Source organism: Klebsiella sp. X1-16S-Nf21, assembly GCF_002837615.1.
Taxonomy (GTDB): Bacteria; Pseudomonadota; Gammaproteobacteria; order Enterobacterales; family Enterobacteriaceae; genus Klebsiella; species Klebsiella variicola.
Genome location: NZ_PJDK01000007.1, coordinates 1 through 57671 on the forward strand (window position 1 = coordinate 1; position 57671 = coordinate 57671).

52 protein-coding genes, 1 tRNA gene and 3 pseudogenes (1 of these 56 running past the window's edge) are annotated in these 57671 nt (G+C 53.2%); 20 read left to right on the forward strand and 36 right to left on the reverse strand.

Translation table 11 applies throughout. From position 1 onward, the window contains the following. Together CW267_RS05160 and xylA are read right to left on the reverse strand one after the other, a co-directional pair. Positions 1-244: pseudogene (locus tag CW267_RS05160) on the reverse strand (carbohydrate porin); the annotation flags it as partial. Between the two features lie 269 nt (positions 245-513). Then, the gene (gene xylA / locus CW267_RS05165; RefSeq protein WP_080930698.1) at positions 514-1833 is read right to left on the reverse strand and encodes a xylose isomerase; all 1320 of its coding nucleotides are present in this window, start codon (positions 1831-1833) and stop codon (positions 514-516) included. Between the two features lie 426 nt (positions 1834-2259). Between xylA and CW267_RS05170 the strand changes: the two genes are divergently transcribed. Further along, positions 2260-3699, forward strand: coding sequence for an MFS transporter (locus CW267_RS05170; protein WP_074193553.1), 1440 nt, complete (start codon positions 2260-2262; stop codon positions 3697-3699). A gap of 58 nt (positions 3700-3757) precedes the next feature. Next, entirely contained in the window at positions 3758-5437 is a 1680-nt protein-coding gene (locus CW267_RS05175; protein ID WP_064166215.1) for a glycoside hydrolase family 43 protein, read from the forward strand. A 134-nt stretch (positions 5438-5571) separates the two neighbouring features. Here CW267_RS05175 and CW267_RS05180 read toward each other — a convergent pair whose 3' ends face one another. The 5 genes from CW267_RS05180 to CW267_RS05200 all read right to left on the reverse strand — a co-directional run bounded on the left by CW267_RS05180 (position 5572) and on the right by CW267_RS05200 (position 8168). Further along, a complete protein-coding gene (locus tag CW267_RS05180) occupies positions 5572-6057 on the reverse strand; it encodes an Hcp family type VI secretion system effector (RefSeq protein WP_032433429.1) in 486 nt (161 codons plus the stop codon). A gap of 4 nt (positions 6058-6061) precedes the next feature. Continuing rightward, positions 6062-6577: a hypothetical protein gene (locus CW267_RS05185; RefSeq protein WP_046622671.1), complete on the reverse strand. Its 516-nt coding sequence runs from the start codon at positions 6575-6577 to the stop codon at positions 6062-6064. Beyond that, the gene (locus CW267_RS05190) at positions 6558-7073 is read right to left on the reverse strand and encodes a DUF2778 domain-containing protein (protein ID WP_032433425.1); all 516 of its coding nucleotides are present in this window, start codon (positions 7071-7073) and stop codon (positions 6558-6560) included. Before CW267_RS05190 ends, CW267_RS05185 begins: the two co-directional genes overlap by 20 nt. Before the next feature lie 476 nt (positions 7074-7549). After that, a complete protein-coding gene (locus CW267_RS31555; RefSeq protein ID WP_100781467.1) occupies positions 7550-7816 on the reverse strand; it encodes a hypothetical protein in 267 nt (88 codons plus the stop codon). After that, positions 7791-8168 carry a DUF2778 domain-containing protein gene (locus CW267_RS05200; RefSeq protein ID WP_153690885.1) on the reverse strand — a complete coding sequence of 126 codons (378 nt, stop codon included), beginning with the start codon at positions 8166-8168 and terminating at the stop codon, positions 7791-7793. The genes CW267_RS31555 and CW267_RS05200 overlap by 26 nt, the downstream gene beginning before the upstream one ends. A 451-nt stretch (positions 8169-8619) precedes the next feature. On the opposite strand from CW267_RS05200, the pseudogene CW267_RS05210 reads away from it, so the two are divergent. The 3 genes and pseudogenes from CW267_RS05210 to CW267_RS05220 all read left to right on the forward strand — a co-directional run bounded on the left by CW267_RS05210 (position 8620) and on the right by CW267_RS05220 (position 10126). Beyond that, positions 8620-9295, forward strand: a pseudogene (locus tag CW267_RS05210) (hypothetical protein). Between the two features lies 1 nt (position 9296). Continuing rightward, positions 9297-9644 (forward strand): hypothetical protein, encoded by a 348-nt coding sequence (locus CW267_RS05215; protein WP_100781464.1) that lies wholly within the window; start codon positions 9297-9299, stop codon positions 9642-9644. A 2-nt stretch (positions 9645-9646) separates the two neighbouring features. Further along, positions 9647-10126, forward strand: coding sequence for an Hcp family type VI secretion system effector (locus CW267_RS05220; RefSeq protein WP_100781463.1), 480 nt, complete (start codon positions 9647-9649; stop codon positions 10124-10126). 271 nt (positions 10127-10397) lie between these two features. On the opposite strand, the pseudogene CW267_RS05230 reads toward CW267_RS05220, so the two are convergent. The 12 genes and pseudogenes from CW267_RS05230 to CW267_RS05285 all read right to left on the reverse strand — a co-directional run. Further along, positions 10398-10918, reverse strand: a pseudogene (locus tag CW267_RS05230) (tyrosine-type recombinase/integrase); the annotation flags it as partial. A 398-nt stretch (positions 10919-11316) separates the two neighbouring features. Continuing rightward, the gene (locus tag CW267_RS05235) at positions 11317-12153 is read right to left on the reverse strand and encodes a DUF4942 domain-containing protein (RefSeq protein WP_100781462.1); all 837 of its coding nucleotides are present in this window, start codon (positions 12151-12153) and stop codon (positions 11317-11319) included. Between the two features lie 113 nt (positions 12154-12266). Continuing rightward, the gene (locus tag CW267_RS05240) at positions 12267-12587 is read right to left on the reverse strand and encodes a TA system toxin CbtA family protein (RefSeq protein ID WP_100781461.1); all 321 of its coding nucleotides are present in this window, start codon (positions 12585-12587) and stop codon (positions 12267-12269) included. Between the two features lie 36 nt (positions 12588-12623). Beyond that, positions 12624-12947 carry a type IV toxin-antitoxin system YeeU family antitoxin gene (locus CW267_RS05245; protein WP_100781460.1) on the reverse strand — a complete coding sequence of 108 codons (324 nt, stop codon included), beginning with the start codon at positions 12945-12947 and terminating at the stop codon, positions 12624-12626. 12 nt (positions 12948-12959) lie between these two features. Continuing rightward, positions 12960-13430: a RadC family protein gene (gene radC / locus CW267_RS05250; RefSeq protein WP_057068553.1), complete on the reverse strand. Its 471-nt coding sequence runs from the start codon at positions 13428-13430 to the stop codon at positions 12960-12962. Positions 13431-13500: 70 nt separating this feature from the next. After that, on the reverse strand, positions 13501-14322 hold the full coding sequence (locus CW267_RS05255) for a DUF932 domain-containing protein (RefSeq protein ID WP_165787423.1): 822 nt from the start codon (positions 14320-14322) through the stop codon (positions 13501-13503). 98 nt (positions 14323-14420) lie between these two features. Next, on the reverse strand, positions 14421-14633 hold the full coding sequence (locus CW267_RS05260; protein ID WP_100781458.1) for a hypothetical protein: 213 nt from the start codon (positions 14631-14633) through the stop codon (positions 14421-14423). Positions 14634-14714: 81 nt separating this feature from the next. Continuing rightward, a complete protein-coding gene (locus CW267_RS05265; protein WP_057068555.1) occupies positions 14715-15074 on the reverse strand; it encodes a hypothetical protein in 360 nt (119 codons plus the stop codon). Between the two features lie 86 nt (positions 15075-15160). After that, positions 15161-15625 carry a hypothetical protein gene (locus CW267_RS05270; protein WP_057068557.1) on the reverse strand — a complete coding sequence of 155 codons (465 nt, stop codon included), beginning with the start codon at positions 15623-15625 and terminating at the stop codon, positions 15161-15163. A gap of 54 nt (positions 15626-15679) precedes the next feature. Beyond that, on the reverse strand, positions 15680-16357 hold the full coding sequence (locus tag CW267_RS05275; protein ID WP_100781457.1) for a helix-turn-helix transcriptional regulator: 678 nt from the start codon (positions 16355-16357) through the stop codon (positions 15680-15682). A 59-nt stretch (positions 16358-16416) separates the two neighbouring features. Next, positions 16417-17145, reverse strand: a complete 729-nt coding sequence (locus CW267_RS05280; RefSeq protein WP_057068562.1) for a DUF3944 domain-containing protein — start codon at positions 17143-17145, stop codon at positions 16417-16419. 210 nt (positions 17146-17355) lie between these two features. Further along, a complete protein-coding gene (locus CW267_RS05285; RefSeq protein WP_100781456.1) occupies positions 17356-18342 on the reverse strand; it encodes a hypothetical protein in 987 nt (328 codons plus the stop codon). Positions 18343-18836: 494 nt separating this feature from the next. Between CW267_RS05285 and CW267_RS05290 the strand changes: the two genes are divergently transcribed. Then, positions 18837-19406 (forward strand): inovirus Gp2 family protein, encoded by a 570-nt coding sequence (locus CW267_RS05290; protein WP_057068566.1) that lies wholly within the window; start codon positions 18837-18839, stop codon positions 19404-19406. Positions 19407-19561: 155 nt separating this feature from the next. Continuing rightward, a complete protein-coding gene (locus CW267_RS05295; RefSeq protein ID WP_100781470.1) occupies positions 19562-19789 on the forward strand; it encodes a helix-turn-helix transcriptional regulator in 228 nt (75 codons plus the stop codon). Positions 19790-19908: 119 nt separating this feature from the next. Here the strand turns inward: CW267_RS05295 and CW267_RS05300 are convergent, their stop codons facing one another. From CW267_RS05300 to CW267_RS05340, 9 genes are all read right to left on the reverse strand, one after another. After that, entirely contained in the window at positions 19909-20823 is a 915-nt protein-coding gene (locus CW267_RS05300; RefSeq protein ID WP_100781455.1) for a restriction endonuclease, read from the reverse strand. Positions 20824-20981: 158 nt separating this feature from the next. Beyond that, positions 20982-21704, reverse strand: a complete 723-nt coding sequence (locus tag CW267_RS05305) for a M48 family metallopeptidase (RefSeq protein ID WP_100781469.1) — start codon at positions 21702-21704, stop codon at positions 20982-20984. Positions 21705-21734: 30 nt separating this feature from the next. Beyond that, positions 21735-25016, reverse strand: a complete 3282-nt coding sequence (locus tag CW267_RS05310) for a type I restriction endonuclease subunit R (protein WP_100781454.1) — start codon at positions 25014-25016, stop codon at positions 21735-21737. Positions 25017-25413: 397 nt separating this feature from the next. Next, complete coding sequence (locus tag CW267_RS05320) at positions 25414-26631, reverse strand: restriction endonuclease subunit S (protein WP_100781452.1); 1218 nt, start codon at positions 26629-26631, stop codon at positions 25414-25416. Beyond that, a complete protein-coding gene (locus tag CW267_RS05325) occupies positions 26621-28144 on the reverse strand; it encodes a type I restriction-modification system subunit M (protein WP_100781451.1) in 1524 nt (507 codons plus the stop codon). Before CW267_RS05325 ends, CW267_RS05320 begins: the two co-directional genes overlap by 11 nt. A gap of 3 nt (positions 28145-28147) precedes the next feature. Further along, positions 28148-28729 (reverse strand): restriction endonuclease subunit S, encoded by a 582-nt coding sequence (locus CW267_RS05330; RefSeq protein ID WP_100781468.1) that lies wholly within the window; start codon positions 28727-28729, stop codon positions 28148-28150. A 135-nt stretch (positions 28730-28864) separates the two neighbouring features. After that, complete coding sequence (locus tag CW267_RS30350; protein ID WP_163361748.1) at positions 28865-29032, reverse strand: hypothetical protein; 168 nt, start codon at positions 29030-29032, stop codon at positions 28865-28867. A 277-nt stretch (positions 29033-29309) separates the two neighbouring features. Next, a complete protein-coding gene (locus CW267_RS05335; protein ID WP_100781450.1) occupies positions 29310-30557 on the reverse strand; it encodes a tyrosine-type recombinase/integrase in 1248 nt (415 codons plus the stop codon). Between the two features lie 199 nt (positions 30558-30756). Then, positions 30757-30841, reverse strand: a tRNA-Leu gene (locus CW267_RS05340). A gap of 592 nt (positions 30842-31433) precedes the next feature. On the opposite strand from CW267_RS05340, the gene CW267_RS05350 reads away from it, so the two are divergent. From CW267_RS05350 to CW267_RS05385, 8 genes are all read left to right on the forward strand, one after another. Continuing rightward, a complete protein-coding gene (locus CW267_RS05350; protein ID WP_022064746.1) occupies positions 31434-32108 on the forward strand; it encodes a carbonic anhydrase in 675 nt (224 codons plus the stop codon). Next, on the forward strand, positions 32105-33574 hold the full coding sequence (locus CW267_RS05355; protein ID WP_100781449.1) for a SulP family inorganic anion transporter: 1470 nt from the start codon (positions 32105-32107) through the stop codon (positions 33572-33574). The genes CW267_RS05350 and CW267_RS05355 overlap by 4 nt, the downstream gene beginning before the upstream one ends. A gap of 111 nt (positions 33575-33685) precedes the next feature. After that, positions 33686-34705 (forward strand): NADPH-dependent aldehyde reductase Ahr, encoded by a 1020-nt coding sequence (gene ahr / locus CW267_RS05360; RefSeq protein WP_064171389.1) that lies wholly within the window; start codon positions 33686-33688, stop codon positions 34703-34705. Between the two features lie 130 nt (positions 34706-34835). Continuing rightward, on the forward strand, positions 34836-35720 hold the full coding sequence (locus CW267_RS05365; RefSeq protein WP_165787422.1) for a carbohydrate ABC transporter permease: 885 nt from the start codon (positions 34836-34838) through the stop codon (positions 35718-35720). Then, entirely contained in the window at positions 35710-36597 is an 888-nt protein-coding gene (locus CW267_RS05370; RefSeq protein WP_040152710.1) for a carbohydrate ABC transporter permease, read from the forward strand. Before CW267_RS05365 ends, CW267_RS05370 begins: the two co-directional genes overlap by 11 nt. Positions 36598-36607: 10 nt before the next feature. Next, entirely contained in the window at positions 36608-37432 is an 825-nt protein-coding gene (locus tag CW267_RS05375) for a phosphodiesterase (protein WP_004177645.1), read from the forward strand. Between the two features lie 5 nt (positions 37433-37437). After that, the gene (locus CW267_RS05380; protein ID WP_038422041.1) at positions 37438-38511 is read left to right on the forward strand and encodes an ABC transporter ATP-binding protein; all 1074 of its coding nucleotides are present in this window, start codon (positions 37438-37440) and stop codon (positions 38509-38511) included. After that, positions 38504-39814 (forward strand): ABC transporter substrate-binding protein, encoded by a 1311-nt coding sequence (locus tag CW267_RS05385; protein WP_100781448.1) that lies wholly within the window; start codon positions 38504-38506, stop codon positions 39812-39814. The genes CW267_RS05380 and CW267_RS05385 overlap by 8 nt, the downstream gene beginning before the upstream one ends. A gap of 228 nt (positions 39815-40042) precedes the next feature. Here the strand turns inward: CW267_RS05385 and iolE are convergent, their stop codons facing one another. From iolE to iolD, 4 genes are read right to left on the reverse strand one after another with little or no spacing between them, the layout of a single operon-like run. Continuing rightward, positions 40043-40942: a myo-inosose-2 dehydratase gene (gene iolE, locus CW267_RS05390; RefSeq protein ID WP_002886970.1), complete on the reverse strand. Its 900-nt coding sequence runs from the start codon at positions 40940-40942 to the stop codon at positions 40043-40045. Between the two features lie 23 nt (positions 40943-40965). Beyond that, positions 40966-41850, reverse strand: coding sequence for a sugar phosphate isomerase/epimerase family protein (locus tag CW267_RS05395; protein ID WP_004152193.1), 885 nt, complete (start codon positions 41848-41850; stop codon positions 40966-40968). Positions 41851-41891: 41 nt separating this feature from the next. Then, positions 41892-42905, reverse strand: coding sequence for a Gfo/Idh/MocA family protein (locus CW267_RS05400; RefSeq protein ID WP_004152192.1), 1014 nt, complete (start codon positions 42903-42905; stop codon positions 41892-41894). Positions 42906-42951: 46 nt separating this feature from the next. Further along, the gene (gene iolD / locus CW267_RS05405; protein ID WP_004152191.1) at positions 42952-44892 is read right to left on the reverse strand and encodes a 3D-(3,5/4)-trihydroxycyclohexane-1,2-dione acylhydrolase (decyclizing); all 1941 of its coding nucleotides are present in this window, start codon (positions 44890-44892) and stop codon (positions 42952-42954) included. 505 nt (positions 44893-45397) lie between these two features. On the opposite strand from iolD, the gene CW267_RS05410 reads away from it, so the two are divergent. Then, entirely contained in the window at positions 45398-47311 is a 1914-nt protein-coding gene (locus tag CW267_RS05410) for a bifunctional 5-dehydro-2-deoxygluconokinase/5-dehydro-2-deoxyphosphogluconate aldolase (RefSeq protein WP_023323533.1), read from the forward strand. A 151-nt stretch (positions 47312-47462) separates the two neighbouring features. Then, positions 47463-48320 (forward strand): MurR/RpiR family transcriptional regulator, encoded by an 858-nt coding sequence (locus CW267_RS05415; RefSeq protein WP_004206536.1) that lies wholly within the window; start codon positions 47463-47465, stop codon positions 48318-48320. Positions 48321-49161: 841 nt separating this feature from the next. Here CW267_RS05415 and iolB read toward each other — a convergent pair. Together iolB and CW267_RS05430 are read right to left on the reverse strand one after the other, a co-directional pair. Then, complete coding sequence (iolB, locus tag CW267_RS05425; protein WP_022065407.1) at positions 49162-49971, reverse strand: 5-deoxy-glucuronate isomerase; 810 nt, start codon at positions 49969-49971, stop codon at positions 49162-49164. Between the two features lie 18 nt (positions 49972-49989). Next, a complete protein-coding gene (locus CW267_RS05430; RefSeq protein WP_004146794.1) occupies positions 49990-51495 on the reverse strand; it encodes a CoA-acylating methylmalonate-semialdehyde dehydrogenase in 1506 nt (501 codons plus the stop codon). Between the two features lie 352 nt (positions 51496-51847). On the opposite strand from CW267_RS05430, the gene CW267_RS05435 reads away from it, so the two are divergent. Continuing rightward, complete coding sequence (locus CW267_RS05435) at positions 51848-52669, forward strand: TIM barrel protein (protein WP_100781447.1); 822 nt, start codon at positions 51848-51850, stop codon at positions 52667-52669. A gap of 98 nt (positions 52670-52767) precedes the next feature. After that, positions 52768-54270 (forward strand): helicase HerA-like C-terminal domain-containing protein, encoded by a 1503-nt coding sequence (locus tag CW267_RS05440; protein ID WP_008807119.1) that lies wholly within the window; start codon positions 52768-52770, stop codon positions 54268-54270. Between the two features lie 52 nt (positions 54271-54322). Here CW267_RS05440 and lptG read toward each other — a convergent pair whose 3' ends face one another. Then, positions 54323-55405: an LPS export ABC transporter permease LptG gene (gene lptG / locus CW267_RS05445; protein WP_008807120.1), complete on the reverse strand. Its 1083-nt coding sequence runs from the start codon at positions 55403-55405 to the stop codon at positions 54323-54325. After that, positions 55405-56502 carry an LPS export ABC transporter permease LptF gene (lptF, locus tag CW267_RS05450; RefSeq protein ID WP_012969078.1) on the reverse strand — a complete coding sequence of 366 codons (1098 nt, stop codon included), beginning with the start codon at positions 56500-56502 and terminating at the stop codon, positions 55405-55407. Before lptF ends, lptG begins: the two co-directional genes overlap by 1 nt. A 389-nt stretch (positions 56503-56891) precedes the next feature. On the opposite strand from lptF, the gene pepA reads away from it, so the two are divergent. Beyond that, positions 56892-57671 carry the 5' portion of a leucyl aminopeptidase gene (gene pepA / locus CW267_RS05460; protein ID WP_008807121.1) on the forward strand. 732 nt of this gene lie beyond the right edge of the window, so 780 of the gene's 1512 nt are visible here — the first part of the coding sequence; the start codon lies at positions 56892-56894; its stop codon lies off the right edge, out of view.

The window sequence follows — 57671 nt, forward strand, 5'->3', positions numbered from 1 at the left end:
TGAGGCCGAACGGAATGGCCATATCCGGCGAGGCGGCGGTGGTCTGCGGGTTAGTGATCACGTCGACCTTTTTGTTGGCCGCGGCGTCGATTTTCGCCTGGCGGTCGGCCAGCGCTTTATCAACGGCCTTGGCGACGATAGCGTCGATCTGTTCCTGAGTAAATTCTTGCGCCATTACAGAGGTAAGCGGAAAAAACGCGGCGATAACCGCCATGGTTAATGGAAGCTTTTTTATCATTGTCATGAGTTTCTCAATATAGGTTAATTTTATTCAGACAATAACCAGCCTATTCTGAGCTGACAGAATATGTCGCTATCATCAGAACAAGTTATTTTTTATTTTGTACGGTCACAGAGGCATTACACAATTATCGCTACTCTCCCTCCTTCGCTGGTATTAAAAAGGTGGTCTTTCGCCACTGACAAAAAACACAGCACGAACAAATAAACGCTATTTTTCGGCAGCGGACAAACAGCGTAATACATGCCCCCGCAGGGGCATGTCAGCAAAAATTAACTAAAGATATAGGTATTGACGAGATTTTCGAGTAATTCCTGACGCCCGCTCTGATGCTGCGGATTCAGATTATGCTGCTCAGCGTATCGGGCAATATTATCCAGCGACATCTGCCCGGTCATAATTTTCTGCCCCAGCTCGCCCTGCCAGCCGGCATAGCGTTTTGCCAGACCCTGATCGAGCTTGCCATCCTCAATCATGCGCGCGGCCAGCTTGAGGGACAGCGCCATTACGTCCATGGCGCCAATATGGCCATAGAACATGTCGTATTTGTCGGTGCTCTGCCGACGAACTTTGGCGTCAAAGTTCAGGCCGCCGGTGGTGAATCCCCCGGCTTTGAGGATCTCGTACATCACCAGGGTATTTTCTTCCACGCTGTTCGGGAACTGGTCCGTATCCCAGCCGAGCTGCGCATCGCCGCGGTTAGCATCAACGGAGCCGAAGATCCCCAGCGCGATGGCGCTGGCGATTTCATGGTGGAAAGAGTGCCCCGCCAGGGTGGCGTGGTTGGCTTCAATGTTCACCTTGATCTCATTTTCCAGACCAAACTGCTTCAGGAAGCCATACACCGTCGCGACATCGTAATCGTACTGATGCTTGGTGGGTTCCTGCGGTTTCGGCTCGATAAGCAGCGTGCCGCCAAAGCCAATCTTATGCTTGTGCTCCACCACCATCTGCAGGAAGCGGCCAATCTGCTCGCGCTCCTGGCGCAGGTCGGTATTCAGCAGCGACTCGTAACCTTCGCGGCCGCCCCACAGCACATAGTTTTCGCCGCCGAGCTGGTGGGTGGCGTTCATGGCGGTCACCACCTGCGTGGCCGCCCAGGCAAACACCTCCGGATCGGGGTTGGTCGCCGCCCCGGCGCCGTAGCGCGGGTGGGTAAAGCAGTTGGCGGTGCCCCACAGCAGTTTCACGCCGGTTTGCTGCTGTTTCTCCGCCAGCACCTCGGTCATCACGGCGAAATTGTGCAGATATTCTTTCAGCGACGCGCCTTCTGGCGAGACGTCGACATCGTGGAAGCAGTAATACGGCACATTGAGCTTGTAGAAAAATTCAAACGCCACGTCCGCTTTGCGTTTGGCCATTTCCAGCGCATCGCCCGCGGCCTGCCAGGGACGCTCAAACGAGCCGGCGCCAAACATATCCGCGCCATTCCAGCAGAAGTTATGCCAATAACAGGCGGCAAAACGCAGATGATCGGCCATGCGTTTTCCCAGCACGATTTCATCCGGATTATAGTGGCGAAACGCCAGCGGATTATCGGTTTTGGGTCCGGCAAAGCGAACGCGATCAACCTGGTCGAAATAGGTTTGCATGATGAACTCCGAAATTGAGAAACAGGAAAATTAACAACTGTGACACATCGTGTATTCTCATCGTCGGTTGCTCAATTACGTTATTTCACTCGGCGATTGAGAAAATGCTCAAATGTGAGCCATCTCGCAAATAAAACTATTTTAAATATCTCGCTTCGCGCGCGTATAGCGTACACTTCCTGGGGAACTCAGGTATCCATACCAAATTAAAATGCCGGTTTTGTCACAATGCCTGCCTGCCAAAAAATTAGCGGCGGATAACGATTCAACGCAGGCGATACAGGCCTTTGCTTCGAGGATCACAGAAGTAAAAAAACATAATTACGTAATTTAAAAACGTAATAGATTCTTCCAGGTCAACTGTGTCAGAAAGTGTTTCACCTACACAAAACAAACCGGAGTCTGCTTAGAATGAGTAAAAACATAATGCACAGTCGGCATGATGAATATCATAAATTAACCCGCGGAGAACGAATTGGTTATGGCATGGGCGACTTTGCGCAAAACCTGGTTTTCGGCACAATTGGGGGTTTTCTGGCTTTGCATATGCTGACGGTAAATACCATCAGCACGGCAACGGCAGGCTTTATTTTTCTTTTTGTCCGCATCATTAATGTGTTTTGGGATCCGATGGTCGGAACCTACGTGGATAAACGAACCTCGAAAGCGGGGAAATATCGTCCGTGGCTGTTACGAGCCGGCGTTCCGCTGGTGATCCTGTCGGCATTACTGTTCGCGCCCATCCCTGGGGTGAAAGGTTCGGTGGCTTTCGCCTTTATTATTTATCTGGCGCTGGACCTGGTTTATTCCTTAGTCAATATTCCCTATGGCTCGCTGAATGCGTCACTGACCCGCGACCCGGAATCGATCGATAAGCTGACCAGTACCCGCATGATGCTGGCCAACAGCGCCAACCTGCTGGTCTATACCCTGTTCCCGATGTTTGTGCAGATGGCGGCGCCGAAAGATCGCAGCCTGAAAGACACCGGCTTTTTTGGCCTTGAGCTGAATCTGGGCAACTATACCGATCCGTCGGCGAACTACGCCTGGTTTGGCGTATACGCCATCTATATGATCATCGGCGCGGTGGCCCTGTTTATTTGTTATAAATTCACCAAAGAACGCGTTGTCGCGACCGCCGAGCAGACCGCCAACGTCAAAACCACCGACCTTTTCCACGAGCTCAGACATAACCGCCCGCTGGTGATCCTCGGCATGTTCTTTATGCTGGCCTTTACCTTCATGTTCTTCATGAACACCGTTAACGGCTTCTTCAACCAGTTCGTCGTCGGCCATTCCGAATGGATGGGCGCCGTGGGTCTCGTCGCGTCTATTCCCGGCATCGCCTTCCCGGTGTTCTGGCCGAAACTGAAAAAAATCTTTGGTAAAAAAGGCTTCTTCCATCTGTTCCTCGCCATGTTCATCGTCGGCGAACTGCTGACCTACGTCTGGTCCCGCGAAGGGATGCACGACGCCCTGTGGCTGGCCTACATCGCCACCTTTATTAAACAGTGGGGCTTAACCTCCGCCACCGGCTTTATGTGGGCGCTGGTACCGGAAGTCATCGCGTATGGCGAATTAAAATCAGGCAAACGCAATGCCGCCATTATCAATGCCATTATGGGACTCTTCTTCAAGATCGGCTTCACCATCGGCGGCGCGATCCCGCTGTGGCTGCTGGCGGTGTATGGATTTAATGAAAGCGGCGCCGTGCAGAGCGCCAGCGCCATCGACGGGATCATTATGACCGCGGTGTGGATCCCGATCGCGCTGGCCGCTATTTCGATGGTGATTATTCAGGTTTATCCGATCTCCGATAAACATGTTACCGACATTAACCGTCAGCTGGATGAGATCCGCGTGTAGTTAAAAAAATTATAAATCAGACCGATTCGTCACTTTCCATTTTAAAAGGTGTAATGAAATGTCACTTATTCAAAACCCGATATTACGCGGCTTTAATGCCGACCCCAGTATTATTCGCGTCGAGGATACGTACTATATTGCCAACTCGACGTTTGAGTGGTTCCCGGGCGTGCGTTTACATGAGTCGAAAGACCTGAAAAACTGGAACCTGCTGCCTTCGCCGCTCTCCACCACCACCCTGCTGGACATGAAGGGCAACCCCTCCTCCGGCGGCATTTGGGCGCCAGCGCTCTCCTGGGCCGATGGGCAATTCTGGTTGGTGTATACCGATGTGAAGGTCACCGAAGGTGCCTTTAAAGACATGACCAACTACCTGACCACCGCGAAGGATATTCGGGGCCCGTGGAGCGACCCGATCAAGCTGAACGGCGTCGGGTTTGACGCCTCGCTGTTCCATGACGACGATGGCCGGAAATATATCGTCCAGCAAACCTGGGATCACCGGGAGTACCATCACCCCTTCGATGGCATTACCTTAACGGAGCTGGATACCAACACGCTGAAGTTAATGCCGGAAACCGCGCGCACCATCTACCGCGGCACCGCCGTGGCGCTGGTCGAGGGGCCGCACCTCTATAAACTGAACGGCTACTACTATCTGTTTGCCGCCCAGGGCGGCACCGTGTTTACCCACCAGGAGGTGGTGGCGCGGTCGAAAACCCTCGAGGCCGACAGCTTCGAAACCGAGCCGGGCGACGTGTTCTTAACCAACGTCGATACCCCGGACAGCTACATTCAGAAACAGGGCCATGGCGCGCTGGTCTCTACCCCGGAAGGCGAATGGTATTACGCCTCGCTCTGCGCCCGGCCATGGAATCGCCCGGGGGAATCCATCTACGATCCACGCGGCTGGTCAACCCTCGGCCGGGAAACCTCGATCCAGAAAGTGTACTGGGACGACGAGGGCTGGCCGCGTATTGAAGGCGGTCACGGCGGGAAAACCTTCGTCGAAGGGCCGAAAGACGCCATCTTCACCGAAAGCGCCAGCGATAATAGCCAGCAGGATGACTTTACCTCGCCAGCGCTCGACCCGAACTGGAATACCCTGCGGGTGCCGTTTACGGCCAAAATGGGCACCACCGGCGACGGCAAATTAACCTTAATCGGCCAGGGTTCGTTAGCCAATACGCATGACCTGTCGCTGATTGCCCGCCGCTGGCAGGCCTTCTATTTTGACGCCGCGGTGAAGGTAAAATTCGAGCCCTTCAGCTACCAGCAGATGGCCGGGTTAACGAATTACTATAACGACCGCCACTGGAGCTTTGTCTTCCTGACCTGGAATGAAATTAACGGCAAGGTCATCGAAGTCGGCGAAAATAACCGCGGGAAATACACGTCGTACCTGAAAGATAACGCCATCAAGGTGCCAGACGGCGTCGAATACGTCTGGTTCCGGACTAAGGTCCGCAAGCAGACCTACAGCTATGAATACAGCTTCGATGGCGTGACCTTCACCGAGATCCCGGTCCAGCTGGATGCCGCGGTACTGTCCGATGACTATGTATTGCAGAGCTACGGCGGGTTCTTTACCGGGGCGTTCGTCGGCCTGGCGGCGGTAGACTACGCCGGGTACGGCACCCAGGCTGAGTTTTATCAGTTCGAGTATCAGGAGCTGGGCGATAGGTTAGCGGCCGATGGCAGTTACAGCTGGGAGGCTGGCGAGACGCGGGATAAGTAAGAGACACATATCAGTGTCAGCGTTTATAGCAACAGTACCTGTACGGTAACAGTGACGTTTAATCTGTCCAGGCAGGGTTATTAGCGCGGCATAGTCAATGACAAAAAGGGGGCATAACTTGCCCCTTTTATCTATCACGCTCTCACGTTCCAGTCGTCCGAATACTGGACATTGCCATCAACATAGCGCCAGGTAATTTTGTCATACATAAGGGAAACTGATTCCATGTGGTTGATTTGCGAGTTCCCTGTCATTTTAGCGTTCGGCATTCCCGGGTTAATGCCTGTTACTTTCACTCCCTCGATCAGCATGATGAAGTAGCATTCTTCCTGCCCTGCGTGGTTGATACGATACCAGCGGATCTCCGCGCTTTTAAGCGTTTGCCCCGTCGCGACAGCTTTATAGAGATACGGGCTGGAGCTATCAAACTCCTTTTCAATCATCATCGGTGAATGAGAGCGCTTACCCGTTATCTTCCCATTGGCGCTATCTACCGGAATATTCAGGCCGTGGCTAAAACCAACAATCTCTATGCTTCCCTCACGATCCTGAACATCTACCGACCCTTTAATTTCTGCACCGCCATCGTCTTTAAGCCACATGTATGCCGGAATGGGCATTTTACTAACTCCTTGTAGTTATGATTTTCTTCGTGATAAACCAATAGCAAACAATTGTTAAAAGCAACTGAAAGCTCACAATCGCTACTATCGTAAAATTTGAATATTTTTGCTGAGGGATTACGGACTGATAAGGTAGCAAGCGAAACAGCACCCAGAATAAGAAGGTAAAGCCGAATACTTTAGCAAATCGCCGCAACGTGGAATGGCCCAATGTTTTGAGGATATCAGTAAACCTAAATTTATGTATCACAGCACTATATATCGTGATTATGGCACTCATCGCAGGTATGCTGATAAATGTATTAATCAGTATACTAATATAGGTGCTCAGAGATTGCCAAACCTCTAAATCAGGCTCCCCCAAAATGAAATGAGTAACCTTGTCAGCGCTCTGATAAGTAAAACTACCCGTAATAGAGTCAACTAATCCATCATACGGAACAACTCTCGCAACAATCATCATCACCACAGCGAGCAACGCTATCTTAATAAGTAAATTAAAAACATGGCTGGCCATTGGCAATCACCTCAATAGAGCCGTATGCCTTCAGTTTCCTTATGCAGGGAACATCTATTTGCTGCGTCCTGAGAAGAGCATTACGTAACATGGCGAAATCTGAATCATGCGGAAGAGTGATGCACCCCTCTGATAAAGTGCCAGGATGAAGTCGAAAGTTGCCTCGCTTAACCCCCTCAATCCATGTGTAATCGTCGATTCCCCAGTCATCCCGCCACAGGGCAAACCATTCGCTATGCCTGAATGAAGCGCCCTTAACTACACTGTTATAGATATCTCGCACCCCTGCATTGACCTGCGATCTGAGCCCCCCTTCCGGACGGTCAACAATCCAGTATTTTCCCGCTGGTACCGGCCCCTCTTTAGGTATCATTGCGCAGGCACCACGGTTACGGTAAGCACCATTCCCGGAAAACGCCAGGAAGGTACCAACGCCGGGGAATGATAATGGAGAATAATACATGTCGTTAATGACAAATTTACCATGGAGAGCCATAAACTACCCACGCCATTTAATAATTTATGGATATAGTACCGGTTGTGTAGCAAACTACGCAAATTAACTAACTTATTTTCAGAATATATAAATACCATTACCGTTTCAACTAAAAGCTATGCGTAGTTTTAGCGACAGCGGCTGGATTTTATCATAAGAGAAATCTGTTTGATGCATCATTTTGTTCAAAATATCAGGCATCATTTGCAGGTTTTTATTGACAGAACAAAACTATTACTGCCGGCATAAAGAGTTTTCCTGCTTGCAGCCAAAAGCGAAACGGACAGAATAGCATACACCGCACCACAACAAACACTAACTTGTCAGGAGTTCTGTTTCAAACCCAGAAAGGCACTGTCATTATAAAAACCACATGATATTTCAACAGAAAAACATGAAGACGCAAACGAGCATAGATTACAAATTTCTCACTGATATTCAGCATGATAACTTGGATATATTGATAGAATAAAACTTCACCCTCGCATTATTATCTTGAACAGTTTTATCATCGCTATGTAAAGCACCCCAGAAAGTGAAAGCACTGTCATTAGAGTGATATAAAAGAAAGTATCATACATTGTATCGGCGTTCACACTCCCGAACAAGAAGTGGCAAATATCCCTTGCGATATCATAATCGAGATAGATTTCCGGCCTTGGAAGTGCACGTCCCAGAACCAAAAACAGCAATATAAAATAAATGATCTTACTTATTTTACGGGCAAGCGTTATTAGAGCCACTGGCAACAACCTCCACCCAACCGCGAGCCATCAGGGAACGCATGCAGGGAACCTGTACTAACGATGTATTCATAAGCGCATTCCGGATCATGGCAAAATCAGAATTATGGGCGATAGTAATACAACCCTCGGAAACCGTACCCGGATGCAAACGGAAGTTACCACGTTTCACACCCTCTACCCACGTCTCATCGTCAATTCCGCGGTCGTCATGCCATAACGCAAACCAATCGCTATTCCCCCGCCGTAGTTCGCGGCAGGACGTAATGAAACGATTGGTGTTAGCCCTGCTTTTATTTATTTTCAAACACTTGGCTATAGCCTCCGCTCTCAGGCCGGAAGCGGATATCACTCTGGTGAATCCGTCAATGTTTGCTCGTGAAGGATATCGACGGCACAATATGATGCTGTCGATGTGTTCACATAAACCGCCTGTTCATGAGTCATAACCTGTTTCTGCCATGAACAAGTCAGAGCAAATACATATAAACCAATAATTTTAACATCCAAATTTTTTACGTATCCAATCACTTATCGAATACTTATATGCGCTTTATTATTTATTAAATTAATACATCTCACACCAAGATAATTCATCATAATAACCCACCGTAAAGTGATACACAATGATGTTTTACGCCTTATTTAAATCAATGGTTCAAAATCGTTTTGCAATACAATCTGTAACAATTAGATTATAGTAACACTTATCAAGCTGATTATTCTCTTGTAAATTAACACCGCTTATTTCTTGCAAAAATGATGTAAATCCTCAGTCATTTATTTAAACATAGGATAACTATATGGCAGACATAGAAGGGATAGCGCGGAAATTATATAACATCATTATCTCTCCTGATACAGTTACAGGGCTTATCAATGGTGGGTTATCTTTTCCTTTAGATTATGGTTATCTGATTTACGGTATCTCTGATACGGATACAAGATATGAACGTGAAACAGAAAGAATCCGTATGATGACCGCGATAAGACATGACATTCTTAACTATGAAAAATATCGTTAATGCAGTTAAATTAACCTTTCAGTTATTTAATAAATATCTATCCGAATCAGAACAAGACAGAATATACAGAAGTGTAGTTACCTCTATCGTGGGTAGAATCTCTACGAATATTATTGCATCGAACATCGCTAAAGCCGTTATAGAAAAAACGTCATTTACTTATGTAGTATTTAAGGGGAAAGGGAATCCAATAGCCTTTTTAAGTACTATCCTCTTGTTTGGTGGAATGGCAGAGCGTTCCATCAGGACGTCTGATAAACTCAGGAATGAAGCGCCCGAGGTATACTCGTTGTTAAGACCCCGCGATTATGATCTTCTTTATTTCTTAATTGCCGATGCGGTACAACCTTTTGTGGATGCCATCCATGCAGGGTACACTGAGGGCAACCCCGTGTTCGACAAGATTATGAAAAGAGTGGAAGATCATTTAAATGCGAATGCTAAGGCTGGGTGATATGAAAAAAATTATCACGCCACTCGTCGATATAGTTCTCTGCACCTATATTATTACTGCATGCTTTATTTGCTTGACTGAGTTTAATAACTGGCAGAATAAAATAATCGCAGTAACGATTACAATCGGCAGCGCTTATATCATCGCCATTGCGTTGAATAGATTGCTGGGAACAAAGATAGGTGTATTAAGCGGTGTTTTTAATTTACTATCAGGCCCGCTACTAATTATAGGCGCTATTGTTTGCATAGCCTTACTTGACCCGTGGCCGGTTAAGATTATTGGTCTGTTTTTATGGGTCATTATAATGTTTTGTTTACCTTCATTTATAAATAGAAATAAGGAATAATCATGTCAAATCCAGCATATCTTTGGCTAACCGATACAAACGGCTCCCCTATAACGGGTAGTTCTCTCGTTACAGGGCGTATTGGCGCTATTGAATTAAAAGCGGTAACGCACCACCTATCCATTCCTGTGGATGGAAACACCGGGAGATTAACAGGAACCAGAGTACATACGCCTATTACGGTACAGAAAGATTTTGATAAAACAACGCCCCATTTATACAAAGCGCTGAGTGAGAACCAAACATTAAAGTCGGCAACCATAAAGATGTATCAGATCCTTGATGCAGGTGTTGAAAGCGAATATTTTAATATTATATTAGAGAATGTAAAAGTAACTGGAATTACCCCCAACTTATTTCCTTATTCTGGTACAGGCACACATAGCGAAACGATTCAGTTAAGGTATGAGGCCATCACCTGGAAACATTGCGATGGGAATATCATTTACAAAGATTCCTGGAATCATCGGGCAACAGCATAAACTCCCCTTAGACAAAAGGCCATTCAAAACAGTGGCCTTGTCTAAGTTCAACTGATTATTTAAACCATCATTGCCAAACAAGCCATCCAAATGCAACCGCATGGTTTGGAGGCATAGTATCTTGAAGCTATACCTCCTTGAGTAGTGCTAAATTAATTCAACACATTCGATACCTGCATTGCTTTAAGCCCCCTATAACTTCCGCTGCTCCAGGCTGGAATAAATCGTTTTAATTTCCTCTTGTAAGCTTTCGCCACGGTAAGCTCCAGTGCCGCACGATGCTGTCTTTTCGCTGTTGCAAACGAGCCGCAACTTCGAGTCGCCCGGACGACTCCACCGCTTTGATGGGGACAAGCAGATCCCGAGTCTTCAGGTCAGCAGTGTTCCGCTTACCGATGGCAGCAAAGAGATTATCTTCGAGGCTTTTCAATACACGAGCGCTATGCGATGCAGACCACTTCTGATTGCTGGCGTGCCACTCTCTGGCTACCACTTCAAACGTAATCGCCTCTTGCTCATGCTCTACCTTAACAGCTTTCTTGTTCTCACTAGGATCGACGCCGTTAGCTAACAACTTACGGGCTTCATCCCGACGATTTCTGGCATCAGCCAACGACACTTCAGGGTATTTCCCCAGCGCCAGCATCTTCTCTTTCCCACCGAAGCGATAACGAAGCCGCCAATATTTGGAGCCGTTAGGGTGAACCAGCAAACCATGCCTTCACCGTCAGTCAGTTTGTAGACTTTTGCTTCAGGCTTTGCCGAACGAACCATCACATCACTCAGAGCCATGATGAGTATCCTTTCAAGGGTTCTGTGTGGGTACAAACATTATCGAACCGGGATATACCCGCAGTTGTACCCGCATCAGTAAGTTGATGTAGATTGAATCTGGTTGACTTAGGTTGAGTGAAAAAGCGAGGAAAGCCTTGTGGATACTGGATTTCAGGCACAAAAAAAGACCTCAGTTGAGGTCCATTTACATGCTTTTGGTGCGAAGGCCGGACTCGCCAAATCAAACTAATCAACTGAATTAATTAAATATAAAAATATACAACCTTAGTCTATATACTCACTTGTATACTCAATCAATTTTAGTTAGCAATCATTTAAAATCAATGAGTTAAAAAATGCATGTAATCCCATTTTTAGACAAATTCGTCAGCAGAGACCAACTGAAACTCTCTACTTCAGTTGGTCTTAGCTAATACCCCAGGATAGTGTTTCGCAATAATGTCATTCATCATTTCTATCAGCTCCAAACGCTTGAATGTCAGATGGGCTGTTCCCTTCTGAAAGTAGCGGATGCTGAAGTATTCATCCTCGTAAGCATTCTTAGCCGGGTTATCCCGAATATGTTCCATCAATCGAAAAGATATATCACCACGGCTGTCAGGTATTGGTTTGCCATCAAGTAAAAACAGCATCCGCTCAAGGTCAGCCAACTGATCCCTCCGCCAACCCCAGTTAAGGCTAAAGCCCCAGCGGTTATGAGTTACCAAATGGTTAATGATTATCTTCTTACCAAAGCTGCAGGGGCTATTGGTTTTATAATCCCATGACAGGCCTTTGAAGACGTTAATGATCCCGCGCTCAAATACTTCCATTTTGTTCAGATGTAACTGTTCAAAAGTACTGAGAATGTTCGCCTCACTGATAGCAGGAAGATCGCCCTCCTCCAGGTTCTTGTGCCACTGGTCGCGAGCCTGTGCATCCATTAAGGCCATCATGCCGGACTTCAGCATCAAATCGCGCCAGATACTACTGTCGATATTGCGGGTGACGGCAGGCATCGCTTTATCTGCCTTCTCAGTCAGCCAACTATCGTAGCGGTGCCCTGGCTTCATCGCCCAGTCTTGCGCTGTACCACCGCCAATTTCTGAGGTTAACCCTGAAATGGTATCAAGCTGCTGAATGAGCTGTTCGATCTGTTTCAGGGCGGTATCTCGGCCTGTGACAACGCGCTCGATACTAGTCGAAAGGATGAGTTCATTGTGCTCCGTTAATACATCGGGTTCTGTTTGCATCGTTAATCGTCCATTAAAGCAAACACGCCTGCCGGGAGTGGCTGGCGCATTATGCGATGAATACAAAAGGTGGGAAGTTCAGAGGTAAAAATCAGGAATGAGGCTCGAAGTATTCAGGTATTTATTAATCCGGTAGCTCGCCTGGCTCGGAGAATATCGGTAGCGGTTAGGAATGGTGTCTGCTCCTGCCATGTAAATCCTTTGCGGTCAAGGCGCACCAGTTCATAGCGTTCCACCAGGAAATTCACTGCATCAGCAAGTGTAATACCAGCTTCAATATGCTCTTGGATGACCGCCTCGTCATGGAATGGCGTGTCGTTAAGCGTCAGGCCGTAATGGTGATCCAGCAGATACGTTAAAAGTTGCTGCCAGACCTGCACGGGCGACAGATGTGACGAAACCGGCACCTTGGCCAGTACAGTTGAAATGTGCATGGGTAGAATCATGAAAAAAGAAGAAGAGAGAAGGTGTTACAGGGTGGGATAAATAGAAATGTAAACGTAACCGCAGCTACCACGGGTATCAGCTATACAGGTTAAACTCGCAAGTTGAATGTTTACCTGACGTTGCTGATGTGGATTTAGTTCGCCAGCACGCAGCATATCTTCCAGTTGTTCTACAAACAGCGGGAAAGCCAGATCTAATTGCTGCAGGTGCATTGGGCTAAAACTCCCCGTCAATCCAGCCCTGTCAGCCAGGTAACGCAGCCGGTTGCCTTCCTGAACTAATCTTGCGCCAAATCGTGGGGTGATATCGCTTTGTAGCCCCCATTCATGGGATGGTGTTAATGACATGGATATCTCCGTTTAAAGCAAACCCTGCTCGGCAAAGGAGACCACCTCGTTTCCAACCACCAAATGATCCAGCACTCGCACTTCTACCAGTGCCAAGGCTTTCACTATCCGCTGAGTGATGTGTTTATCCTGCTGACTGATTTCTGTCGTACCTGACGGATGGTTATGAGCCAGAATTACCGCAGCGGCATTGTGTTTCAGAGCCAATTTAACCACTTCGCGGGGATGCACTTCGGTATGGCTGAGTGTGCCGGTAAACAGTGTTTCGCATCCCAGCAGGCAGTGCTGATTGTCGAGATACATCACGATAAAAACTTCACGCTCCTGATGAGCCATCTGTAATTGCAGCCAGGTTTTAGTGAAGCTGGTGGAAGTAAATGGCTCACTCGGTTGACGCTGATATTTCTCCAGCAGTCGTAACGCCCGACGAATGATGCGTTGCTCGTTTGCAGGAAATACCGGGGATAAATTGAATACAGACATATTTGCTCCTTAAAACAAAAAGCCTCGCCGGTTTATTGGCAAGGCCTAGGGGAAGGGATAATAAAAAGGTTCATGAAACAAGCTGCAGCATATTCTCAGCCATCACCCACAGAGCACGGTTGAGCTTTACATCACCGTCGATACCTTTAACAGCGCGTGTATGGGCTCGTTTACCTTTAGTGGTTCGTCCAGACAGACCGCCTTTGATCAGGTTTTCCTGAATGCGCTGATAAGTGGTCCACAGGTCATTACTTTCATCCTGCCAGCGGCGTGGGGATAGGATTTGGGATTCCGTCACCGGCTGATGCTCTTCACCAAAGCGATAGGTTAATGCTGCTTTCGCCATCGCCTGTTGTGCTGGCGGCGGTAACAAAAGCGTCTGCATTGCATTGCGCTTCTCCTCCACCCGATCAAATATCCCCAGTACCTCGTAAGCCCCTTCAATGACTTTCTCCACCACGTTACCCTTATGGGGAACACGCACTTCACCAAAACTCTCACCGCAAATCAGCCCATTTTGGCAAACCGATCTAAATAGCCCCGGCAGCATCTGGTATGAGCTGGAACCGTCATGGCTATTAAGCAGAATAATTTCCGGCACTTGCTTGCCAGTGATTTGGCCTTCGCGGCGCAGGCGCAGCATATGTTTAGTGTGTTCACGCTTGCTCTGATCCCGCACACGAGTCTGGCAGGCGAAGAACGGCTGGAAGCCTTCTCGCTGCAGGTTATCGAGAAGGGTTATGGTCGGGATGTAGGTGTATCGGTCACTACGTGATTCATGCTTTTCTTCACTAAAGACACTCGGAACGTAATGCGCCAGTTCATCATGGGTTAGAGGACGGTCGCGGCGAACCAGGTTGACCGCACCAAAGCGACTGGCTAATTTCATGATAATTTCCTTAGGTTTTGGGGCATAAAAACAAAAGCCCCTGCTCCGTAAGGAGGCAGGGGCGATATGCAGGTTCAGTGATCGTTGCAGCAGAAGGCGGCTCAGAAGTTGTCCAGGATCCGTAATATCTGCGCCATCAGGGCAGTTATCAGCGCGGTCACCAGCAGCGTGGCTGCTTCTCTGGCTGCATCTATGCTGTCGTCATCGCGACCGGCCTGACGAAAGCGGATTTCAATAAATTGTCGGGCTTGCTGACCGCCGTACCAGGTCAGAACGTGACCCAAAGCGGTCACCAGCATTTTCAGAAAAATCATAGGGTTTGCTCCGGACTGCCTGACGGCAGTCCGTTGGTGATGTGACGTCTTTTATGGAGGGAGATGAAACAGAGAGACTACTCAGTTATAGGTGTAGCGCCACGCCCCTCTGTCGGTGGTGACTACCACTTCCGAAGCCACGCACTCATTATAAAAATTCACTTTGACGGACTGCCCGTAGTGCAGAGTGATCGGCAGAATGGTTTCCTTGTTAACGGAGGACATAAACTTTTTGTTGTCGATGCGGCAGTTGCCCCGATTAACGTCAATGTTTTCAACTCTCACACTGTCATCCAGCGAGGTGACCACTACAGTGGCGTAGCGTGTTCCGGCAGGATGAACATAATCACTGGTCTCCACTTTTATTGGAGAAGCTGGCTCGGCCAGCGCCGAAGCAGACAATAAAAGCAGTGCGGGTATCAACCATTGTTTGATTTTCACAGCGTATTCCTTTTAAGAGTAACGTATCGCCGGAACACGAATATCATCATTCATTACCAGCAACAGAAGGTAAAAACAGGTACAAATCAGAGTGAGGCCTTTGCCACACAGCCGTGTGTGCCAAACTCTGGCAGCACCTTCGCAGCCCCAGCTAGCGTGAAGGTAGCTGGATTAACACCTTCGCCGGATACCGAAACTTGTTTGCCGTTACGCAACTGTGTCCAGGCCAGCACCAGGTTATTGCTGCCGATACGACTGCCAGACTCACTGATATCAATGGCCTCTCCACCGTCAATGCTGACCTGAAGGTTTTTATCTTCATCCATACTGACTTCATGCCCGCTGGCGTCCGTAAATATGACCGTAGCCGGCTGTGAGCCATAATCCTCACAGGATAGATATAACTGTGACTGACCTTTCCCCTTGATAACAAACTCTGATACGCCTTGGCCCCAACCACTGGACCAAGTGTCCTTATTTCCAAAAGCCTGCGCCATGACCGGAACAAGGCCACAGACCAGCACCAACGCGCTGAGTGATGAATTTTTCATGAATGTATCCTTTTGTAAGTAAAGCAAATTGTCCTGACGGACGGGAATACGGGCTCATTCCCTGATGAGCCCGCTGATATATTGATAATGCGGCAGGGCCTGAATGAATCTCGGGTCCTGAAAAATGCGAGTGATATGGCTGTTTCGCACAAAACAGCTGAGGGTCATCACCACATCAGTGATGGCTGAAAGGGTGAACACCTGAATGCGATCTTTCGATACGCCCACCAAGTACCACTCCCCGTCCAGACAGATCAGCCGGTAAGGGGCCACTGCAGACTGCTGATGACCTTGATGCAGAAAGTGAACACAGCGATTACGGATGATGGCCTGAACGATAGCCTGGAAACCACCAAACAACGCAGGTGCCTGACGTGGCGGGGCATTCCAGATAATACATGGAGAGTCCTGACCACTGTCGAGCAACACCGACAGCAGCCTGGGATCCAGAGTAGGAAAGTAATGTGCCACGCTGGTTATCCGGGCAAAGCGGAGAATGTCGCTGTTGGTGCGAAAGGGACCCCGTGCGTCCAGGAGCCGGAAGCTTCCACGGGAATATTCGATGTCGAGATAACGCAAACGCTCACGCAAGTCGCGCTGAACGGTGCGCTCAGAAACGCCAAACTCCTGAGCCAATTGTCTGACGCTGAGTGATTCGCCCATAAAGAGGCGACTGACCAGGATGGCGAGACGGCTGGCCAACCGATCATAGCGGTGTCCCTGTTCAGACATGTTGTGTGCTCCCAGCAGAAAATATTGGTACCAGTCATCTGCTGGCAGTGAAAAATGGATTAGCGGGAAAGACGTTGCTGCCGGAGCCAGGCTACGATGATGCAGGCTGGTATGGTGACCCGGTAAGCCGGACCCGCAATGTCGGAAATCATCCACGCCGAACTGAGCGCAATGGCGACGGGACCGGAAATAACGGACAGTGCTCTGGATGCCACCACTACCGTGCCCCAAGTGGCAACGCCTCCTAGTGAGGTAATGACGCTTGCAGATAGTACGGTGGCAAGCTCCAGTGCAGCCAGCGAGGAGGTACGTATGGCTGCCTGTACTGCCATCAAAATGAGCTGAGGGGTGGGGTTGGTTAAGTCGAGTTGCATATTGCGGGAAAAGGTAGCCAGTTCTTCGGATGTCATCTGGTCCAGGCTTTTCTCCAGCACTTTCATCAGCAGGCACAACTCAATGGTCTCGGTGGTGCTTTTCAGGTTGAAGTTCACATCAAGTTTGTCGCAAACATCACCAAGGATTTCTCGATAGGTCACGCCCTGCCCCAGCCTAATCAAACTTACCAGCGTATTGGCCCCGTAACGCTGAAGTTCAGCCGCTATCAGTTGCCAGTAGCGGCGGTGTTCCGGTGCCAGCAGACGGTATTCCGGGGTGCTGGTCAGGCTCTCTGTCCAGCGGATGTCGCCGTCACGAGGGTCAGTGGTCAGAATAGAAACCAGTAGTTGCAGCTCTTCATTGCTGCACTGGCCCAGCAGGTTTAAATCGGGGTCGTTACGGTAGACAGCCATTAATCTTCCTCAGTCAGTGTGGTGAGAGTTCACACTTTAAGGGGGGCTGTGGCACGGATATGTCTTCTGAAATGGTGAGTTTTTACGCGGATGGAGTTGAATGCGACACTGAGTGTCATAGTCCCGTGACAACTACGACTAAAACATACACACTGAGATCGGAAGCTACCGTCATACATTATGATGATATATATCTGATTTTATAATGAATTATTGCATTTGCTCGAACAAAGACTGTATAGCCAGATCCATCAGTTCTGATTGGCCCATACTGTGTTTTTTTGATAATTCCTTAAGCATCCTGATGCTTTCTTTGCTCAAGCCGAGAAGTTCGGCAGTCTGTTTTTTATCCGTCTCTTTTCTTTTTTCACGTACCTTCTTTTGTGACCAAGCTTTAGTCAACGAAGTGACTAACTCTTTAAAATTGTCTTCTCTTGTAAGCATATAAAGCTGTGTGATTAATGCATATTTACTCTCACTCTCCGTGAGAGGTTCTAAATCAGCCAGGAACATATTTTTTTTCTTTAAGTAACGAACTGAAAAAGAAACCGACTCTTTGCTTTTCATCAAAGAGGTGACATTGACCTCATGCCTGCATATCTCTTTATCTCTCTTGTAGTTACAGGATAAATGTGAAATCAGAAGATTTATTTCAGTATTTTTAAATGGCAACAAACTTAATAAGGTAAAAATGGATTTATAACGTTCTTTATGTCCGCCTACGACTCTGGGCAAACAAAATGTATCAAAGACGCATTGAGCTTGCTGCTTACTCCCCACATCACTGTAGAGATGTATATTATCCGCTCTGAGCAGTTTAAACACACCTTTCCATTCGAGTTGCATCAGATTCCACCAGAAATAGTGGCATGCCTCGATATCATTTTTAAGCCATACAATACAACCATCGGAGAAAGCGTCACTTTCTACATCTTTTACAAGTTTATTTATCTTATCAAAAGGAGATTTTATTTTATCAGAAGCGACATCCGAGCAAATAAAATCTATTAATGCCGGGGCATTATTGGCTATCTGTGAGAAATTTGAGTTTGCTATCGTTATATTTAGCGATATTAATATGCGCCTGAGCATAGACAATGGAAAGGTTGAAAGATATTCCCTTATCAGCATTGGTTCATCTCCTGCCAATTCCTGAGCAGATTTGATTCTCATCCTTTTTATACGCTCATCACTCATGTCCAGTTCCTTCTCTCAAGCCTCCTTTTAAGATAACTTAAGCCAAGGTGTTAATGAAGATTTTTCGTGTTAAAAATGATGCCTGATAGCGGAAAAAACAAGGAAAAAACGTTCCATTCATAGCACAAAACCCCTTTAAATACTGAGCTGATGGCACTTTAATAGCATAGTCAATCAACTTCCCCATACAACGTTAACTCCAGAGTGACTGGAGGACCAGCCAGGAGCAGGTTGATGGTGCATGGCCACCGGATGTACACACTTTACATCGAACAAACTGTCGGATTGGTAATATATACCTGACACACCCTTTCTCTCTGTTACGCTTAAACCTATGGGTTACCTTCATAACCCTTTTGTAATCAGAAATGATTTAATCAAGATAGGTTGAAACATCAAATCTCAGTTTTAATTATCTGAAGGATTATTTTTAAGAGTATTTTTTTACAGCTCCAGTCATTGATGTGAAAAACAAACCACTGGAGATTTCCATAATGAATTACACCTCTAATCCTTTCTGGCAACAACGTATTACCGACACCTTACAGAACGCCCTTAAGGCTTATCCGCGAGTATTAATGCTGAGGGTTGATCTACGACTACCCAATGTACCAGCAGCTACAGATGCTGCTGTCATCTCCCGATTTATAGACTCTCTGAAAGTAAAGATTGCAGTGTATCTGCTTCGTAAACACCGCGAGGGCAACCGAAAACGCATGACCGACCTGCGTTATATATGGGCAAAGGAATATGGAGAACGCAACGGTAAAAAGCACTATCACATGGTGTTGTTGCTTAATCGCGAAGTCTGGTGTTCCGCAGGCAACTATAACGACCCGGCTTCACTGGCAGGATTAATCAAACAGGCGTGGTGTAGCGCCTTACGGGTGGGTACTCAGGAGTATGCAACGCTGGCACACTTTCCGGAAAGCCCGGTGTACTGGATTAACCGAGGGAATAACGAGCAACTACAGGAGGCATTATTACGGGCTTCATATCTTGCAAAGGACCATACCAAGGTTACTGGTGATGGCGAGCGTAATTTTGGATGCAGCCAGCGCTGATATCCCCTCAAGATTCGCCCCAGCCTATCGTTGCCGATAAGGCGCTCAGGTATTTTTTTACTGGCAATCCCTATCCTCTGAAGGAGTACTGGTGTGCAATAGAACTCAACCACGCCGGACTCCTCCCATCATTAATTTTCAGAGGGAGAGATTCCATGGCTACTACCAATAACCCAGTCCTTTGCGCTGAAGACCCGCTTATCGATATGAGCTTTATCACGACGTATACCGGTATGACAGATAAGTGGTTCTACAAACTGATTGGAGACGGTCTGTTCCCGAAACCCATCAAGCTGGGGCGCAGTTCCCGCTGGCGAAAAAGTGAGGTGGAGAGCTGGATGCAGCAACGTATCGAGGATTCACGGGGGAACTGTCTGCGATGAAAAGACAGTACACAGCGAAATGTATGTCACTGATAACTCAGAAACACGAAAACCAGCCCTTAGAGAGAAAACACTTCGGACAAATCACCGGAGCTGTCCCTCCGGCTCGAATTCACTCATTACTCAAAATAATCCATGTCCAGTTTGGGCACTTTAACCAAACGAGAGGAAACGCCAACCTCGTTTTCAATCATCAAATGAACTAAACGTTCACCATCAACCAGTACCATTCCCTCAACGGAATGGGCAAAATCTCGCGCCTGAGAAGTAAAGCCGGAAGTAGTAATAAATACTCCTCGTTTGGCCTTCTGTCCGGCCAGCGCACCATAGAACGCCTGAAGTTCAGGGCGACCAACAGTGTTCTGCCAGCGCTTAGCCTGCACGTAAACTTTTTCCAGCCCCAATTTATCAAGTGAAATAATTCCGTCGATACCACCATCTCCAGTACCACCTACGCGCTGAAGATCATCCCGATGTCCGCCATATCCCAGACGATGAAGAACATCCAGGACGATAACCTCAAAACGCGCTGGGGATACCTGCAACAAGTTTTCCAGTAACTCATCAGCAACAGCATCCCGTAGCTCTTTTAACGCTTGATCAAGACGATCGTCAGGGCTGCTTTTTGCCAGCTCTTCCTGGTTCGGTGCAGCTGGTCTTGGATCAAGATCGACAGCATCTGGCTGCTGTTTTAATTTCACGTTCATGAAATCAAAGGCCAGGTGGTTCACTTCCTTTTCGGCGAGTGGCTGGGGGTGAGCCTGTACCCATTTAACCCCGTCGGGCGTTAAGCACCATTTTCCTCTGGATAAACTTTGCGATAATCCAGCTCGCTTCAGACGGTCATGTGCCCAGCCCGCCCGATTTTTATAAACTAACTGACCGCTGGCTATTACCTCTGCTCGCTGATTATCATCAAGATTAAGAGCATCTGCCGCAGCTTCATGCGCATCACGAGCTGGTACGCCCTCAGGTTTACCTGCCAGAAAACGGAGAACTGGTTCAATAAATTTATCGTAGGTAGGAACGGCCATATATACATCCCTGATAGGGTTCTTATTAGCTCGGCTGCGTCAAACCGATCAACTAAAGTCTGTTTAGTTACTTAGCAATTGAGTGTACTTCCAACTGGCGAGGTGATGAACACATACCTCAATCATTTTACTCACCAAGCTAAAGTCTCATCTCCACATCATAAATCAGAAAATATCACCCCAGCCATCTCATCCAACCGCGTTTTGACTACTTCCCACTCGGGCATAACTTGTCCCATCAAACGGTAAAAACGCTCGCTATGGTTGTGCTCAGCTAGATGACACAGCTCATGCAAAATTACATAGTCAATGCATTCTCGGGGAGCTTTAACCAAGTTTGGGTTAAGAGTGAGCCGACCGTTAGGAGAACAACTCCCCCACTGTGTTTGCATTGTTAGAATACGCAATGGGGGAGGAGCATTTACCCACAGAGCCTGCTCGAGCATGGCTTCGAGCCGTTTGGCGAAAACATCTTTGGCACGAGTTTTATACCAATCAATAAGAAGCTGCCGGACCTTTTCAGGGCTCTTCTGACGCAAGGTAACTTCCAGCTTTCCGCGCAACATTTTTACGCGTTGTACCTCCGCAGGTTCTTCAATCACCTTCAACAAGTATTGTTTGCCAAGGTAATAATGGCTCTCGCCGCTGATATACTTACGTGGCGTAATGTATTCAATCTGTCTGCGGAAATCCCTAAGCTGCTGATAAATCCAGCGCCCACGTTTCTTTACTGCCGTCAGAACGGCCTGGTCATCAGCCTCTTCAGGTGCAGAAACAACCACACGGCAATCTGGATGCACCTTAATCAACACGCGACTTGTGGCATAGGGACGAGACTCACGGTCAAAGTTGATCCACTCGTCTCCGTAGATAAAGCTCATAGCCTGCGTTTGAGTGTGAATGGGCACAGCTTACACTCCGCTCAATCCGACACGGGTAATTTGTACAATCATCTCGACGATCCTCTTCGCCTGGCCCATTCCGCCGCCAATGGCTTTGCATTCCTTAAACATCAATGGCAGCAGCTTTTTCCTGATATCTGCTTCAATGTTCTGCGGGTTTATTGAGTTTTCGGCCACTGAGGTTTCGACTGAACGGTCCACATCAAAAGCCAGTTTTATCCATTTATCCTGAACTTGCGAATCGGTAATCGAGAAAACCTCAGGTAACATTTTCTTGAATACGCCAAAGTAAGCCTGAGCATGATGGTTGCCGGCAAATACATCTGGAATATCATTCAAGCGGCGTTCATGCACTTGCTCTTCAAACTCCCGGAAAAGCATGTATTGCTTGAGCGGATGTTCGAATAACTTCTCAGCTTCTTCAATAGCTTGCCGTAATAGCTTAGAGAACGCTTCCTGCGCATAGGGATCATCACGCAGTTCTTGCTCGATCATACGAGTAACACGCGTTTTTATGATGTCGGTTTCGTTACGGGTTTTATCTTCGCTCCACTCATCTGGCTGCGCTTGCCCCATCTTGTTTACTTCGTAAACACCATCAGGCTCCCGAACTTCTACGCCAACAACATGCTTATCGAGTAACTTTTTGACCTGCTCGGCATACTCATCATAGTCGATACGCTCACCGGCATCTTGCTGCACTAACTGGCGTAAACTGGAGAACTGCTTCACCGTCTCTTTGTAATGACGGCGATCATCTTCACTGAAGCTCTTGTCTTCAAAGAAGGTGGCTGATTGCAATGCAACTTTTAAACAACTGGCAAATTCAGTCAGTGCCTCGTAGAAGTCTTCACGTATTTTCAGGTGCACATCGACCAGTTCGCCATTTTTGTCTTCAATGCGTGGCACCAATACCTGACGCAGTTGCTCGGTATCTTGTCTGTTCTTCACACCGTCAAAAATCGCCCACAGGTTTTTATAAAGCTGCGGTAAACGTTTGTATTCGGTGCTCATCTGATTATAGAGCCCGGCGAGATCGTCAATCTCATAACCACCCTGAGTGCGGGATGCAAGTTTCTGGTACTTCTCTATGGTAGTATCCAGCTCTTTAAGAATGCCACGATAGTCTATGAGCAGACCGAATTTCTTCTTAGGGTGTAAACGGTTGACTCGTGCTATCGCCTGAATCAGGTTGTGTCCTTTGAGCTGCTTATCGATGTAAAGCACAGCGTTCTTGGGCTCATCAAAGCCGGTTAGCAGCTTATCGACCACAATCAGCAATTTTAACGAATCGTCTTTATCAAAGCGGTCTATCACATTTCTGGTGTAGGATTGTTCATCCTGTTGACCGACATTCTCTTTCCACCATTTAACAACTTCAGGTGCGGTAGATTCATCAACTTCGGTGTTACCTTCACGCGTGTCAGGGGCGCTGATCACCACCGCTGATTCAAACAGCCCGACCTCATCCAGGTATTTCTTGTACTTGATAGCAGCGGCTTTACTGTCACAAGCAAGCTGACCTTTTAATCCTTCATCGATGTTTTTCACGAAGTGGTTAGCAATATCTAATGCAATCAGACGAATACGATCGTCTGCGGTGTAGATCTGCCCTTTACTGGCATATTTGCGTTTAAGATCGGTTTTTTGCTGGTCGCTTAACCCTTCGGTGATTCGCTCAAACCAGCTATCGAGAGCTCGTTCATTCACATCCAGATCGGGAATGCGCTCTTCATAAAGTAGTGGAGTTACAGCTTTATCATCCGTTGCTCGCTGCATCGTATAAGCATGGATGATAGAACCAAATTTATTGGTCGTTTTATCATCTTTCAGCAATGGAGTACCGGTAAAAGCAACGAATGCGGCTTTCGGCAATGCCTGCATCATGCGGATATGGTTTTCACCACCTTGGCTACGGTGGCCTTCATCAATCAACACAATAATATCTGAACTGGTATTGATGCATTCAGGCTGCCTGATGGCGGTATTAAACTTCTGGATCAACGAGAAGATAATACGCTCAGTGCCCTTACCAATCTGCTCTGCCAAACGCCTGCCGGATGTCGCGATCGCCGCTGACTTATCCCTCTTCCCAGAGAGCTCTCCACTGGAGATAAAGGTACGGCTAAGCTGGTTTTCCAAATCGACGCGGTCGGTAACCACCACAATGCGGCATTGCTTTAAGCTTTCATGCAAGATCAGCGCTTTGCTCAGAAATACCATCGTCAACGATTTACCCGAACCGGTGGTATGCCAAATAACGCCACCTTCACGGCTACCATCAGGTCTTTTGGTATTGATACGCTCAATCAAGCGTTTGATACCAAACACTTGCTGATAGCGAGCAACAACCTTGCCGACCTTTTTATCAAACAGCGTATAAAAGCGAACCATATCCAGCAGACGTTCAGGCAACAATAGGCTGATTAACAGCTTATCTTGCCCGGTCACGGCCAATTCACCCGCAGCTACCAAACCCTGGTACCAATCTCTGGCCGCTACCGGCCGGTGACCAAATAGCTTATCTAGCTGTTCAGGCGGAAGTTTTTGGTTCTTGATGACGTACATTTCAGCATCAGAGAGGTCCTCTTCACGCCAGGCGGCCCAGAATTTAGCCGATGTTCCACAAGTACCATACCGACCATCATGACCATTAATCGATAACAGCAACTGGCTGTAAACAAACAAGCGCGGAATTTCATCGTGCCGCTGATTGCGCAGAGTTTGTGATATTCCTTCACCAATGGTTGGGTTTTTTTTAGCATTACCATCCGGACGTTTTGCCTCAATGACCACCAATGGAATACCGTTCACAAAACAGACGATATCAGGCCTACGGGATCCAACACCGTTAGCGCGCGTTACTGTGAACTCTTCGGTAAAGACAAAGCTGTTATTCTTTGGATGATGCCAATCGATTAAGGCAATAGTTGGGTTCGCCTTTTTACCATCGATAAACTCGGTAACGGAAATACCGTACATCAAGTGGTTATAGAGACGCTCATTGGCAGTAAGTAATCCCTGATTCAGGGCCGGGCTGTTGACTTCAGCAATAAGATTATCGATGGCTTTGTCAGAAAGGGAATACTCTTGCCCACCAAACGTAAAAGTACGCTTTGCCAGCTGCTCCCTAAGAAGGTGTGTTAACACAACCTGATCAGGTTTGCCTGCTCGGGTAGCTAGAGCCTCATCAGAAGAAAGGTAAGACCAGCCAAGGTTAGTCAGTAGCGCCAAAGCCGGCATCTTAGCGCTAAATTCTTCCTGAAATTTTGGGGCATGTTGGTTGCTCATTATACTCCCCTATCGTTTAGGCTTAATCTTCCATTGATGGAGTACGGTTGCCTATTGACAGAACTGTCTACTACATACCGAGCAATCCCAATAAGCCATAACCAAAACGACCTTAAGATTGCAGTATTCAATCTCCCTAGAAACTCAGCGCCCCCCTTTCTGACAAACCATCTGCAGACCTCTAGCGATTGAACTTTAACCAACCCCAACTTAATTATAAATATTGAGAAGGTGCTCTTCAAAAATGGGAATGTCTTTGCCATACAACTCAGCCATAGACTCTCGGTATAACTGAGGAGCCTTTGTTTCAAGCCGATACCCAACTCAAGCACTCTGCAATTTGCATTTTTATAAAATAAAAACGCCCTTATAGAGGCATGAACTACGTACTTATCAGTCACACCGCCTCCATTTTCACCCGGAGTTTGCCGGTGAGCAATTGCTGCATCAACGCTTTTTTTTCTTGTTTCAAGTAATCTAGTTTTTGTTGTAGCACATTAATAACATTATCAACCGTAGTCAGGGCAGAAGCAATTTTGTGTTGTTCATCTAAGCAAGGACATAAAAAAGTTATTTTTTCAAAGTCTGATTTTGATAATTCTAAAAATGTTGAACCAGATGATTTTCTAACTAATTCTTTAACATTGAACATGAATAGATAGTAAAGAAACTCAACAGAAAAATCGGAGTTCGGAACTAAATTTTTAAACCCCTGATTGGTCGTTATTTCTGTTGCAGAAATAGCCATTGCACCAACAGTTGCTCTTGTACAAACAAGTAATGCTCCCTTAGGAAGCATCTTTGCCGAACTATTTTTTAAACCTTTTTCTGATATTGTCTTATTTGTATTAAATACATACCGACTTTTCAAGGATGTAACGTCAGTAGGAGTTAACCAGCTAATACCCCCGTTCCAATATTCTGTCTCAGTTGTATCTGGTGTACCTCCGGAAAATATGCTTCCCATGTCACTAACTTTAACCTTACTCCATTCGCGATTAAACCCCTCAAAGCGTTTCTTCCCTGTAAGCAGTTGTTGCATAATTGCTTTCTTCTTCTGCCGGCTATTGACAAGCAGTTTCTCAGTAATTGAGATCGCTTTCTCCCAAGTAGACAATATTTGAGTAATTTGTCTCTGTTCAGATAATGGAGGTAGTTTTACTTTTAATGTTTGGTAGGCACTAACATTAAGATGTTTTTGTGCCATCCCGCCCTGGAGGCTTAATACTTGTGACTTGCCAACCGAAGAATTTGTGTAAGCGCACAAATATTCAGGAAGCACCTTATCCTTCTTAGGCCTAGCTATAACAATATCTATTGCATTTGCCCCTTCAAATTCTGGAGTAACGACGCAAGCTGTACCGGGATACCCTGTCCTTACAATTAAAACATCGCCTGTTTTAAGTTGACTCTTCTTATTCGCCAAGTGCCCTTCTTGAGAAAAATAGACCCAATCAGAGTCATTAATAAACCCTTCTCTCACATTTGCTGATCTAAATGCTTTTATTCCCACACTTTCATCAACGTAATACTGAGAAGGTTTAATAACGACGCCAACAGAAATAGACTCACAAATTCTATTAGCATCTACTAGACTCCATCCCTCAGGCACCATAACCCAACTCCTTTAAATATAAAGCCATTTGGTCCTCTAATGCAGCCAGCTGTCCTTTAAGTTGCTCGCGTTCAGCATGTATAATCATCAGATCAATTTGCTCTTCTTCTTCAAAGGTATCGACATAACGGGAGATATTTAAGTTATAGTCGTTGTTGCGGATCTCTTGCAGGTTGGCAATATGAGCATATTTATCAATGTTATCACCATTTTGATAAGCTTTAACAACGTCACGAATATTCTCATCAGTGAGCTGGTTTTGGTTCTTACCCGGTTTAAACTCACGACTGGCATCGATGAACAACACGTTATCGTCCACTTTCTGCTTTTTAAAGATCAGAATCGCAGCTGGAATACCTGTGCCGTAAAACAGTTTTTCAGGTAATCCGATCACCGCATCAAGCAAGTTTTCTTCAATCAACTTCTGTCGGATTTTGCCTTCGCTAGAACCGCGAAACAGCACGCCATGAGGGACCACAACGCCCATGCGCCCAGTTTTAGGCTTCATGGTTTCGATCATATGCAGAATAAATGCGTAATCACCCTTTGTTTTTGGCGGCAAACCACGACGAAAACGACCAAACTTATCGTTTTCTACGTCATCATGTCCCCACTTATCTAAAGAGAAAGGTGGGTTGGCGGTAACCACATCAAACAGCATTAAATCGCCATTTTTATCCAGCAGCTTGGGATTACGAATAGTATCGCCCCATTCTATTTTGTGGTTATCCTCACCATGCAAAAACATATTCATTTTCGCTAGCGACCAAGTTGAACCGATGGCTTCTTGGCCATAGAGTTCATACTGTTTGGAGCCATGATGCTGCACTACCTTACGACCACATTTCATCAGTAAGGACGCAGAACCGCACGCGGGATCGCAAATAGTATCTCCCGGTTGTGGATCTAAGAGTTCAGCCATAAGCTCAGACACTTCCGGTGGGGTATAGTACTCACCCGCCTTCTGACCACTGTTTGCAGCAAACTTTCCGATCAAGTATTCATACGCATTACCGATTACGTCCAGCCCGCCCACGCGACTAGGCTTAAGGTTCAGCTCTGGGTTAGCGAACTCCACTAACAGGTCTTTGAGGATCCCGTTCTTTTGCTTCTCTTCACCTAGTTTATCTGTGTTAAAAGAGATATCTTGGAAAACACTTTTCCCTGCATCTTTCAGCTTAGTACCATTGGCTTCTTCAATCGCGTGAAGGGCCTCGTCGATACGCTCGCCGTTACCAGGTTCATTACGACGCTCGTAAAGCGCATAAAAACTGGCCTCTTTAGGCAGAACGAATCGTTCATTCTTCATCATTTCTTCGATCAGTTCCGGCTCTTCACCATACTCTTTTTTGTATCCATCGTAGTGATCCTGCCACACATCAGAAATGTACTTCAGGAACAACATAGTAAGGATGAAGTCTTTATAGGTATCAGGGCTGATAGTGCCACGGAAGATATCGCACACGCCCCATAGCACCCTGTTAATACGGTCTTGATCGATTTTGTTGCTCATAATCTATTTATCCTTAAGTAATTTCTGCAAAATGCCAAGCTCAAGTTGGTGGCGATTATGTTGTAACTTACTGATAAGTTTATCTTCTTCCTGCCAGACTCGTTGAAGCTCAATAAGTTGTCGTTGCGTATGCGCAGGTGGAACTGGAACCTCCACATCTAACAATGCTGCTTTAGTAACAAGCTGGATGTTTGTACCACTGCGATTAAACATCTGTTGTGTCATCGGGTGGTTAAGTACCCAACACAGGTATTCAGGAGCTATCTCGTGCTCTTCCCTTCGAAGGGTAACGATCAGAAACTGGCTGGTAGCTACCACTGGGATGTCACTGCTATAGACAACCGCGACGTTCCGGTTCCCCCTGGCGGCAACGACGATCTCACCTTGTTTGAGGAAAGGTGGTTCAACACGTTGCTCCCAACTAATCGCCGGTAAAGCTTCAGAATCTCTCTGCCAATCCAGCTCAAGGTCCTTAATTTGTAATATGCGTACATCCCCATCAGACACCGGTTCGACAGCCCCCCGGAAGGTATAGCCTGAGCGAATATCAGCCAAATCACCTATCTTGTATAACTTTGTTGGCATAATGGCCTCAGTTAAGTGCATCATCACTGATGGACTAATCTTAAAGAGGATAAAAAGGGCTTAGCTATGAGCTCATGAAGCCCTTATTTTGATAATCCACGCCTGCATAACTTTATATGTGAAGCGAGAGTTATATTACCAAAACCAGAACAGCCCAATGAATTTACGCAGCAACTTAGTGAGAGATAGTGAACCTTGTAAAGTCATAACGTTAGCATCAGTCGCTGCCGGGTTTACTTCTGTTGTTACGCTAAGTGTAATAATCTGCTTTTGCAAATCGTAAGAAACTTGATAAAATGCCATGGATTCGATCTCCTATCCTGGTTTAGACGCTTCGGGTTTGAGGTTCGCGAAAGGCTGGAACCAATCGCACAAATCACTCTCTTCTGTACGACCGCTACTGTAATAAAAGTGAGTTGATGCACTTATATTTGCTCAGGCTGATATCAAAGTCAATAAGTATTTTATGTGCAGTAGCTTCTCTACAGAAGAGCGTTACCCCCCGAAGAAGCAGTGATCGTTAATGGCTTAATTATTAATTATTCTAATATACTGTTTTAATTGAGTATTTAACTGTTCCTTATGTTTTAAAATCAAATGCACTGACTCCTTTCTCCCGATTTGCATCAAGATAATCCGCCCACCACTGCAGCATCAATCTACGCTCGTCCAAATGCTCCGCCTTATGAATATACGCAGCTCGAACAGAGTTACGCTCCATATGGCTCATCTGCCGTTCAACCGCATCCCTAGACCATAATCCTGACTCAATCAGCGAACTACAGGCCATTGTCCTGAAACCATGCCCACAAACCTCTACTTTTGTGTCATAACCCATAACACGAAGTGCCTTGTTCACCGTGTTTTCACTCATCGGTTTACGAGGGTTGTGATCTCCAACGAAAACAAAATCGCGCCCGCCGCTAAGCTTGTGAACCTGTTTGAGGATTGCTAAAGCCTGATGAGATAATGGCACCAAATGAGGTGTGCGCATCTTTGAACCCCGGTGTGAGTGCTTTACCCCTTCGATAGCTTTTCGTTCAGCCGGTATCGTCCACATTGCCGTTTCAAAATCTATTTCAGACCAACGAGCAAAGCGCAATTCGCTAGAGCGAATGAATATCAACAAGGTGAGTTCAACGGCCAGGCGGGTCAACAAGCGTCCCGTGTAACAGTCAATTCGGTGGAGTAGTTCAGGTAGGCGTTTCAGCTCAAGTGCAGGTCGATGGATACGGTTGCTGGAAGCAACTGCCCCAGCCATCTCTTGAGCCGGGTTGTAATCAATCAAGCCACTTTGAACGGCATACCTCATTATGGCAGTTGTCCGTTGCTGAAGACGAGAAGCTACTTCAAAACGGCCTGTAGCTTCTACAACTTTGATAGGAGCAAGCAGATCGCGAGTTCTCAGCTCCTCAATACTACGTTTGCCAATTGCACGGAACAGATTATCTTCCAGACTTTTAAGCACCCGTCGGCTATGGTCTTCCGACCATTTCTTATTAGCGCCATGCCACTCTCTGGCAACTGACTCAAAGGTAATATCTTCTTTCGCCAGTTCTTCTTTCACAGCACGTTTGTGTTCGCGAGGATCGATTCCAGCAGCAACAAGCCTTCTGGCCTCTTCCCTTTTTTGACGAGCATCAGCCAGTGACGTTTCAGGATAAACACCAAACGCCATCAAGTGTTGCTTGCCACCGAAGCGAAAGCGGAACCGCCAGTATTTTGAGCCGTTGGGGTGAATCAGCAAAAACATGCCATCCCCATCAACTAGGGTGTACTCCTTTTCCTGCGGTTTTGCAGAACGCACTTTGATATCTGTCAGAGCCATAAAAGTTCTCCTTCCATGTGCCGCTGTGAGTATACAACCATTATCGAACCAGCATATATACTCGGTTCTATACTCACAAGCGACTTGATGTGGGTTGACTCAGATTGACTACTGTTGAAAGGAAAATCGCGGAAAGCCTTGTATGACGGGGATTTCAGACACAAAAAAAGACGTCCGTTGACGTCTATTGATGTTCCGATGGTGCCGAAGGCCGGACTCGAACCGGCACGTATTTCTACGGTTGATTTTGAATCAACTGCGTCTACCGATTTCGCCACTTCGGCACTGAAGGGGATGCGGAAACGTTCTGGATTATACCTGTCGTCGGCGGTCATGCAAGCGACAGCGTGTCGTCATCGCGCTAAGTGTTGAAAAAAACAGCGCTATCCTGCGCGGCGTCACCTTTTGCCGCTATTCCAGGGCGCCAATAACATCAGCCATCACCACTGCCCCCTCCCGCAAACCCAGCTCCACCTGCCAGCCACTCCCCTTTCCCCCTTTATCCCCCAAACCCCACTCAAAATCATCTCAAATTGTTCTCACATCACTCTCACCCGCATACCTCAACACAACCCAACGCTCCCCACTCATCCCCAATATCCACTCCTCAAATATTCCCCCCAACCCCACCCACCATCATTCCCATATATTCCAGAAAGTTTTAGCCAATGCTTTTTTGTTATTCACCCACTCCGCAGCCAAATATTAATTTCATCAATATTTTTATAACTTTACATTAATGAAAAGTTTTCTTTTTGCCGTTTATTCCAGGATTTTCCTCAGGCGTGAAGGGTTCCGGTAAACACTATTTTTACTAGTCGCTGTACGAGTCTTGATGGACATATTCACTCGATGAATTAACTCAGGAGAATACTTGTGACGACGTTAAAACCTTTGCTGGCCCGCAACCGCAGCTGGGCGCTGCAGAAGTGTCAGCATGACCCGGACTATTTCGAAAAATGGGTCGACGGGCAGCGGCCCCACTCGCTGTGGATCGGCTGCTCCGACAGCCGCGTGCCCGCCGAGGTGCTCACCGGCAGCCAGCCCGGCGAGCTCTTTGTCCACCGCAATATCGCCAACATGCTCGACCCCGCCGACGACAACGTCATGAGCGTCCTGCAGTATGCCCTCCACTACCTTGAGGTGGAGCGGGTGGTGCTTTGCGGCCACTACGGCTGCGGCGGTGTGCAGGCGGCGCTCTCCCTGCCCACCCTGCCGCTGGCGCAGGAGTCCTCGGCGCTGGCTCGCCGCATCGGCCAGCTGCGCCACACCCTGCATCACGAAATGGCGCAGATCGCCGATGACTGTTGTGTTGCGGCCTCCCCCGGCGCCGGCGCCAGCACCGACGCGGAGCCCTCTCGCCATGCGCTGGACGCCCTGGTGGAAGCCAACGTTCGCGCCCAGTTCGCCCGTCTGCTGGAGAGTGAGCCGGTGCAGACGGTGCTCGCCAGCGGGCGGCCGCTCAGCCTGCACGGCTGCGTCTACGATCTGGCTTCCGGCCATTTAACCACCCTCGTCGAACACCTCTCACCGCAGGAGCACGCCCCATGAACACGCTTCGTCAGGACTCTCTCGCCGGCATCGTCGTCTTCCTTGTCGCCCTGCCGCTGTGCCTCGGCATCGCCCAGGCCAGCGGCTTACCGCCCTTCGTCGGCCTGCTGACCGGCATCATCGGCGGCCTGGTCGTCACCGCCCTCAGCCCCTCCCGCTTCGCCGTCAGCGGCCCCGCCGCCGGACTGGTCACCATCGTCGTCGCCGCCATTGAATCCCTGGGTTCCTTCTCCGTCTTCCTGATGGCGCTGGTGCTGGCCGGCGTGCTGCAGTTGCTGTTCGGCATTCTGCGGGCCGGGCGCTTTATCTCCCTCGTTCCCGCCAGCGTCATCAAAGGCATGCTGGCGGCGATCGGCATCCTGCTGATTATGCAGCAGATCCCCGTCGCGCTCGGCACGGCGGAAGAGACCGGGCTTGCCGAAGTGGTTCAGGGCAATGCCGCTTTCTCCATCAAGGCGATTGCTGTCGCCGCGGGCGGTCTGCTGGTGCTCTGGCTGTGGGGCTCGCCGCTTATCCGCCGGGTGAAGAGCCTGCGCTGGATCCCCGGGCCGCTGATCGCCGTCCTGCTCGGCTGCGTGACCACCCTGCTGCTGACCCATTTTGCGCCGCAGCAGCTGGCCGCTCTGCCGCGTATTACCCTGCCGGCGTTCGGCAGCCTCGGCGATCTGCTGGGCGAGCTGGAGTCTCCCGCATGGAGCGCGTGGCGCAATCCGTCGGTGTGGGTGGTGGCGGTGACCCTGGCGCTGGTCGCCAGCCTCGAAACCCTGCTCAGCCAGGAGGCGCTGAAAAAGCTGCGCCCGCAAAATCCGCCGCCTTCGCCGAACCGCGAAATGGTCGCCCAGGGCGTCGGCAATCTGCTCTCCGGCGTGCTGGGGGCGATGCCGATCACCGCGGTGATCGTCCGCAGCTCGGTGAACGTCAGCAATGGCGCGCAGAGCAAACTGTCGATCTTTATCCACGGCGTCCTGCTGCTGATCTGCGGCCTGTGGTTCAGCGGCCTGCTGACCCTGATCCCGCTCGCCAGCCTCGCCGCCGTGCTGCTGTATACCGGCTATAAGCTGGCGACGCCGCGGCTGTTCATCGAGCAGTTCCGCCAGGGGGCGGCGCAGTACGTTCCGTTCCTCGCCACCATCGGCGGGATTATTGCCTTCGGCATGCTGGCGGGGATTGGGATTGGTCTTGCCACCCAGATGGCTTTCAGCCTCTGGCGCAGCCATCGCCACTCGCTGCAGCTGGCGCGCTACGATGACCACTACGTGCTGCGCATCCAGCAGAATCTGACCTTTATGCACAATCCGCATCTGCTGGCCCTGCTGGCGAAGATTCCGGAAAAGAGCGTGGTGATCGTCGAGCACGACAGCGTCGGCTACCTCGACCCGGACGTGCAGGCAGTGCTGGATGATTTTGCCGAGAACGCCCCTCAGCGCGGCATCCGCCTTAACCAGTGGCCGCTGGCCAGCCGCTGACCTTAACGGGCGGCTGGTCCGCCCGCTTCGCGACCCCTCCGATTGCCAAGCGCCGGGGAATACCATGCTCTACACTTTCTGGGTTATCACGCCAACCCCAAGGAAATGAACATGAGCATCATTAAAAGCTACGCCGCCAAAGAAGCGGGCGCCGATCTGTCGCTGTGGGAATACGATGCCGGCGAGCTGCAGCCGGAAGATGTCGAAGTTGAAGTGGAATACTGCGGGATCTGCCATTCGGACCTGTCGATGATCGACAACGAATGGGGAATGTCGAGCTACCCGCTGGTAGCCGGTCACGAGGTGATTGGCCGGGTGGCGGCGCTGGGCAGCGCGGCGCAGGATAAAGGGCTGAAGATTGGCCAGAAGGTCGGCATCGGCTGGACGGCGCGCAGCTGCGGCCATTGCGACGCCTGCATCAGCGGCAACCAGATCAACTGTCTGGAAGGCTCGGTGCCGACCATTCTCAACCGCGGCGGCTTCGCCAATAAGCTGCGCGCCGACTGGCAGTGGGTGATCCCCCTGCCGGAGAGCATCGATCTGGCGTCCGCCGGCCCGATGCTGTGCGGCGGCATCACCGTCTTTAAACCGCTGCTGACCCACCACGTCACCGCCACCAGCCGCGTCGGCGTGATCGGCATCGGCGGCCTCGGCCATATCGCCATTAAACTGCTGCGGGCGATGGGCGCGGAAGTGACCGCCTTCAGCTCCAACTCGGCGAAAGAGCAGGAAGTGCTGGCGATGGGTGCCGATCGCGTGGTCAACAGCCGCGATCCTGAAGCCTTAAAAGCGCTGGCCGGTCAGTTCGACCTGATCATCAACACCGTGGCGGTGGATCTCGACTGGCAGCCGTACTTCCAGGCGCTGGCTTACGGCGGCAACTTCCACACCGTCGGCGCGGTGATGAAGCCTTTCCCGGTACCGGCCTTTACCCTGATCGGCGGCGACCGCAGCATCTCCGGCTCGGCGACCGGTAATCCGTCCGAACTGCGTAAGCTGATGAAATTCGCCGGGCGCAGCAAAGTGGCCCCGACCACCGAGCTGTTCCCGATGTCGCAAATTAACGAAGCGCTGAAGCACGTTCGCGAAGGCAAAGCCCGCTACCGCGCGGTGCTGAAAGCCGACTTCTGATGGTTCTCTCCCGCCGGGCGGCCCGCTCGCCCGGCGTTTTCCCCGTCGCTTCATCAAACCGTCATCTCCCCGCCATGCCTCTGTAGTCATTGCTTCCCACAATCCGGGCTTCGATAAATGGCTGAACGAGATGCGCGTCACCATGAGAAAGACCTGGCTTCCCTGGCTGATCCTGTCGCCTTCCCTGCTGTTTTTACTGCTGTTTACCTGGTTCCCGCTGGGGCGTTCGGTGTATGACAGCCTGTTTGATACCCGCATGGCCAGCGACGGCGCGCAGTACGTCGGGCTGGATAACTTCGCCCGCCTGTTTGCCGATAACGTCTTCTGGCAGTCGCTGGGCAATAACCTGCTCTATATCCTGCTGACGGTAGTGCCCGGGGTGACCCTCGCCCTGCTGCTGGCGGTCGCCCTGAGCGAGAACCATCGCGTCAACCGCTGGCTGCGCACCGCCTTCTTCTTCCCGATGATTATCCCGATGGTCAGCGCCGCCGCGCTGTGGCTGTTTATCTTTATGCCCGGCCTCGGCCTGCTCGACCACTATCTGGCGAAGCTGTTCGGGCCGATGAACAACAACTGGCTGGGGCGCAGCAACAGCGCGCTGCTGGCCCTGGCGCTGATCGGCGTATGGAAGTTCGCCGGCTACTACATGCTGTTTTTCCTCGCCGGGCTGCAGAGCATTCCGGCCTCGACGCGGGAAGCGGCGCTGATGGAGGGGGCCAGCCGCACGCAGGTCTTTTTTAAGGTCACGTTACCGCTGCTGCGCCCGACGCTAAGCTTTGTGATCACCACCGCGCTGATCTACTCCATCACCCAGATCGACCACGTGGCGGTGATGACCCGCGGCGGGCCGGACAACGCCACCACCGTGCTGCTCTATTACATCCAGAATCTCGCCTGGGATACCCACGACCTCGGCAAAGCCTCCGCCGCCACCTTCCTGACCCTGGCCGGGCTGTTCGCCTTCTCGCTGATTAACCTGAAACTGCTGGAGAAAGGAGCCCACTATGAGCGCTGAAATCTCGCCGCTGTTGGTCCGCACGCCCGCCGCCGCCCGTCCGCTGTGGCTGCGCCTGCGCCGCTCGTCGCCCTTTACGCTGACAGTATTAATGTGCTGCCTGGCGCTGCTGTGGATCAGCCCATTTATCTGGATGCTGGCGACCTCGTTCAGCGCTACCACCTTCGGGGAAGATATGGCCTCGCTGCTGCCCCGCCTGCCGCTGACCCTCGATAACTTCCGCGACGCCTGGAACAGCGCCGACTGGCTGAGCCTGTACGCCAACACCCTTATCTTCACCTTCGGCACCTTCTTCGTGCAGCTGTTGACCATCACCACCGCCGGGTACGTCTTCGCCTGCCACGAGTTTCGCGGCAAGCAGACGCTGTTTCTCCTGTTCCTGGTGCAGCTGATGATCATGCCGGTAGTGATGATGGTGCCGAACATGCTGACCCTGAAAACCTTCGGCCTGCTCAACACCCTCACCGGGGTGATGATGCCCTACTTCACCTCGGCGTTCGGCGTGTTCCTGATGCGTCAGGCGTTCCTCGCCATCCCGAAAGAGCTGGAGGAGGCGGCGCTGATGGAGGGCTGCCGCTGGTGGCAGGTGCTGTTCCGCGTGCTGCTGCCAATGTCCTGGCCGTCGGTGCTGGCCTTCGCCACCGTCAGCATTACCTACCACTGGAACGAGTACCTGTGGCCGCTGATGATGCTCAACGATCCCGATAAGCAGGTGCTGACGGTTGGGCTGGTCTCTTTCGCCATGGGCGCTGAATCCGGCGGCCAGTGGGGCACCATCGGCGCCGGGACGCTGATGGTCTGCCTGCCGCTGATGCTGGCGTTCATCCTTTTCCAGAAACAGTTCCTGCGAAGCTTCGGCTTCTCCGGGATCAAATAAGGAGTTATTCATGCTGTTAGCGCACATTTCCGATACCCATTTCCGCAGTCGTGGCGAGAAGCTGTATGGCTTTATCGACGTCAATGCCGCCAATGCTGATGTGGTTTCTCAACTTAACGCGCTGCGCGAACGCCCGGATGCGGTGGTGGTGAGCGGCGATATCGTCAACTGCGGCCGTCCGGAGGAGTATCAGGTCGCCCGCCAGATCCTCGGCAGCCTGAACTATCCGCTGTATCTGATCCCCGGCAACCACGACGACAAAGCCCATTTTCTGGAGCATCTTCACCCGCTGTGCCCGCAGCTGGGCAACGATCCGCAAAATATGCGCTATGTGGTGGATGACTTCGCCACCCGCCTGCTGTTTATCGACTCCAGTCATGCCGGCACGTCAAAAGGCTGGCTGACCGACGAGACCATCAGCTGGCTGGAGGCGCAACTGTTCGAGGGCGGCGACAAACCGGCAACGATCTTTATGCACCACCCGCCGCTGCCGCTGGGCAATGCGCAGATGGACCCGATCGCCTGCGAAAACGGCCACCGTCTGCTGGCGCTGGTGGAGCGTTTCCCGTCGCTGACGCGCATCTTCTGCGGCCATAACCACAGCCTGACCATGACCCAGTATCGCCAGGCGCTGATCTCCACCATTCCCGGCACCGTTCATCAGGTGCCGTACTGCCACGAAGACACCCGGCCCTATTACGACCTCTCTCCGGCCTCGTGCCTGATGCACCGTCAGGTCGGTGAGCAGTGGGTGAGCTACCAGCACTCGCTGGCCCACTACGCCGGGCCGTGGCTGTACGACGAAAACATCAGTTGCCCAACGGAAGAGCGCTAACCGCTATGCTCAGTCTGCAAAATATCAGTAAACGTTTCGACGGTAAACCGGCGCTCAGCGCCCTGTCGCTGGATATTCACGAAGGCGAATTCGTGGTGCTGGTCGGCCCGTCGGGCTGCGGGAAAAGCACCCTGCTGCGCCTGCTCGCCGGCCTGGAGCCGGTCAGCGAAGGCCAAATCTGGCTGCATGATGAGAACATCACCGCCACCACGCCGCGCGAGCGCAACTTCGCGATGATCTTCCAGAACTATGCCCTGTTTCCGCATCTGTCGGTGCGCGACAACATCACCTTCGGCATGAAGGTGCGCAAGGAAGAGAAAAGCAGCTGGCAGCCGCGGGTGGATAAGGTGGCGCAGATGCTGCAGCTGGAGGCGCTGCTCGACCGCAAACCGGCGAAGCTCTCCGGCGGCCAGCGCCAGCGGGTGGCGATGGCCAGGGCGATTGTGCGCAATCCGCGGCTGTTCCTGATGGACGAGCCGCTCTCCAACCTCGACGCCCGCCTGCGCAGCGAAGTGCGCGACAGCATTATGGCCCTCCATCAGCAGCTGAAAACCAGCACCATCTATGTGACCCACGACCAGACCGAGGCGATGTCGATGGCCGACCGCATCGTGGTGATGAACGGTGGCCACGTACAGCAGGTCGGGCGCCCGGAGTATCTGTACGCCAACCCGGCCAACCTGTTCGTCGCCGGGTTTATCGGTTCGCCGGCGATGAACCTGCTGTCGCTGCCCTGCGCCAACGGTGAAGTACTGTTGGGAGAACAGCGCTATCCGCTGCCGCCGCGCCACCGGGATCAGACCCGCGTCTGGCTGGGCGTTCGCCCGGAACATATTACCGACCGCGTGGAGGAGGGCCATCTGCGCCTGCCGGCCACCGTTCTGCAACGAGAACTGATGGGGGCCGATTACCTGCTCCACGTCAGCACCCCGATCGGCACCCTGCGCTTTAGCCGCCGCCACCGCGGCACGGTGCCGGAGAAAGGCGAGTCGCTACTGGTCGGCTTCTCGCCTGCCGATGTGCATCTTTTTCATGCTGAGACCCAGCATAATTTACTGATGGAGTGTAATCATGTTTAAACCTCTTACGGTGGTCGCGGTTGGCCTCAGTCTTGCCCTGAGCGGCGCGGCGCTGGCGAAAGAGAAAATAGACTTCATGTTCCCGGCGCCGGTGGACGGCAAGCTGACCATGGAGATGACCCGCGTCATTAAGCAATTCAACGACTCGCAGCAGGATGTCGAAGTGCGCGGCATCTTCACCGGCAACTACGACACCACCAAGATCAAAGCCGAATCGGCGCAGAAGGCCGGCCAGCCGCCGGCGCTGGTGATCATGTCCGCCAACTTCACCACCGATCTGGCGCTGAAGGATGAGATCCTGCCGATGGACGAGCTGTTTAAATATGGCGATCAAAAGGCTGGCGATTTTCTGCAAAAGGAATTCTGGCCCGCGATGCATAAGAACGCCCAGGTGATGGGCACCACCTATGCGATCCCGTTCCATAACTCGACGCCGATCCTCTACTACAACAAGACGATGTTCGATCAGGCCGGGATCAAACAGCCGCCGCAGACCTGGGCCGAGCTGCTGGGCGATGCCAAAAAGCTGACCGACGAAAGCAAAGGCCAGTGGGGGATCATGCTGCCGTCGACCAACGACGACTACGGCGGCTGGATCTTCTCGGCACTGGTGCGCGCCAACGGCGGGAAATATTTTAACGAAGACTATCCGGGCGAGGTCTATTACAACTCGCCGACCGCCATCGGCGCCCTGCGCTTCTGGCAGGATCTGATTTACAAGGACAAGGTGATGCCGTCCGGGGTGCTGAACTCGAAGCAGATCAGCGCCGCGTTCTTCTCCGGTAAGCTCGGGATGGCGATGCTCAGCACTGGCGCGCTGGGCTTTATGCGCGAGAACAGCAAAGACTTTGAGCTTGGGGTGGCGATGCTGCCAGCCAAAGAGCAGCGCGCGGTGCCGATCGGCGGCGCCAGCCTGGTGAGCTTTAAAGGCATCAACGAGGCGCAGAAGAAAGCGGCGTATCAGTTCCTGACCTATCTGGTGAGCCCCGAGGTGAACGGCGCGTGGAGCCGCTTCACCGGCTACTTCTCGCCGCGCAAGGCGTCATACGATATGCCGGAGATGAAGGCCTATCTGCAGCAGGATCCGCGGGCGGCGATCGCGCTTGAGCAGCTGAAGTACGCCCATCCGTGGTACTCCACCTGGGAGACCGTGGCGGTGCGTAAGGCGATGGAGAACCAGCTGGCGGCGGTGGTCAATGATGCCAAAGTGACGCCGGAAGCGGCGGTGCAGACGGCGCAGAAGGAAGCCGACGCGCTGATGAAACCTTATGTGGATAAGACCGCGCTGGCGGAAGTGAAGTGACGCTTTACCCGTCATCGTCACCCTCACCCTGGCCCTCTCCCTGAGGGAGAGGGGACGGTACAGCGCCGTGGTTAAGCCCTGAATCCGGGAGAGGGAACTGTCCGGCGCCGTGGTTGAGCCCTGAATCAGGGAGAGGGGACGGTACGGCGCCGTGGTTAAGCCCTGAGTCCGGTTGAGGAAGGAAAAAAAGCAGGCCATACCCGGTATGGCCTGAAAATGTCACAACGATTAGATCCCTGCCGTTTCGCGGATATATTTGCGCGCTTTGACGGCGTATTCGAAAGGATTGGCCAGAGCAGGATCCTGCTCGGCTTCCACCACCATCCAGCCTTTATAGCCAAAGTCGTCCAGCAGCTTGAACACCGGACGGAAATCGATCACCCCGTCGCCCGGGACGGTGAAGGTGCCTTTTTTCACGCCGTCGAGGAACGACAGGCCGTCGCGGCGCACCTGGTCGATCACTGGCGGACGGACGTCTTTCAGGTGAACGTGGTTGATGCGCGGCAGATACTTTTTGAGGATCGCCAGCATCGGCGCTTCGCCGCCTTCGGAATACCAGGCATGGCCGGTATCGAACAGCAGGAAGACGCGCTCGTCCACCAGCGACATAAATTTGTCGATTTCCGCGGTGGTCTGAATGCCGGTGCCCATGTGGTGGTGCAGACAGACCTGCATCCCCTTCTCCGCCGCCAGGCGGCCGAGGGTGTTATAGCCTTCCGCTACCCGCTGCCACTCTTCGTCGCTGAAGCACGGCTTCGCATCGCCGAGGATCGGTTTATCCAGCCCCTGGATGCTGCCGCTCTGCTCGGAGCAGCCAATCACTTTCGCCCCCATCGCATGAAGGAAGTTCATGTGATTGACGAATTCATCAATGGTTTTTTCCCGCTGGCCGTTGGCGAAAAAGGTGCTGAACCAGGCGTTGCAGATCTGAATGCCGCGGATATCCAGCATCGGCTTGAGGACCGCCGGGTCGCGCGGATATTTGCTGCCGACTTCGCTGCCGGTAAAGCCGGCCAGCGCCATTTCGCTGACGATCTGCTGGAAAGTGTTTTCGCTGCCGAGCTCCGGCATATCATCGTTAGTCCAGCCGATCGGGGCGATAGCCAGTTTGACGTTATCTTTGTTCATAGTAGGGCTCCTGCCGCTGCGCCTTACCGGCGCAGCAATTCACGTTCAATAAGTTCACGGGTTTCCACTGCCTGGTATTTCATTTTTTCCGGGTAGCCAAACAGCGAGGTGGCGACAATCGGCTCCCCGCCGACCTTGAAGGTCTGCTCGGCGAATTTCATTTCGCGCAGGGTGCGGAACAGCGCGTCGAAATCCACATCCCCTTCCCCGACGCCTACGTGCTGATGCACCACGGCATCCACGCCCGGCGGGTTAACGATATAGCGGCAATGTTTCGTATGGTTGCGGGTATCCGCAATCAGGACATGGGAGAGATCGCTCCCGGCATAGCGCAGCATGCTCGCCACGTCGCCGACGCCTTTGTCGTAGAAAAAGGTGTGCGGCACGCTGTAGACGTACTTCACGTTATCGCTGCGGAACGACTTCACAATATCGACGGTTTCATTGTTCTCTTCGCAGAAATCCCAGGGATGCGCCTGGATCTCCACGCGGATGCCTTCCCGCTCAAAAATTGGCAACAGCTCTTCCATTGAGCGATAGAACATTTCATCGCAGATTTCGGGCTGATTCGGATCGCCGGAGAACTCGGTGTTGATCACCTGAACGCCCATCTCCACCGCAATTTCCACCAGCCGTTTCCAGTTTTTCACCGCCGCCTGACGGCGCAGTTCGTCCGGGCCAGACCAGCGGTAGACGCAGATAAACGACGACAGCTCAAGGCCGGTATCGCGCAGCGCCTGCTTGTACTCCGCCATGATCTCCCGGCTGGCGCGCGGGTGCTTGTAGAACGGGTTAATCTGCGGGTGCGGCGACTGTTCAATGTACTTGTAGCCCCACTCCGCTACCTGATGGACCATGCGGGTGATCCCGAGGTCCTTAATCACATCCACATCAAAGGCAATTTTCATCGTCGTTACCTGTGCAAAGAAGTTCCGTCAGCAAAACATCCTTAACGTTTGTAGAATGCCGGGCACTCGGGCAGCGTCACTTCAACAGGCTCGCTGGTTCCCTGCGCTTTAATGCAGGCATCCGCCGCCACCGACGCCGCGTAGCCGTCCCAGGCCGACGGGCCGTGCAGCTGGCCGGCTTTGACGTCGTTGATAAAGGCCTGCAGCTCGACGTCGTAGGCTTTGATAAAGCGGTCTTTCCAGTCGGTCAGAATGGCAGTCGACAGGCTGGCGGACTTACGCATCTGGACGGCCGACGGCTCCGGCAGACGGGCAATCCCGGTCTCGCCAACCACTTCGCACTGGATGTCATACCCGTACTGGCAGTTCACGAACACTTCGACGTCGATCAGGGTGCCTTTTTTGGTTTCAAAGGAGACGATCTGCGGATCTTTCAGGCGCGCATGGGTGTGCGAGGTGGAGCGCGGGAAGCGCACCTGTACGGAACGGTAGTCATCGTTCAGCAGCCAGCGCAGTACGTCCAGCTCGTGGATCAGGGTGTTGGTGATCGCCATATCGGTGGTGTAGTTCTCGCCGACTGACTGGTTGCGGTGGGCGCAGCGCAGCATCAGCGGCGCGCCGATATCGCCATCGTCGATCACTTTTTTCAGCGCCAGATAGCCTTCGTCGTACGGGCGCATAAAGCCAACCTGCACCAGACGACGGCCGGCCTTCATTTCGGCATCGACGATGCGACGGCAGCCTTCCGCAGACATCGCCAGCGGTTTTTCGCAGAACACCGGCTTACCAGCGGCAATGGCGGCCAGGGTGTACTCTTCGTGGGTCGGGTCCCAGGAGGTGACCAGGATGGCATCGACATCGCTGGCGTTAATCACGTCGTGGCCGTCGGCGTAGACTTCCGCCTGCACGCCCGGCAGCGCGACCGCCGCACGGGCGTTGTCGGCATTGATATCAGACACCGCCACAACAGTGGCGCCCTGCAGAACCTGGGTGCAGCGACGGATGTGTTCTTTACCGATAGCGCCAGCGCCGATGACACCTAATTTGAGTGACATAATGGTTTTCTCCGTAAGTCTGTAGGATTCAGGGTAGAGGTTCGTTTTAGTAATCACGCGCCTGGGCGCGCTTTTCATTAATCATTTGCGCCACCTTGCGGATCCGCTCAGAGAGCGCCGTCTGGGCGACCCCGACGTTCCACCAGCTGCCATATTTGTGCACCATGGTCTTCGGCAGCACTTTAATATCAATCAGGGTGCTGACCGTTTCGCGACGGGCGGCGTCCAGCGCGTGGCGCAGTTCGTCCAGGGTGGTGACGCGCCAGGTTTTGCAGCCGTAGCCGGCGGCGATGGTGGCGAAGTCCACCGGCACCAGGCCGCCCTGCAGCTGGCCGGTTTCCGGCTGGCGGTAGCGGAACTCGGTGCCGAAGCTGTCCATCCCGTGCTCCATCTGCAGGTTGTTGATGCAGCCGTTGGCCATGTTGTCGAACAGCACGACGTTGATCTTCGCCCGCTCCTGCAGGGAGGTGACCAGCTCAGAGTGCAGCATCATGAAGGAGCCATCGCCGACCAGGGAGTAGACTTCGCTCTGCGGCTGCGCCAGCTTCACGCCCAGCGCGGCGTTGACTTCGTATCCCATGCAGGAGTAGCCGTACTCCACGTGGTAGGTGTTTTCCGCGCGGTTGCGCCAGACGCGCTGCAGATCGCCTGGCAGGCTGCCCGCCGCCGCGACGATCACCGCCTCGGCCGGCAGCGTTTCATTCAGTACCCCAAGGACGCTGCTCTGGGTCAGGGTGGAGTCGGTGATCTGGCGGAACTCGCGATACACCGATTCACGATCGAGGTGATCGTCGATCTCCGGCACAAAGGATTTTTCCTGCCACACCGCCTGGTAGACGCGCTGGGTCTCTTTTAACTGACGGCTCTGCACGCTCTCGATCTGCGCGCCCCAGCCGGCCTGCCAGCCGCTGTCCGCCAGCGCCGCGTCGAGGGCGGTCATCGCTTCCCGGGCGTCCGCCAGCATGGCAATGCCGTCCAGCTTCCAGGCGTCGAAGTTGCTGACGTTAATATTCAGGAAACGCACCTCCGGGTGCTGGAAAATCCATTTCGAGGCGGTGGTAAAATCGCTGAAACGGGTGCCGACGCCGATCACCAGGTCGGCCTCTTTCGCCAGCAGGTTCGCCGCCAGACAGCCCGTCTCGCCGACGCCGCCGACGTTCAGGGGGTGAGACGAGACCACCGTCCCCTTCCCGGCCTGGGTTTCGGCGAAGGGCACCCCGTAGCGCTCGGCGAAACGGGACAGCGCTTCGCCCGCGCCGGAGTATTTCACCCCGCCGCCGCAAACGATCAGCGGTTTACGGCTTGCTTTGATGGCCGCGACGGCGTCCGCCAGCTGCGCGGCGCTGGCCGGGCGGCGGTCGAGACGGTGCACGCGGCGCGCAAAGAAGGATTCCGGGTAGTCCCAGGCTTCGCCCTGCACATCCTGCGGCAGGCACAGCGTCACCGCGCCGGTTTCCGCCGGGTCGGTCAGGACGCGCATGGCGTTGATGCAGGCGCTCATCAGCTGTTCCGGGCGGGTAATACGGTCCCAGTATTTGCTGACTGCGCGGAAAGCGTCATTGGTGCTGATGCTGAGATCGTAGCTCTGTTCAATCTGCTGGAGCACCGGGTCCGGCTGGCGGGTGGCGAAGACATCGCCCGGCAGCAACAGCAGCGGAATGCGGTTGGCGCTGGCGGTGCCGGCGGCGGTGATCATGTTGGCCGCTCCCGGACCGATGGAGGAGGTGCAGGCGATAATCTGCCGGCGCAGGGCCTGGCGGGCAAAACCGGTGGCCGCGTGGGCCATCCCCTGCTCGTTACGCCCCTGATAGACGCGCATATCGCCGCTGTCCTGCTCCAGCGCCTGCCCCAGCCCCAGGACGTTGCCATGGCCGAAAATCGCGAAAATGCCTTTCACGAATTTCAGCTCTACGCCATCCACTTCCAGGTACTGGTTATCGAGGAACTTCACCAGCGCCTGCGCCGTTGTCAGTCTCAGTTTGCCCATGATGCACAATCCTTATTGTTCAGTATTTGTGTGTGGCGTCGCGCCGATGCCGCCGGGGCCGTCGTTCACGTCACTGGAATACCTGTGGATTATAGGCAAACATTTTTTTCATTAAATACAAATACAGAAGAAATATTTCATTTTGCGAGAGGGATCAAACTCTCTACCCATTTCATACGTTTCACTTACATTCCAGACACGTTTTCGGACCCTTTTTTGCCGCGCCACACGACAATATCCCCTTAAAAATCATAGGTAAAGAAACAGCTTCCGGCGTTTCACTTTCCCCTGGGGCGACAGAGGGGCCGATCCACGCTCGCGCGAGGCTCAGTGCGGCAGAGTGGTAGATCCCTCACACTTTTGGTTTTTTAATTTCGAACGAGTTTGCAAATGAAATATTTATTTCTCAAACTAAGGGTAACCAATAACCCTCAGGCTGTTCACGGAGTCGACGTCGGGATCCCGACCCTTCCAGGCAGCAGACACCAAAAAGGAAATCCTAGCTATGAATGCAGCAGTAAAGCGGCTCGACGTCATCTGTATAGGTCGGGTGGCCGTCGACCTCTATGCCCAGCAGATCGGTTCGCGGCTAGAAGACGTTGCCAGTTTCGCGAAATATCTGGGCGGCTCCTCCGGCAACGTGGCCTTTGGCACCGCGATTCAGGGGCTGAAATCGGCCATGCTGGCGCGCGTTGGCGATGAACACAACGGCCGTTTCCTGCGTGAAACGCTCAACCGCGCCGGGGTGGATACCGAGTATCTGATCACCGACAAATCCCGCCTGACCGCGCTGGTGATGCTGGGGATTAAGGATCAGGAGACCTTCCCTCTGATTTTCTACCGTGATAACTGCGCCGATATGGCCTTAACGCCTGACGACATCAGCGAGGAGTATATTGCCTCCTCCCGGGCGCTGGCGGTGACTGGCACCCACCTGTCGCACGCCAACACTCGCGCCGCGGTGCTGAAGGCGCTGGAATACGCTCGCCGTCACGGCCTGCGTACCGCGCTGGATATCGATTACCGTCCGGTGCTGTGGGGGCTCACCTCGCTCGGCGATGGCGAAACCCGTTTCATTGAGTCCGGGCCGGTCACCAGCCAGCTGCAGGAAGTGCTGCATCTGTTCGATTTGGTGGTGGGAACCGAAGAAGAGTTTCATATTGCCGGGGGCAGCACCGATACCCTGACCGCGCTGAAAAATGTGCGCAATGCCACCAAAGCCACCCTCGTGTGTAAGCGCGGGCCGATGGGCTGCGTAGTGCTGGAAGGCGACATCCCGGACAGCTGGGACCAGGTGCCGCTGCAGCAGGGCGTGCGCGTGGAGGTTCTCAACGTGCTGGGCGCCGGGGATGCCTTTATGTCGGGTCTGCTGCGCGGCTGGCTCAACGACGAAGGCTGGGAGCAGGCTTGCCGTTACGCCAACGCCTGCGGGGCGCTGGTGGTCTCCCGCCACGGCTGCGCGCCAGCGATGCCCACCAAAGTCGAACTCGATGACTACCTGCTGCGCGCCGAATCGGTGCCGCGCCCGGACGTCGACGAGCGCCTCAACCACCTGCACCGGGTCACCAGCCGCCGTCAGCAGTGGCCGGAGCTGTGCATTTTCGCCTTCGACCATCGCAAACAGCTGGCCGACCTGGCACGGGAGACCGGGCGCGATGAAGCCTGCATTCCGCAGCTCAAGCTGTTGTTGTTAGCCGCGGCCGAAGCGGCGGCGCAGGAGGCGGGTCTCGATCAGCGCAGCGGCATTCTGGCCGACGGCACCTATGGCCAGCGTGCGCTGAACGCCATTACCGGCAAGGGCTGGTGGATCGGCCGCCCCATCGAGCTGCCCAGCTCGCGACCGCTGCGTCTGGAGCATGGCAACATCGGCTCGCAGCTGATCGACTGGCCGCTGGAGCATGTCGTCAAATGCCTGGTCTTCTATCATCCTGCCGACCCGGCGGCGCTGCGTGCAGAGCAGGACGCCCTGCTGCTCGAGGTGTGGCAGGCCTGTAACAAGTCAGGCCATGAGCTGCTGCTGGAGGTGATCCTGCCGGAAAATGGCCCGGACAAAGACGAGCGCCATTACCACACCATGCTGGAACACTTCTATCAGCTGGGGATCAAGCCGGACTGGTGGAAGCTGCCGCCGCTCTCCAGCGCCAGCTGGCAGCAGATCACCGCCCTTATCGAGCGCGAAGATCCGTGGAGCCGCGGGATCCTGATCCTCGGCCTCGACGCGCCTTCCGACAAACTGCGCGCCGGTTTCGCCGAGGCGGCCGCACACCCGATGATCAAAGGTTTCGCCGTTGGGCGCACCATCTTTGGCCTGCCGTCGCGGCGCTGGATGCAGGGTGAGCTCAGCGATGAGGCCCTGATAGAGGAAGTGAAACGCAACTACCTGACGCTTATTGGCTACTGGCGCGAAGCCCGCCGCTGATCCCCCGACGCCCGTCTCCGTCACCTTGCGGAGCGGGCGTTTTTCTGTTTCTTCGTGAAATGAATCGCGTATTTCGTCGCAATAAATGAAAAATTCGCTTCATTTGGTACACTGGAAGCCATATTCCTTCCATTTTCTCAGAGCGCACTCTATGGCCAATAACCCAACACAGCTGACCATCCTGCAGGATGAAATCAGGCGTCGCTACGATACATTAAGCAAACGCCTGAAACAGGTCGCCCGCTATATCCTTGATAACAGCAATAGCGTGGCTTTCGATACCGTGGCCTCCATTGCGCAACAGGCGGATGTTCCCCCTTCCACGTTGATTCGTTTTGCCAACGCCTTCGGCTTCAGCGGCTTTAACGAAATGAAACAGATGTTCAAGCAACATTTGATGGAAGAGACCGCCAACTATACCGAGCGCGCCCGTCTGTTCCGTCAGACCACCAGCGATGAGTCCAGCCCGCCGGAAACGCCGACGGAAATCCTCAATATGTTCACGATGGTGAACAACCAGGCGCTGCAGCAGCTGGCGATGCAGACCTCCAGCGATGAGCTGGAGCGCGCGGTGGCCCTGCTGGGCGAAGCGGAAAATATCTACGTCATTGGCCTGCGCCGGTCGTTCAGCGTCGCCTCCTATCTGACCTATGCGCTGCGCCACCTCGATCGCAAAGCCTTTCTGATCGACGGCCTCGGCGGCATGTTCACCGAGCAGTTGAGTCTGGTCGGCCCGAAAGACGTGGTGGTGGCGGTGAGCTTCTCGCCGTACGCGCGGGAAGTGGTCGAGCTGGTGGAGCTGGGCGCGCAGCGCAAAGCGCGGCAGATCGCGATCACCGACAGTCAGGTCAGCCCGCTGGCGGCCTTCAGCGACGTCTGCTTTGTGGTGCGTGAAGCGCAGGTGGATGGCTTCCGCTCGCAGGTTGCCTCCCTGTGTCTGGCCCAGACGCTGGCGGTTTCGCTGGCGCTGAACAGCAGCCAGGAGTCCGAGGCCAAGCAGAAGGCGTGAGATAGGTTGCCTGGCGTTTGTTACTCGGCGGCGCAGTATAGGCTTACGGGAGGATCCCGTAGGCCGGATAAGGCATTTATGCCGCCATCCGGCACAGCCACGGGTACGGTGCCTGACTGCCCGGCGGCGCTGTTGCTTGCCAGGCCTGGAGTATAGGGGCTTACGCGAGATCTCGTAGGCCGGATAAGGCATTTATGCCGCCATCCGGCACAGCCACGGGTACGGTGCCTGACTGCCCGGCGGCGCTGCGCTTGCCGGGCCTAAGGTATATGCGCCTGCGGGGTGCCGGGGATAATGTTATTAGTATGCAACTTTATTAATCCGGGAAAAGCGTTTGTCGCATGTGATTTCAGCGCACATTGCGCTCCCGATTAATCTTCTACGTTATGTCCCTCATGGCGCAGGGAGCGCACAGGGGGCGGCCAGTCGCCGCCGCCCCCTGTACCCCCGGGCTCCGGCCAGCAAAATCGCCACTGCGTGGTACCTTCGACTTATCCCTGCAGGCTTCGGGTCGGGCCGAGGCAGCATCCCTGCAAAACACGGCCCTCAGCCCGCATCCATGCGGGCTGCCCCGGCCTTCCGGGAACGTCTCAGCGATTTTGAGGCCGTCAGCACCGGCAGTTTCAGCAAGAATGGTGAATAAATTAACGGCAGGTCACACGAACCGTAGGCCGGATAAGCGTAGCGCCATCCGGCACAAAGGCGGGTATGGCGCCGGAGCTTGCGGGGTCGGGGAGTGGGATTCCGCGGAGCGTTTCGCTAACAAACACCCGCCGCCCTCAAACAAGAAGGCCGGTTAGCATCGCTAACCGGCCTTTTTTATCCGCTTCTGCAAAGCGCGTCAGTCGTGGCGCGGGTACTCCGGCGTGTTGATCCAGGCGTGGTCATCTTCCCAGGTGAACAACCATTTCCGATCCGGCCCGGCCATCACGTTCAGATAGTAGCTGTCGTAACCGGCAATCGCCGCCACCGGGTGGTAACCACGCGGCACCATCACCACATCGTGGTTGTAGGGCGCCATACAGGCGTCCAGGCTACGGTCGTCGGTGTAGACCCGCTGGAAGGCAAAGCCCTGCGGCGGATCGAAGCGGTGATAGTAAGTCTCTTCCAGCTGCGTCTCTTTGCCCGGCAGGGCGGTATCATGCTTATGCGATGGCCACGAACTGGTGGCCCCCTCGTCGGTGTACACTTCCACCACCAGCAGGCAGTCCGCCTCGGCGCTGTCCGGCAGAATATTATGCACCCGGCGCTGGTTGCGCCCTTTCCCGCGATGCTCTACGCCGACGTCTTCCGGCCGAATGAGTCGTGCCGGGAAGCGGCCTTTGCCCGGCGCGCTGCATACCGCCAGCTCCAGATCGGAATCGGCGGTTACCTCGACTTTATCCTGCGGCGGGACGTAGACCGACCACGGCGGGGTGCGTTCAAACGGCGACATCCGTTTACCGAGATTCGGGAAATCGGCATGCTGCGTTTTCACCGACGCCAGCCCGGCGACCAGCACCAGGCACAGCTCGCGATCGCCGCTCTCCAGCGTCACGGTCTGCCCTTTTTTCAACATCCAGACATCAAAGCCGATATAGCGCCAACCGGCGCTTTGCGGCGTAATATGCTGGATCTGTCCCTCTTTTCGCGATTTAGCCAGTAACGACATGGCGCTCTCCTTCGCCGATTAACCTAATGTCGGCATGCTGAATTCAGATACGGTCTGCTGCCCTGCCGGCCAGCGTACGGTGGCGGTCTTCATGCGCGTGTAGAAGCGCACGCCGTCCGGCCCGTGGACGTTCAACGCGCCAAACACCGAGCGCTTCCAGCCGCCGAAGCTGTGGAACGCCATCGGCACCGGGACCGGCACGTTCACCCCAACCATCCCCGCCTGCACGTCGTGGACAAATTCACGCGCGGTGTGGCCGTTGCTGGTGAAAACGGCGCTGCCGTTGCCAAACTCGTGGCTGTTGACCAGCTCCAGGGCGCTGTCATAGTCCGCCGCGCGCACAATTCCCAGCACCGGGCCAAAGATCTCTTCGCGCCAGATGGTCATCTCCGGGGTGACGTGATCGAACAGGGTGCCGCCGACATAATAGCCCGCGTCGTAACCCGGCACGCGCAGTTTGCGGCCATCGACCACCAGTTTTGCCCCTTCGCTTTCGCCTTTATCAATATAGCCGAGCACTTTTTTCTGGTGGGTATCAGACACCACCGGTCCCATCTCGTTCTCTTCCTGACCACGCATGCAGCCCGGGCCTACTTTCAGCGCTTCCACCAGCGGTTTGAGGCGGGCGATCAGTTTGTCGGCGGTTTCATCTCCCACCGCCACCACCACCGGCAGCGCCATGCAGCGCTCGCCTGCGGAGCCAAAAGCGCCGCCCATAATGGCGTTAACGGTGGCGTCGAGATCGGCATCCGGCATCACAATCGCGTGGTTCTTGGCGGCGCCGAAGGCCTGTACGCGCTTGCCGTGGGCGCTGGCGGTCTTGTAGATATACTCCGCCACGCCGGAGGAGCCGACGAAGCTCACCGCCGCAATACGCGGGTCAGTGTACAGCTGCTCAGCATCTTCATTGCTGCAGTGAACGACGTTAAACACGCCGTCCGGCAGACCGGCCTCTTTCAGCAGCTCTGCCAGCCGCACGGCGGCCGTCGGCGCCAGCGCCGGCGGCTTGAGGACGAAACTGTTGCCGCAGGCCAGCGCCAGCGGGAACATCCACATCGGCACCATCGCCGGGAAGTTGAACGGGGTGATCCCGGCCACTACGCCCAGGGGCTGCATCAGCGAATAGCTGTCGACGCCGGTGCCGACGTCAGAGGAGTATTCGCCTTTAATCAGGTGCGGGATCCCGCAGGCGAATTCGACCACTTCCATGCCGCGGGTCAGCTCGCCCAGCGCATCCGACCACACTTTGCCGTGCTCGCTGACGATGATCCCCGCCAGCTCTTCCACGTGCTGCTCCAGCAACATTTTGAAGTTGAACAGCACGCGGGCGCGGCGCAGCGGCGTGGTACGGGACCAGCTGTCAAACGCATCGCGAGCAACCTGAATCGCCTCGGAGACTTCCTGCGCGGTTGACACCGTGACTTCGCGCACCGCTTTGCCCGTCGCCGGGTCATACACCGGCATCGTTTCGTTGCTGCTGCTGATAACGGTTTTCCCGCCAATAAAGTTTCCTGTGATCGTCATGTTCTCGCCTCATAGTGAAGGGGGCCAGCGCACACCGGCCCGTCGCTGATTCTGCTGTGCTATAACCGTAGTAAAATGAAATTTATATTTCAACATTGTCGTGAAATGAAATTTCATTTTGGTGATAACAGTCGCATTTTGCGCCGACGGATTGCCTGTGCGCTTCCCGCATCGCGCCTCGTTGTCTCTCGACGCCAGGCTTCCCGACGCTGTCGCCCCCGTAGTCGGGGCCAGTGATATTTTGCGAGACAGCTCAAACATTCATCATTTCCATTCTTGCTAATTTTGGAATAAACGTTTTGACTGTTAGCCAATTGAACGAACCTATCCCCTCTTCCGTCAGGAGTGTCCTATGGCCATCGCAATGCAACGTTTTTGTATTAACCGCAAAATCGCGCCAGCGCTCAGCATTGAAGCGTTTTTCCGTCTGGTGAACCGTCTGGGCCTGAATAAGGTCGAGCTGCGCAACGATTTACCCAGCGGAAAAGTGACCGACGATCTGAGCCATCAGCAGGTGCGCGAGCTGGCGGCGCGCTACCACATCGAGATCCTGACGATTAACGCAGTCTACCCCTTTAACCGTCGTAGCGAAGAGGTGCGGCAGTTGACCGAATCGCTGCTGAAAGAGGCCCAGGCCATCGGCGCCAAATCGCTGGTGCTCTGTCCGCTTAACGACGGCAGCGAAGTGCCGGCCAGCGACACCCTGGGCGCCCTGCGCGATCTGTCGCCGCTGTTTGCGTTCTATGGCATCCACGGCCTGGTGGAGCCGCTGGGCTTCCCGCAAAGCTCGCTGCGCTCTGCGCACCAGGCGCAGACGCTGATCCACGACGCCCGCGTGCCGTTTAAGCTGCTAATCGACACCTTCCATCACCATCTCTACCCCCAGGCGGCGGACGAGTTCAGCCAGGTGGAGGTGGCGGACATCGGTCTGGTACACCTCTCCGGGGTGGACGATACCCGTCCGCGCGAGCAGCTCACCGATGCCGAGCGCATCATGCTGACCCCGCAGGATCGTCTCGGCACCTGCGAGCAGGTTAAAGCGCTGGAAGCCCGCGGCTATCAAGGGGTATACGCTTTTGAACCCTTCGCGCCCGAACTGGCGCAGTGGAGCGAAACGGATATCGAGCGCGAAATTGAGCAGAGCATCGCGCTTATCCAGCGCCACTGCGCCTGAAGCCTGCTCTGGACAGCGTGCGCGGCACGTGACGATTTTCCCAACGCCGGACGACGAGGTTGCCTATAATCGTCGCAGGATAAATGGAGGAATCGATCATGAGCTCACCCTTGTTGATTGCGCGCACGCTGGATAACGCGCTGTATTTGCTGCCCGCGATGGCCAACCGCCATGGGCTGATCACCGGTGCGACCGGCACCGGTAAAACCGTCACCCTGCAAAAGCTGGCTGAGTCGTTCTCGGAGATTGGCGTCCCGGTATTTATGGCGGACGTCAAGGGCGACCTGACCGGCATTGCCGCCGCGGGGCAGAGCTCAGAGAAACTGCAGGCGCGGCTGGAGAAGATCGGCGTCAGCGACTGGGAGCCGCACGCCAACCCGGTGGTGCTCTGGGATATCTTTGGCGAGAAGGGTCACCCGGTTCGGGCGACGGTCTCCGATCTTGGCCCCCTGCTGCTGGCGCGCCTGCTCAATCTCAACGAGGTGCAGAGCGGCGTGCTGAACATTATTTTTCGCATCGCGGACGACCGCGGCCTGCTGCTGCTTGACTTCAAAGACCTCCGCGCCATCACCCAGTTTATCGGCGACAACGCCAAAGCGTTTCAGAATCAGTACGGCAATATCAGCAGCGCCTCGATCGGCGCCATCCAGCGCGGGCTGTTAACCCTGGAGCAGCAGGGCGCCGAGCACTTCTTCGGCGAGCCGATGCTGGATATTGCCGACTGGATGCGCGTCGATGCCAGTGGTAAAGGGGTGATCAATATCCTCAGCGCCGAAAAACTCTACCAGATGCCGAAGCTCTATGCCGCCAGCCTGCTGTGGATGCTCTCCGAACTCTACGAGCGCCTGCCGGAAGCTGGCGACCTCGAAAAACCGAAGCTGGTGTTCTTCTTCGATGAGGCGCATCTGCTGTTCAACGACGCGCCGCAGGTACTGCTGGATAAAATCGAACAGGTGATCCGCCTCATCCGCTCCAAGGGCGTCGGCGTCTATTTCGTTTCGCAGAACCCGGCGGATATTCCCGACGCCGTGCTCGGTCAGCTGGGCAACCGCGTGCAGCATGCCCTGCGCGCCTTTACGCCGAAGGACCAGAAGGCGGTGAAAACCGCCGCCCAGACCATGCGCGCCAATCCGGCCTTCAGTACCGAGCAGGCGATCCAGGAGCTGGGCACCGGCGAAGCGCTGATCTCCTTCCTCGATGAGAAAGGCAGTCCGTCGGTGGTCGAGCGGGCGATGGTTATCGCCCCCTGCTCGCGAATGGGTCCGGTCAGCGATGACGAGCGCAATGGCCTGCTGAATCACTCGCCGCTGTACGGCAAGTATGAGGAGGAGGTGGACCGCGAGTCGGCCTTTGAGATGCTGCAGCAAGGGGTGCAGGTCGCCACCGGGCAGCAGTCGGCTCCGCCGGCGAAGGGCCAGCAGAGCGGCGATGACGATGGGCTACTCGGCGGCCTGAAAGATATTCTGTTCGGCAGCACCGGCCCGCGCGGCGGCAAACGCGACGGTATCGTGCAGACCGCGGCGAAAAGCGCGGTTCGCCAGGTCACCAATCAGATCGTCCGCGGCATGCTGGGCAGCCTGCTGGGCGGACGCAAGCGCTAAAAAAAAAGCCCCCTCATCGTTGAGGGGGCTTATACGTTCCGGGCTTAACCCGCTAGGCCTTGCGCATCATCAGCCAAAGGCTTATCAGGAAGAAGCTGGCGCTCGGCAACAGCGCGCCGATGATCGGCGGTATGCCATATACCAGGGTCAGCGGGCCGAAAATCTGGTCCAGCACGTAGAAGATAAAGCCGAAGCTAATCCCCGTCACCACCCGCACGCCCATCGGCACGCTACGCAGCGGACCAAAGATAAACGACAGCGCCATCAGCATCATCACCGCCACCGACAGCGGCTGGAAGATTTTGCTCCACATATTGAGCTGGTAGCGTCCCGGATCCTGGCCGCTGGACTTCAGGTATTTCACATAGTTGTGCAGACCACTGATCGACAGCGCATCCGGATCCAGGGCAACCACGCCGAGCTTATCCGGCGTCAGGTTGGTTTTCCAGGTACCGCTCACCATCTGCGACCCGGTCACCTGCTTTGGATCGGTCAGGTTGGATTCATCCACCTGCGACAGGCGCCACACTTTATTTTCACTATCGAACTTTGCCGAGGCGGCATAGCGCACCGACTCTAAACGACGCTCCGGATTGAAGGCATAGATGCTGACGCCCCCCAGCTCATCGTTGCCTTTCACGCGTTCGATATAGACAAAGTTGTGGCCATCTTTCGCCCACAGCCCTTGCTGAGTCGACAGCAGCGAACCGCCGTACATCTGCTGGGCGCGGTAGTTGCGCGCCATTTGCTCGCCCTGGGGCGCCACCCACTCGCCGATCGCCATGGTCAGCAGCACCAGCGGGATCGCAGTTTTCATTACCGCCAGCGCCACCTGCAGCCGGGTGAAACCGGATGCCTGCATCACCACCAGCTCGCTGCGTTGGGCCAGCATCCCCAGCCCCAGCAACGCGCCAAGCAGCGCCGCCATCGGGAAGAAGATCTGGATGTCCTTCGGCACGCTGAGGATGGTGTAGAGACCAGCGCCCAGCGCATCGTAACTACCCTGCCCGGACTTTTTCAGCTGATCGACAAACTTGATAATGCCGGAGAGCGACACCAGCATGAACAGGGTCATCATGATGGTGTTGAAAATCGTCTTACCGATATAACGGTCAAGTACGCCAAACGCCTGCATCAGGCCGCTCCTTTATTAAAACGGGCGCGGAAGCGGCGCATCGGCACCGTGTCCCACAGGTTTAACAGCACCGCCAGCGCAAAATAGAGCAGGTTAATCGCCCACATCCAGATAGCCGGGTCCATTTTGCCTTTGCCGCCGTTCGACTTAATCGACGTTTGCAGCAGGAAGAACACCAGGTAAAGCAGCATCGCCGGCAGCATCGACAGCACGCGCCCCTGACGCGGGTTCACCACGCTGAGCGGCACCACCATCAGCGCCATAATGAAGACGGTCGCCACCAGCGTGAAGCGCCAGTGCAGTTCGGCACGCGCGCGGTCGGTATGGGTCTGCCACAGAGTGCGCATATCCATCTGTTCGGTGTCGTCCGGATCGGAGGTCACTGCCTGGTGGCCGATAATGGCCTGATAGTTATTGAAGTCGGTAATGCGGAAATCGCGCAGCATCGCGGTGCCTTCAAAGCGGGTGCCCTTGTTGAGGGTTACCACCTGCGAACCGTCTTTCTGCTGCGACAGCTCGCCGGAATCCGCCACCACCACCGAGGGGCGCGCATTGCCTTTCGGACGCAGCTGGGCAAGGAAGACGTCATGGAAGCGGTTGCCGTTGACGCTCTCGATAAACATCACCGCGTTACCATCGCTGGCCTGCTGGAACTGGCCCTGGGCCAGCGCCGCCATGCCGGGGTTGGCTTTGGCTTCGGCCAGCACTTCGTCCTGATGGCGCGACGACCACGGCCCCGCCCACATGACGTTGACCGCCGCCACTGCGCCGGTGAACAGCGCGAGGATCATCGCCGCCTTGATCAGCACGGCTTTGCTCAGACCGCAGGCGTGCATCACCGTAATTTCACTTTCGGTGTACAGCTTGCCCAGGGTCATTAGCAGGCCAAGGAACAAACTTAACGGCAGGATAAGCTGCGCCATCTCCGGGATGCCGAGCCCCAACAGCGAGAGCACCAGATTGGTTGGGATATCGCCATCCACCGCGGCGCCGAGGATCCTGACTAATTTCTGACAAAAGAAAATCAGTAACAGGATGAATAGGATCGCCAACTGGCTTTTCAGCGTCTCACGAACCAGATATCTTATGATTATCACTATAAATACGCCCGTAAAAACCCGTTTTATTGCAGGAAAATTGCTTGTTTCATGGCTTAAACGTCATTTATTCTCTTTGGTCGTTGAAAACATCGCTAAGATTAAATGACTCATCGGTTCTGCATGTCAGGATCTTTTCTGACGAACCCAGGCCTTAATAACGTTAAGATTAACACGAAGTCACCGCAACAGCGGACATGAGTTACGAAAGCTTGCAATTATATACTCAATGGATTTCGAGTTGTAAGAAGGCAGCAGGGCTGTGACCCCTGGCGCGCGCGTTAGGCCCGCATCAGGTAAGCAGGCGCAGCCGGCGCATCTGCAACTTGAAAGGCGACGAGTATAGCCGTAGCCACCACTGTTGTCTTTAAGATTCAGGAGCATAGTGCATGGAGTTCAGTGTAAAAAGCGGTAGCCCGGAGAAGCAACGGAGCGCCTGTATCGTGGTCGGCGTCTTTGAACCACGTCGCCTCTCCCCCATCGCCGAACAACTCGATAAAATCAGCGACGGCTACATCAGCGCCCTGCTGCGTCGCGGCGAGCTGGAAGGCAAACCTGGCCAGACGTTATTGCTGCACCATGTGCCAAACATTCTGTCTGAGCGCATTCTGCTGATTGGCTGCGGCAAAGAGCGCGAGCTGGATGAACGTCAGTATAAGCAGGTCATCCAGAAAACCATCAATACCCTGAATGATACCGGTTCAATGGAAGCCGTCTGCTTCCTGACCGAGCTGCACGTCAAGGGCCGCAACAACTACTGGAAAGTTCGCCAGGCCGTTGAAACCGCCAAAGAGACGCTGTACAGCTTCGATCAGTTGAAGACCAACAAAAGCGAGCCGCGTCGCCCGCTGCGTAAAATGGTCTTTAACGTGCCGACCCGTCGCGAGCTGACCAGCGGCGAACGCGCCATTCAGCATGGCCTGGCGATCGCCGCCGGCATCAAAGCGGCGAAAGATCTTGGCAACATGCCGCCGAACATCTGTAACGCCGCCTATCTGGCTTCCCAGGCGCGTCAGCTGGCCGATACCTACAGCAAGAACGTCATTACCCGCGTGATCGGCGAACAGCAGATGCGCGAGCTGGGGATGAACTCCTATCTCGCCGTCGGCAACGGCTCGCAGAACGAGTCGCTGATGTCGGTCATCGAGTATAAAGGTAACCCGTCTGAG

Coding starts and splice junctions, on each gene's coding strand:
- CW267_RS05295 (WP_100781470.1), top strand. CDS start 19,562: ATGGCTACTACCAATAACCCAGTCCTTTGCGCTGAAGACCCGCTTATC.
- CW267_RS05385 (WP_100781448.1), top strand. CDS start 38,504: ATGTTTAAACCTCTTACGGTGGTCGCGGTTGGCCTCAGTCTTGCCCTG.
- ahr (WP_064171389.1), top strand. CDS start 33,686: ATGAGCATCATTAAAAGCTACGCCGCCAAAGAAGCGGGCGCCGATCTG.
- CW267_RS05310 (WP_100781454.1), bottom strand. CDS start 25,016: ATGAGCAACCAACATGCCCCAAAATTTCAGGAAGAATTTAGCGCTAAG.
- CW267_RS05215 (WP_100781464.1), top strand. CDS start 9,297: ATGAAAAAAATTATCACGCCACTCGTCGATATAGTTCTCTGCACCTAT.
- CW267_RS05370 (WP_040152710.1), top strand. CDS start 35,710: ATGAGCGCTGAAATCTCGCCGCTGTTGGTCCGCACGCCCGCCGCCGCC.
- CW267_RS05440 (WP_008807119.1), top strand. CDS start 52,768: ATGAGCTCACCCTTGTTGATTGCGCGCACGCTGGATAACGCGCTGTAT.
- CW267_RS05320 (WP_100781452.1), bottom strand. CDS start 26,631: ATGGTGCCTGAGGGATGGAGTCTAGTAGATGCTAATAGAATTTGTGAG.
- CW267_RS05180 (WP_032433429.1), bottom strand. CDS start 6,057: ATGCCCATTCCGGCATACATGTGGCTTAAAGACGATGGCGGTGCAGAA.
- CW267_RS05400 (WP_004152192.1), bottom strand. CDS start 42,905: ATGTCACTCAAATTAGGTGTCATCGGCGCTGGCGCTATCGGTAAAGAA.
- CW267_RS05235 (WP_100781462.1), bottom strand. CDS start 12,153: ATGCAAACAGAACCCGATGTATTAACGGAGCACAATGAACTCATCCTT.
- CW267_RS05290 (WP_057068566.1), top strand. CDS start 18,837: ATGAATTACACCTCTAATCCTTTCTGGCAACAACGTATTACCGACACC.
- radC (WP_057068553.1), bottom strand. CDS start 13,430: ATGTCTGTATTCAATTTATCCCCGGTATTTCCTGCAAACGAGCAACGC.
- iolB (WP_022065407.1), bottom strand. CDS start 49,971: ATGTCGTTACTGGCTAAATCGCGAAAAGAGGGACAGATCCAGCATATT.
- CW267_RS05300 (WP_100781455.1), bottom strand. CDS start 20,823: ATGGCCGTTCCTACCTACGATAAATTTATTGAACCAGTTCTCCGTTTT.
- CW267_RS05305 (WP_100781469.1), bottom strand. CDS start 21,704: ATGAGCTTTATCTACGGAGACGAGTGGATCAACTTTGACCGTGAGTCT.
- CW267_RS05280 (WP_057068562.1), bottom strand. CDS start 17,145: ATGGCTGTCTACCGTAACGACCCCGATTTAAACCTGCTGGGCCAGTGC.
- CW267_RS05175 (WP_064166215.1), top strand. CDS start 3,758: ATGTCACTTATTCAAAACCCGATATTACGCGGCTTTAATGCCGACCCC.
- CW267_RS05330 (WP_100781468.1), bottom strand. CDS start 28,729: ATGCCAACAAAGTTATACAAGATAGGTGATTTGGCTGATATTCGCTCA.
- CW267_RS05375 (WP_004177645.1), top strand. CDS start 36,608: ATGCTGTTAGCGCACATTTCCGATACCCATTTCCGCAGTCGTGGCGAG.
- CW267_RS05325 (WP_100781451.1), bottom strand. CDS start 28,144: ATGAGCAACAAAATCGATCAAGACCGTATTAACAGGGTGCTATGGGGC.
- CW267_RS05170 (WP_074193553.1), top strand. CDS start 2,260: ATGCACAGTCGGCATGATGAATATCATAAATTAACCCGCGGAGAACGA.
- CW267_RS05190 (WP_032433425.1), bottom strand. CDS start 7,073: ATGGCTCTCCATGGTAAATTTGTCATTAACGACATGTATTATTCTCCA.
- CW267_RS05275 (WP_100781457.1), bottom strand. CDS start 16,357: ATGTCTGAACAGGGACACCGCTATGATCGGTTGGCCAGCCGTCTCGCC.
- CW267_RS05380 (WP_038422041.1), top strand. CDS start 37,438: ATGCTCAGTCTGCAAAATATCAGTAAACGTTTCGACGGTAAACCGGCG.
- CW267_RS05335 (WP_100781450.1), bottom strand. CDS start 30,557: ATGGCTCTGACAGATATCAAAGTGCGTTCTGCAAAACCGCAGGAAAAG.
- CW267_RS05415 (WP_004206536.1), top strand. CDS start 47,463: ATGGCCAATAACCCAACACAGCTGACCATCCTGCAGGATGAAATCAGG.
- CW267_RS05395 (WP_004152193.1), bottom strand. CDS start 41,850: ATGAAAATTGCCTTTGATGTGGATGTGATTAAGGACCTCGGGATCACC.
- CW267_RS05410 (WP_023323533.1), top strand. CDS start 45,398: ATGAATGCAGCAGTAAAGCGGCTCGACGTCATCTGTATAGGTCGGGTG.
- CW267_RS05185 (WP_046622671.1), bottom strand. CDS start 6,577: ATGGCCAGCCATGTTTTTAATTTACTTATTAAGATAGCGTTGCTCGCT.
- CW267_RS05240 (WP_100781461.1), bottom strand. CDS start 12,587: ATGCACATTTCAACTGTACTGGCCAAGGTGCCGGTTTCGTCACATCTG.
- CW267_RS05270 (WP_057068557.1), bottom strand. CDS start 15,625: ATGAAAAATTCATCACTCAGCGCGTTGGTGCTGGTCTGTGGCCTTGTT.
- CW267_RS05355 (WP_100781449.1), top strand. CDS start 32,105: ATGAACACGCTTCGTCAGGACTCTCTCGCCGGCATCGTCGTCTTCCTT.
- xylA (WP_080930698.1), bottom strand. CDS start 1,833: ATGCAAACCTATTTCGACCAGGTTGATCGCGTTCGCTTTGCCGGACCC.
- lptG (WP_008807120.1), bottom strand. CDS start 55,405: ATGCAGGCGTTTGGCGTACTTGACCGTTATATCGGTAAGACGATTTTC.
- CW267_RS05220 (WP_100781463.1), top strand. CDS start 9,647: ATGTCAAATCCAGCATATCTTTGGCTAACCGATACAAACGGCTCCCCT.
- CW267_RS05430 (WP_004146794.1), bottom strand. CDS start 51,495: ATGACGATCACAGGAAACTTTATTGGCGGGAAAACCGTTATCAGCAGC.
- CW267_RS05365 (WP_165787422.1), top strand. CDS start 34,836: ATGCGCGTCACCATGAGAAAGACCTGGCTTCCCTGGCTGATCCTGTCG.
- iolE (WP_002886970.1), bottom strand. CDS start 40,942: ATGAACAAAGATAACGTCAAACTGGCTATCGCCCCGATCGGCTGGACT.
- CW267_RS05285 (WP_100781456.1), bottom strand. CDS start 18,342: ATGAGTGATGAGCGTATAAAAAGGATGAGAATCAAATCTGCTCAGGAA.
- iolD (WP_004152191.1), bottom strand. CDS start 44,892: ATGGGCAAACTGAGACTGACAACGGCGCAGGCGCTGGTGAAGTTCCTC.
- CW267_RS05245 (WP_100781460.1), bottom strand. CDS start 12,947: ATGTCATTAACACCATCCCATGAATGGGGGCTACAAAGCGATATCACC.
- CW267_RS05260 (WP_100781458.1), bottom strand. CDS start 14,633: ATGATTTTTCTGAAAATGCTGGTGACCGCTTTGGGTCACGTTCTGACC.
- CW267_RS05435 (WP_100781447.1), top strand. CDS start 51,848: ATGGCCATCGCAATGCAACGTTTTTGTATTAACCGCAAAATCGCGCCA.
- CW267_RS30350 (WP_163361748.1), bottom strand. CDS start 29,032: ATGGCATTTTATCAAGTTTCTTACGATTTGCAAAAGCAGATTATTACA.